At 73.5% G+C, this 57,671-nt stretch carries 42 protein-coding genes, 1 other RNA gene and 2 pseudogenes (1 of these 45 cut by a window edge); 21 read left to right on the forward strand and 24 right to left on the reverse strand.

Annotated elements, in window-relative coordinates; translation table 11 throughout:
* Positions 1-611: 611 nt before the first annotated feature.
* Together ACZ4Z4_RS00670 and ACZ4Z4_RS00675 are read right to left on the reverse strand one after the other, a co-directional pair.
* The gene (locus ACZ4Z4_RS00670) at positions 612-1,787 is read right to left on the reverse strand and encodes a serine hydrolase domain-containing protein (protein ID WP_468320257.1); all 1,176 of its coding nucleotides are present in this window, start codon (positions 1,785-1,787) and stop codon (positions 612-614) included.
* On the reverse strand, positions 1,742-3,031 hold the full coding sequence (locus ACZ4Z4_RS00675; RefSeq protein ID WP_468320260.1) for a multidrug effflux MFS transporter: 1,290 nt from the start codon (positions 3,029-3,031) through the stop codon (positions 1,742-1,744). The genes ACZ4Z4_RS00670 and ACZ4Z4_RS00675 overlap by 46 nt, the downstream gene beginning before the upstream one ends.
* 538 nt (positions 3,032-3,569) lie before the next feature.
* Between ACZ4Z4_RS00675 and ACZ4Z4_RS00680 the strand changes: the two are divergent.
* A pseudogene (locus ACZ4Z4_RS00680) lies at positions 3,570-4,316 on the forward strand (glycosyltransferase); the annotation flags it as partial.
* Positions 4,317-5,323: 1,007 nt separating this feature from the next.
* Here the strand turns inward: ACZ4Z4_RS00680 and ACZ4Z4_RS00685 are convergent.
* Positions 5,324-6,958 (reverse strand): alkaline phosphatase D family protein, encoded by a 1,635-nt coding sequence (locus ACZ4Z4_RS00685; protein WP_468320262.1) that lies wholly within the window; start codon positions 6,956-6,958, stop codon positions 5,324-5,326.
* A 133-nt stretch (positions 6,959-7,091) separates the two neighbouring features.
* Here ACZ4Z4_RS00685 and ACZ4Z4_RS00690 point away from each other — a divergent pair, with 133 nt between their 5' ends.
* The 5 genes from ACZ4Z4_RS00690 to ACZ4Z4_RS00710 all read left to right on the forward strand — a co-directional run bounded on the left by ACZ4Z4_RS00690 (position 7,092) and on the right by ACZ4Z4_RS00710 (position 10,892).
* Positions 7,092-7,877 (forward strand): SDR family oxidoreductase, encoded by a 786-nt coding sequence (locus tag ACZ4Z4_RS00690; protein WP_468320265.1) that lies wholly within the window; start codon positions 7,092-7,094, stop codon positions 7,875-7,877.
* A gap of 143 nt (positions 7,878-8,020) precedes the next feature.
* Positions 8,021-8,491: a lamin tail domain-containing protein gene (locus ACZ4Z4_RS00695; RefSeq protein ID WP_468320268.1), complete on the forward strand. Its 471-nt coding sequence runs from the start codon at positions 8,021-8,023 to the stop codon at positions 8,489-8,491.
* A gap of 135 nt (positions 8,492-8,626) precedes the next feature.
* A complete protein-coding gene (locus tag ACZ4Z4_RS00700; RefSeq protein ID WP_468320270.1) occupies positions 8,627-9,184 on the forward strand; it encodes a DoxX family protein in 558 nt (185 codons plus the stop codon).
* A 73-nt stretch (positions 9,185-9,257) separates the two neighbouring features.
* A complete protein-coding gene (locus ACZ4Z4_RS00705; RefSeq protein WP_468320272.1) occupies positions 9,258-10,025 on the forward strand; it encodes an SAM-dependent methyltransferase in 768 nt (255 codons plus the stop codon).
* Positions 10,026-10,136: 111 nt separating this feature from the next.
* Positions 10,137-10,892 (forward strand): YqeB family protein, encoded by a 756-nt coding sequence (locus ACZ4Z4_RS00710; RefSeq protein WP_468320274.1) that lies wholly within the window; start codon positions 10,137-10,139, stop codon positions 10,890-10,892.
* On the opposite strand, the gene ACZ4Z4_RS00715 is transcribed toward ACZ4Z4_RS00710, so the two are convergent.
* Genes ACZ4Z4_RS00715 through ACZ4Z4_RS00725 form a run of 3 tightly spaced genes read right to left on the reverse strand, consistent with a single transcriptional unit; the run spans position 10,869 to position 22,800 of the window.
* Positions 10,869-18,158: a MupA/Atu3671 family FMN-dependent luciferase-like monooxygenase gene (locus ACZ4Z4_RS00715; RefSeq protein ID WP_468320276.1), complete on the reverse strand. Its 7,290-nt coding sequence runs from the start codon at positions 18,156-18,158 to the stop codon at positions 10,869-10,871. The genes ACZ4Z4_RS00710 and ACZ4Z4_RS00715 overlap by 24 nt on opposite strands.
* Positions 18,155-21,505, reverse strand: a complete 3,351-nt coding sequence (locus tag ACZ4Z4_RS00720; RefSeq protein WP_468320278.1) for a type I polyketide synthase — start codon at positions 21,503-21,505, stop codon at positions 18,155-18,157. The genes ACZ4Z4_RS00715 and ACZ4Z4_RS00720 overlap by 4 nt, the downstream gene beginning before the upstream one ends.
* Entirely contained in the window at positions 21,502-22,800 is a 1,299-nt protein-coding gene (locus ACZ4Z4_RS00725; protein WP_468320280.1) for an MFS transporter, read from the reverse strand. Before ACZ4Z4_RS00725 ends, ACZ4Z4_RS00720 begins: the two co-directional genes overlap by 4 nt.
* A gap of 258 nt (positions 22,801-23,058) precedes the next feature.
* On the opposite strand from ACZ4Z4_RS00725, the gene ACZ4Z4_RS00730 reads away from it, so the two are divergent.
* Positions 23,059-23,277: a response regulator transcription factor gene (locus ACZ4Z4_RS00730; RefSeq protein ID WP_362994646.1), complete on the forward strand. Its 219-nt coding sequence runs from the start codon at positions 23,059-23,061 to the stop codon at positions 23,275-23,277.
* Positions 23,278-23,280: 3 nt separating this feature from the next.
* Here the strand turns inward: ACZ4Z4_RS00730 and ACZ4Z4_RS00735 are convergent, their stop codons facing one another.
* The 5 genes and pseudogenes from ACZ4Z4_RS00735 to ACZ4Z4_RS00755 form a co-directional block, all read right to left on the reverse strand.
* Positions 23,281-24,678, reverse strand: a complete 1,398-nt coding sequence (locus tag ACZ4Z4_RS00735; RefSeq protein WP_468320283.1) for a DEAD/DEAH box helicase — start codon at positions 24,676-24,678, stop codon at positions 23,281-23,283.
* Positions 24,679-24,792: 114 nt separating this feature from the next.
* Positions 24,793-25,198: RNase P RNA component class A (rnpB, locus tag ACZ4Z4_RS00740), an RNA gene on the reverse strand.
* 130 nt (positions 25,199-25,328) lie between these two features.
* Positions 25,329-26,111: pseudogene (locus ACZ4Z4_RS00745) on the reverse strand (DMT family transporter); the annotation flags it as partial.
* On the reverse strand, positions 26,023-26,976 hold the full coding sequence (locus ACZ4Z4_RS00750; RefSeq protein ID WP_468320286.1) for a helix-turn-helix domain-containing protein: 954 nt from the start codon (positions 26,974-26,976) through the stop codon (positions 26,023-26,025). The pseudogene ACZ4Z4_RS00745 and the gene ACZ4Z4_RS00750, both read right to left, overlap by 89 nt.
* Before the next feature lie 36 nt (positions 26,977-27,012).
* Entirely contained in the window at positions 27,013-28,455 is a 1,443-nt protein-coding gene (locus tag ACZ4Z4_RS00755; RefSeq protein WP_468320289.1) for an RNB domain-containing ribonuclease, read from the reverse strand.
* A gap of 105 nt (positions 28,456-28,560) precedes the next feature.
* On the opposite strand from ACZ4Z4_RS00755, the gene yaaA reads away from it, so the two are divergent.
* The 3 genes from yaaA to ACZ4Z4_RS00770 all read left to right on the forward strand — a co-directional run bounded on the left by yaaA (position 28,561) and on the right by ACZ4Z4_RS00770 (position 31,431).
* Positions 28,561-29,367, forward strand: coding sequence for a peroxide stress protein YaaA (yaaA, locus tag ACZ4Z4_RS00760; RefSeq protein WP_468320291.1), 807 nt, complete (start codon positions 28,561-28,563; stop codon positions 29,365-29,367).
* 374 nt (positions 29,368-29,741) lie between these two features.
* A complete protein-coding gene (locus tag ACZ4Z4_RS00765) occupies positions 29,742-30,647 on the forward strand; it encodes a DUF2637 domain-containing protein (RefSeq protein ID WP_468320293.1) in 906 nt (301 codons plus the stop codon).
* A 166-nt stretch (positions 30,648-30,813) separates the two neighbouring features.
* The gene (locus ACZ4Z4_RS00770; RefSeq protein WP_468320296.1) at positions 30,814-31,431 is read left to right on the forward strand and encodes a bifunctional 4-hydroxy-2-oxoglutarate aldolase/2-dehydro-3-deoxy-phosphogluconate aldolase; all 618 of its coding nucleotides are present in this window, start codon (positions 30,814-30,816) and stop codon (positions 31,429-31,431) included.
* Here ACZ4Z4_RS00770 and ACZ4Z4_RS00775 read toward each other — a convergent pair.
* From ACZ4Z4_RS00775 to ACZ4Z4_RS00785, 3 genes are read right to left on the reverse strand one after another with little or no spacing between them, the layout of a single operon-like run.
* The gene (locus ACZ4Z4_RS00775; RefSeq protein WP_468320299.1) at positions 31,428-33,023 is read right to left on the reverse strand and encodes a bifunctional RNase H/acid phosphatase; all 1,596 of its coding nucleotides are present in this window, start codon (positions 33,021-33,023) and stop codon (positions 31,428-31,430) included. The two genes, ACZ4Z4_RS00770 and ACZ4Z4_RS00775, sit on opposite strands and share 4 nt — an antisense overlap.
* Positions 33,024-33,055: 32 nt before the next feature.
* On the reverse strand, positions 33,056-33,799 hold the full coding sequence (locus ACZ4Z4_RS00780; RefSeq protein WP_468322028.1) for a zinc ribbon domain-containing protein: 744 nt from the start codon (positions 33,797-33,799) through the stop codon (positions 33,056-33,058).
* The gene (locus tag ACZ4Z4_RS00785) at positions 33,796-34,659 is read right to left on the reverse strand and encodes a Nif3-like dinuclear metal center hexameric protein (protein WP_468320301.1); all 864 of its coding nucleotides are present in this window, start codon (positions 34,657-34,659) and stop codon (positions 33,796-33,798) included. The genes ACZ4Z4_RS00780 and ACZ4Z4_RS00785 overlap by 4 nt, the downstream gene beginning before the upstream one ends.
* A gap of 207 nt (positions 34,660-34,866) precedes the next feature.
* On the opposite strand from ACZ4Z4_RS00785, the gene ACZ4Z4_RS00790 reads away from it, so the two are divergent.
* Both ACZ4Z4_RS00790 and ACZ4Z4_RS00795 read left to right on the forward strand, forming a co-directional pair.
* Positions 34,867-36,126 (forward strand): hypothetical protein, encoded by a 1,260-nt coding sequence (locus ACZ4Z4_RS00790; RefSeq protein ID WP_468320304.1) that lies wholly within the window; start codon positions 34,867-34,869, stop codon positions 36,124-36,126.
* Positions 36,127-36,170: 44 nt separating this feature from the next.
* Entirely contained in the window at positions 36,171-36,344 is a 174-nt protein-coding gene (locus tag ACZ4Z4_RS00795) for a hypothetical protein (protein WP_468320306.1), read from the forward strand.
* Between the two features lie 115 nt (positions 36,345-36,459).
* Here ACZ4Z4_RS00795 and ACZ4Z4_RS00800 read toward each other — a convergent pair whose 3' ends face one another.
* Genes ACZ4Z4_RS00800 through ACZ4Z4_RS00810 form a run of 3 tightly spaced genes read right to left on the reverse strand, consistent with a single transcriptional unit; the run spans position 36,460 to position 39,416 of the window.
* Positions 36,460-37,401: a 3-oxoacyl-ACP reductase gene (locus ACZ4Z4_RS00800; protein ID WP_468320309.1), complete on the reverse strand. Its 942-nt coding sequence runs from the start codon at positions 37,399-37,401 to the stop codon at positions 36,460-36,462.
* Between the two features lie 59 nt (positions 37,402-37,460).
* The gene (locus tag ACZ4Z4_RS00805) at positions 37,461-38,537 is read right to left on the reverse strand and encodes a Zn-dependent alcohol dehydrogenase (protein WP_468320311.1); all 1,077 of its coding nucleotides are present in this window, start codon (positions 38,535-38,537) and stop codon (positions 37,461-37,463) included.
* 24 nt (positions 38,538-38,561) lie between these two features.
* Positions 38,562-39,416, reverse strand: a complete 855-nt coding sequence (locus ACZ4Z4_RS00810) for a MaoC/PaaZ C-terminal domain-containing protein (protein ID WP_468320312.1) — start codon at positions 39,414-39,416, stop codon at positions 38,562-38,564.
* Positions 39,417-39,751: 335 nt separating this feature from the next.
* On the opposite strand from ACZ4Z4_RS00810, the gene ACZ4Z4_RS00815 reads away from it, so the two are divergent.
* Entirely contained in the window at positions 39,752-40,939 is a 1,188-nt protein-coding gene (locus ACZ4Z4_RS00815; protein ID WP_468320314.1) for a sensor histidine kinase, read from the forward strand.
* 31 nt (positions 40,940-40,970) lie between these two features.
* Positions 40,971-41,603 (forward strand): response regulator, encoded by a 633-nt coding sequence (locus tag ACZ4Z4_RS00820; RefSeq protein WP_468322031.1) that lies wholly within the window; start codon positions 40,971-40,973, stop codon positions 41,601-41,603.
* A gap of 19 nt (positions 41,604-41,622) precedes the next feature.
* Here the strand turns inward: ACZ4Z4_RS00820 and ACZ4Z4_RS00825 are convergent, their stop codons facing one another.
* The 3 genes from ACZ4Z4_RS00825 to ACZ4Z4_RS00835 form a co-directional block, all read right to left on the reverse strand.
* Positions 41,623-43,149 (reverse strand): MFS transporter, encoded by a 1,527-nt coding sequence (locus ACZ4Z4_RS00825; protein WP_468320317.1) that lies wholly within the window; start codon positions 43,147-43,149, stop codon positions 41,623-41,625.
* A 116-nt stretch (positions 43,150-43,265) separates the two neighbouring features.
* Entirely contained in the window at positions 43,266-44,456 is a 1,191-nt protein-coding gene (locus ACZ4Z4_RS00830; RefSeq protein WP_468320320.1) for a lipid-transfer protein, read from the reverse strand.
* Between the two features lie 53 nt (positions 44,457-44,509).
* Complete coding sequence (locus ACZ4Z4_RS00835) at positions 44,510-46,735, reverse strand: acyl-CoA dehydrogenase (RefSeq protein ID WP_468320322.1); 2,226 nt, start codon at positions 46,733-46,735, stop codon at positions 44,510-44,512.
* Positions 46,736-46,938: 203 nt separating this feature from the next.
* On the opposite strand from ACZ4Z4_RS00835, the gene ACZ4Z4_RS00840 reads away from it, so the two are divergent.
* The 6 genes from ACZ4Z4_RS00840 to ACZ4Z4_RS00865 all read left to right on the forward strand — a co-directional run bounded on the left by ACZ4Z4_RS00840 (position 46,939) and on the right by ACZ4Z4_RS00865 (position 54,106).
* Complete coding sequence (locus ACZ4Z4_RS00840; RefSeq protein WP_468320325.1) at positions 46,939-48,111, forward strand: pentapeptide repeat-containing protein; 1,173 nt, start codon at positions 46,939-46,941, stop codon at positions 48,109-48,111.
* Between the two features lie 183 nt (positions 48,112-48,294).
* Entirely contained in the window at positions 48,295-50,034 is a 1,740-nt protein-coding gene (locus ACZ4Z4_RS00845; protein WP_468320327.1) for an MFS transporter, read from the forward strand.
* Positions 50,035-50,163: 129 nt separating this feature from the next.
* Entirely contained in the window at positions 50,164-50,814 is a 651-nt protein-coding gene (locus tag ACZ4Z4_RS00850) for a class I SAM-dependent methyltransferase (RefSeq protein ID WP_468322033.1), read from the forward strand.
* A gap of 96 nt (positions 50,815-50,910) precedes the next feature.
* Positions 50,911-51,924 (forward strand): N-acetylmuramoyl-L-alanine amidase, encoded by a 1,014-nt coding sequence (locus tag ACZ4Z4_RS00855; RefSeq protein ID WP_468320330.1) that lies wholly within the window; start codon positions 50,911-50,913, stop codon positions 51,922-51,924.
* A gap of 193 nt (positions 51,925-52,117) precedes the next feature.
* A complete protein-coding gene (locus ACZ4Z4_RS00860) occupies positions 52,118-52,987 on the forward strand; it encodes a hypothetical protein (protein ID WP_468320333.1) in 870 nt (289 codons plus the stop codon).
* A gap of 108 nt (positions 52,988-53,095) precedes the next feature.
* The gene (locus tag ACZ4Z4_RS00865; protein WP_468320335.1) at positions 53,096-54,106 is read left to right on the forward strand and encodes an LLM class F420-dependent oxidoreductase; all 1,011 of its coding nucleotides are present in this window, start codon (positions 53,096-53,098) and stop codon (positions 54,104-54,106) included.
* Positions 54,107-54,118: 12 nt separating this feature from the next.
* On the opposite strand, the gene ACZ4Z4_RS00870 is transcribed toward ACZ4Z4_RS00865, so the two are convergent.
* Positions 54,119-54,670: a hypothetical protein gene (locus tag ACZ4Z4_RS00870; protein WP_468320337.1), complete on the reverse strand. Its 552-nt coding sequence runs from the start codon at positions 54,668-54,670 to the stop codon at positions 54,119-54,121.
* 138 nt (positions 54,671-54,808) lie between these two features.
* Between ACZ4Z4_RS00870 and ACZ4Z4_RS00875 the strand changes: the two genes are divergently transcribed.
* On the forward strand, positions 54,809-55,102 hold the full coding sequence (locus ACZ4Z4_RS00875; protein ID WP_468320340.1) for a hypothetical protein: 294 nt from the start codon (positions 54,809-54,811) through the stop codon (positions 55,100-55,102).
* Here ACZ4Z4_RS00875 and ACZ4Z4_RS00880 read toward each other — a convergent pair.
* The 3 genes in view from ACZ4Z4_RS00880 to ACZ4Z4_RS00890 are tightly spaced (each overlapping or abutting the next) and all read right to left on the reverse strand, a layout consistent with a single transcriptional unit that may run on beyond the window.
* Positions 55,096-56,190, reverse strand: a complete 1,095-nt coding sequence (locus ACZ4Z4_RS00880; protein WP_468320342.1) for a prenyltransferase/squalene oxidase repeat-containing protein — start codon at positions 56,188-56,190, stop codon at positions 55,096-55,098. The genes ACZ4Z4_RS00875 and ACZ4Z4_RS00880 overlap by 7 nt on opposite strands.
* Complete coding sequence (locus ACZ4Z4_RS00885; RefSeq protein WP_468320344.1) at positions 56,187-56,948, reverse strand: class I SAM-dependent methyltransferase; 762 nt, start codon at positions 56,946-56,948, stop codon at positions 56,187-56,189. Before ACZ4Z4_RS00885 ends, ACZ4Z4_RS00880 begins: the two co-directional genes overlap by 4 nt.
* A protein-coding gene (locus ACZ4Z4_RS00890) for a glycosyltransferase family 4 protein (protein ID WP_468320347.1) crosses the window boundary here: on the reverse strand, positions 56,948-57,671 show its 3' portion. Its footprint extends 650 nt past the window's final position; only the last 724 of its 1,374 coding nucleotides appear in the window; its start codon lies off the right edge, out of view; the stop codon is at positions 56,948-56,950. Before ACZ4Z4_RS00890 ends, ACZ4Z4_RS00885 begins: the two co-directional genes overlap by 1 nt.

A 57,671-nucleotide genomic window follows, 5' to 3' on the forward strand; every position in this document is an offset into this window, starting at 1 on the left:
CCGCGTCTGCCCCATGCCGCCCAGCCGGCGGGCGCGGGCCCGGGTGGGCCGGTCGCGCAGTTCCCCGCGCCCCTGGAACCTTCGGCACCCCGCACCCTCCCGCGCCGGCCCCCGCCTCCGCGTCTGCCCCATGCCGCCCAGCCGGCGGGCGCGGGCCCGGGTGGGCCGGTCGCGCAGTTCCCCGCGCCCCTGGAACCTTCGGCACCCCGCACCGTCCCGCGCCGCCCTCCGCCTCCGCGTCTGCCCCATGCCGCCCAGCCGGCGAGTGCCGGTCCGATCGGGCCGGTCGCGCAGTTCCCCGCGCCCCTGGAGCCTTCGGCACCCCGCACCGTCCCGCGCCGGCCCCCGCCTCCGCGTCTGCCCCATGCCGCCCAGCCGGCGAGTGCCGGCACGGGTGGGCCGAGCGCGCAGTTCCCCGCGCCCCTGGAACCTTCGGCACCCCGCACCGTCCCGCGCCGTCCCTCCGCCTCCGCGTCTGCCCCATGCCGCCCAGCCGGCGGGTGCCGGCACGGGTGGGCCGAGCGCGCAGTTCCCCGCGCCCCTGGAACCTTCGGTGCCCCGCGCCGTCCCGCGCCGGCCCCCGGTCCTGCCGAAGAACCCCCGCTCCCGGGCTACCGGTCCCGCGCCGCGCGAGCTAGCCGTGTGGCCGCTGCGGCCCGAGGGGAGCTGTTCGCGGCCCGCCGGCGCGGATGCACCGTGTTGGCGAGGAGGATCAGGAACGTGTCCGTCGCCGGGTCGAGGACCAGGGACGTGCCGGTGAAGCCGGTGTGCCCGGCCGCGCCGCGGCCTGCGAGCTCCCCCATGAACCACGGCTGATCGATGCCGAAGCCGAGGCCGTCACCCGCCAGCATCAGCTCGACGAAGTCGGGGCCGAGGATGCGGGCCCTGCCGTACGAGCCGCCGCACAGCAGCGTGCGGCAGAGCACGGCGAGGTCGCGGGCGGTGGAGAAGAGCCCGGCGTGTCCGGCGACCCCGCCCAGCGCCCAGGCGTTCTCGTCGTGGACGGTGCCGCGCAGCATCCCGCGGTCGGCCTTGGCCCAGGGCTTGCGCTGGTCCTCCGTGGCCGCGGCGTCGGGGCACGGGCCGAAGCCGGTGTCGGCCATGCCGAGTGGGCGGGTGATGCCCTCGCGGACGAGCGCGTCGAGGGGGCGGCGGGTGAGGCGCTCCAGGATGTGCTGGAGGAGGAGCATGTTCAGGTCGGAGTAGACGTATTCGCCCGGCTCGGAGACCGGGGCCTCCGCGCGCAGGGCGGCGAGGCGCGCCGCGTCGTCCGGGCAGTCGTAGAGCGGCAGTTCGGGCCGGAGCCCCGAGGTGTGGGTGAGGAGCTGGCGGACGGTGATGCCGTGCTCGGCGGCGGCCGTGAACTCGGGGACGTACGCCCCGACGAGCGCGTCGATGCCGAGCGTGCCGCGCTCCAGCTGCTGCACGGCGGCGATCGTCGTGAAGAGTTTGGTGAGGGACGCCAGGTCGAAGGGGGTGGTGGTGCGCATCGGCACCCGCCATTCGCGGGGCAGCTCGACGCCGGTGTCGCTCTCCGGGTCGTACGAGGCGTACCGCACCGCCCAGCCCGCCGCCTCCTCGGCGGCGATCACGGGGCCCCGGCCGACGAGGACCACGGCGCCCGCGCACCAGGGGCGCGGGCCGCACGTCAGGTCGCGCACCTCGGTGACGAGGCGGCCGATCTCGTCGGGGTCGAGGCCCGCGCGGTCCGGTGTGCCGGGGCGCAGGAGTCTTGGTGCGCTCAGTGGTCCGCCTCCTGGGTCGGCTTGTGCTGCCAGGGGCGGCACAGTCCCACGAAGCACGTGACGGCGGCCAGGGCGCAGACCAGTTGGACGACGGCCATCGGGACGGCGGTGTCCTCGCCGGCGATGCCGACGAGCGGGGAGGCGACCGCGCCGATGAGGAAGGAGGAGGTGCCGAGCAGCGCGGAGGCGGAACCGGCGGCGTGCGGGGTGCGCATCAGCGCCAGGGACTGGGTGTTGGGCAGGGTGAGGCCCATCGACGACATGAGGACGAAGAGTCCGGCGGCGACGGGGAAGAGGCCGACGTCGCCGAGGACGCCGGTCGTCATGAGGAGGAGCGCGACCGCGGCGGTCGTGACCATCGCGAGGCCGGCGGCGAGGACCTTGTTGAGGCTGGTCCGGCCGACGAGGACCTTGCCGTTGAGCTGTCCTGCGGCGATCAGGCCGATGGAGTTGACGCCGAAGAGGAGGCTGAAGGTCTGCGGGGACGCGCCGTAGATCTCCTGGATCACGAAGGGTGAGGCGGAGATGTACGCGAAGAGCGCGGCGAACGCGAAGCCGCCCGCGATCATGTAGCCGGTGAAGACGCGGTCGGCGAGGAGCGACTTCATGGTCCGCAGCGCCTCTACGGTGCCGCCGCCGTGCCGTTTCTCGGGGGCGAGGGTCTCGGGCAGGCGGCGCCAGACGAGCAGGGTCAGCGCGGTGCCGACGGCGGTGAGGACGACGAAGATGCCGCGCCAGTCGGTGAAGCGGAGCACCTGGCCGCCGATGAGGGGCGCGGCGACGGGGGCGACGCCGGAGATCAGCATCAGGGTGGAGAAGAAGCGGGCCATGGCCACGCCGTCGTACAGGTCGCGGACGACGGCGCGGGCGATGACGATGCCGGCGGCGCCCGCGAGCCCCTGGAGGAGGCGGAAGCCGATGAGGAGCTCGGCGGTGGGCGCGAAGGCGCAGGTCGCGGTGGCGATCACATAGACGAGCAGGCCGACGAGGAGGGGGCGGCGGCGGCCCCACCTGTCGCTCATCGGGCCGACGACGAGCTGGCCGAGCGCCATGCCGAGGAGGCAGGCGGTCAGGGTCAGCTGGACGGTGGCGGCCGGGGCGCTCAGGGCGTCGGTGACCTCCGGCAGGGCCGGCAGGTACATGTCCATGGAGAGCGCGGGGACGGCGGTGAGGCCGCCGAGGACGAGGGTGACGAGGGCTCCGGTACGACGGAGGGCGACGGGCCCTTGTGGCTCCGCCGCCTCCGATATCCGGTCTTCTGCCGTTGTCTGCCCACGCTCAGGCATCGCGCCCCTCCCGGTCGATCGGATCCGCTCTCCATGGTCGCAGCTCCCGATGCGTGGTCGGGACCGCATATACGACGTCGTAGGAGCCGGACATGTGACGTCAGCACGGTTCACTCGTTTAGCAACATCGCCGGGCAGTTCGGGCCCCGGCTTCGACCGCCGATCTGGACAAGGCTCGATGCGAATCTCCTTCCTGCTGCAGAACGCCTATGGAATCGGTGGCACCATCCGCGCCACTTTCAATTCCGCCAGTGCCCTCGCCGAGCGGCACGACGTCGAGATCGTCAGTGTCTGGCGCCCGCGCGACCGGCCCAGCCTGCCGCTCGGCGGGAAGGTCCGGCTGCGGCACCTGATCGACAGCCGGCCGCACGCGCCGCGCAACGACCTGGGCGACAGGCTGCTGGGCGAGGCCACCTCGCTGGTGCCGCCCGCCGAGGCGCGGGGCGCGGGTTTCGACCGGCTCACCGACCGCCGGGTGGCCCGCTTCCTGCGCCGCACCGACACCGACGTGGTGGTGGCCACCCGGCCGGGCCTCGTGATGTACCTCGCCGAGTTCGGCCGCGACCACTACCTGCGGATCGGTCAGGAACACCGCGTGTACGGCACGCACGAGCCCGGGATCCGCGCCGCCCAGGACGCCGCCATCGCCGCGCTCGACGCGCACACCACCGTCACGGAGGCGGACGCCGTCACGCACCGCGGGCACCTGGCGGCCACGGGCACCCCGATCTTCTCCGTCCCCAACTCCTCACCGCCGCCGCCCCGCACCACCGCGTCGGACGGCGAGGCCCGGCTCGTCATCGCCGGCGGGCGCCTCATCCCGGTGAAACGGTACGGCCTGCTGGTGGACGCCTTCGCGACCGTGGCCGCCGCCCACCCGGAGTGGAAGCTGCGGATCTACGGCCGCGGCCCCAAGCACGCGCCGCTGCGGGCCCGCATCGACGAACTCGGCCTGAGCGACCACGTCTTCCTGATGGGCGCCACCCCCTCCCTCGCCACCGAGTGGGCCAAGGGGTCGATCGCCGCCGTCACCTCGCGCGAGGAGTCGTTCGGGATGACCATCGTGGAGGCCATGCAGTGCGGCACCCCGGTGGTCGCCACCGACTGCCCCCACGGGCCCGCCGAGATCATCCGGGACGGCGAGGACGGCCTGCTCGTGCCGTCGGGCGACAGCGGGGCCGTCGCCCGCGGCCTGCTCAGGCTCATCGAGGACGCCGACCTGCGCCGCGCCATGGGCGCCGCCGCCCGGCGCAACGTCGAGCGGTACACGCCCGACCACATCGCCCGGCGCTACGAGGAACTCTTCGCCGAGCTGCGCGCCGCCGCCCCGCCCGCCCCGGTCCCGCTCGACTGCCGGCTGGCGGCCGGTGCGGGGCGGGCCCGCGCGGCGGTCCGGCGGGCCGTGCGGCGGACCGTGCGCGGGGCGGGGCGGCGGCGTCCGGCGGGTCCGGCGCTGCGTCCGCGGTGCACCTGCGCCGTGACCGCGGCGGGCGATCTCGTCGTACGCCTGGACCGGGCCGGCCTGCCCGGCACCGCGTTCACGCTGACCGCGACGCTCCGCGGCTCCGGCGGCCGGGACGAGCAGCTGGTCGAGGTGCCGCTGCGGCGGCCGGAGACCGAGGGTGAGCCCTGGACGGCCGTGCTGGAGCGCCGGGCCCACCCGCTCGCCGAGGGCCGCTGGGACTTCCACGTCGTCCGCTCCGACGACGGGGCGCGACGCCGGGTCGCCGTCACGGCGGTCGAACAGGGCGGCCTGCTGACCCTGGAGGCCGCACCCGGGGCGCCGTTCGGCTGGTGGATCCCCTACGCGACCGTCAAGAACAACCTCTCCGTGCGGGCCTGGCGCCGCCCCGCGCACGCCGAGGCCCACACGGTGACCGCCGACGCGACGTCGTGCGCGGTCGAAGGCACGCTGTACGGCGCCGAGTTCGCCCCGGGGCAGCCGGCCCGCCTCCTCGCCGTGCCGCGCCACGACCCCGCCGCCGCCTTCGAAACCGAGGTGACGACGTCGGGAAAGGACCGTTTCCGCTTCTGTCTGGCGTATCCCCGGGTGCTGGCCGCCGGCGGGGGCGCCCCGGAGACGTGGGACCTGGCGCTGTCCCTGGCCCCCGGGGCCGATCCTGTCCGCCTTGCGCGCGTCATCGGCGACGTCGTCGCCCGCAAGCGGACCGACGTGTATCCGGCCGGGCACCTCGTCGACGGGGCCGGTGCCGCCGTCTCCGTGCGCCCCTACTTCACCGTCAACAACGACCTGGCGCTCGCGCGCAGGACGCCACGGGAGCCCGCCGACCGCTACGCGGGCCGCAGCCCCGGGTCGCCCGCCTCCGTCACGAACGACGCCGCCGTTTTGATGGGGGCGCCCGGCGTCGTCACGGCCGAGACCGTCTTGAAGTCCGCCCGCGCCGAATCGTCGCCGAGCGCCACCGTCACGTAGCCACGGCGGCCGTTGTAGAACTTCAGGTGCGGGTTGGCCTTGGTGTAGGTGTCCCAGTTGGCCGGCTTGTCCGCGCCGTCCTTGCCGCTGGCGATGGACGTGGCGACGATCTCCGTGCCGACGGTCTTCGACGACGGGTCGTCGAAGTCGGCCTTGATGTCGAAGGCGTAGCCGACGTGCACGTCACCGGTGAGGACCATGAGGTTCTCGATGTCCGCGGAGCGCGCTCCGGCGAGGACGCGCTTCCGGGAGGCCCGGTAGCCGTCCCAGGCGTCCATGGAGAGCTTGGCCTGCGCGTTGAGGTCGAGCTTGCGCTGGGAGAAGGTGACCTGCTGCGGGACGACGTTCCACCGGGCGCGCGAGCGCCGCCAGCCGTCGATGAGCCAGCGCTCCTGCGTGGCGCCGGTGATGGTGCGCCTCGGGTCGTCCGACTCGGGCCCGGGGACGTGCGCCTTGTCGCCGTACGCCTGGTCGGAGCGGTACTGCCGGGTGTCGAGGATGTCGAACTGGGCGAGGCGGCCCCACTTCAGGCGCCGGTAGAGCTGCGCGTCGGGCCCGCTCGGCAGCTGCCCGCGGCGCAGCGGCTGGTTCTCCCAGTACGCGCGGTAGGCGGCGGCGCGGCGGAGCAGGAACTCGGCCGGGGGGTTGCCGTTCTCGTCGATGTCGTCGGCGTAGTTGTTCTCGGCCTCGTGGTCGTCCCAGGTGACGACGAAGGGGTGCGCGGCGTGGGCGGCGCGCAGATCCGGGTCGGACTTGTACAGGGCGTACCGCAGGCGGTAGTCCTCCAGGGTCTGCGTCTCCTTGTTGAAGTGCGCGGGCAGCGTGCGGTCGGTGTAGTTGCGGGCGCCGCCGACCGCGTTGACGGCGTACTCGTAGAGGTAGTCGCCGAGGTGGAAGACGACGTCGACGTCGTCCTTGGCCAGGTGCTTGTACGCGGTGAAGTAGCCGTCGTGGTAGGCCTGGCAGGAGACGGCGGCGAGGGTGAGGGCGCCGGTGCGGCTGCCGGTGGGCGGCGCGGTGCGGGTGCGGCCGGTCTCACTCACCCAGCGGCCGGTCCGGAAGCGGAAGTAGTAGGTGCGGCCCGCGTCGAGGTGGTCGGCCTCGACGTGCACGGTGTGGCTGAACTCGGGGTGGGCGGTGACCTTGCCGCGTCTGGCGACGCGCCGGAACCTGGCGTCGTGGGCGAGCTCCCAGTCGACGGAGACGCGCTCCCGGGGCAGGCCGCCGTCGGGCTCGTAGGGCGCCGGGGCGAGCCGGGTCCAGAGCAGGACCGAGGAGGGCAGCGGGTCGCCGGACGCGACGCCGAGCGTGAAGGGGTTCTTGGTGATGCGGCGTGCGTCGAGCTCGGCGGCGCCCGCCACGCCCGCGGTGGGCAGGTTGGTGGCGAAGGCGAGCGCGGCCGCGGCGCCGGTGACGGTGAGGAACCTGCGGCGTCCCAAGTGGCGGGCGGGGGCACGGAGTTCCGGAGCGTGGTGCTGGCCTGCGGGTGTCATGTGGCCCTCCCCTGACGATTGGTGTCAGGGGCATGTAAGTGGCGCGGGACGACGTGGGCCTGTCGCGTACACAACAGCCGCATGGCGGGCGGATGATGTCCGCGTGGACAGCCCTCCCGTACGCTGCGGGCCCATGAACGCTGAGCGAACTGCATCGCCGAAGACCGCCGTGGTGACCGGGGCCGGCTCCGGAATCGGCCGTTCCGTCGCCCTCGAACTGCTCGCCGCGGGCTGGTCCGTGGCGCTCGCGGGGCGCCGCACGGAGACGCTGGAGGAGACGGCCGCCCTCGCGTCCGCCGGGCCGGACGCGCGGGAGGGCGCCACCCTGTGCGTCCGTACGGACGTGTCGCGGCCCGAGGACGTGGCGGCGCTCTTCGCCCGCGTCGGCGAACGCTTCGGGCGCCTGGACCTCCTCTTCAACAACGCCGGTACGTTCGGCCCCGGCGGCGTCCCCGTCGAGGAGCTCCCCTACGAGGCCTGGCGGCACGTCGTCGACACCAACCTGAACGGCGCGTTCCTGTGCGCGCAGGCGGCCTTCCGGCAGATGAAGGAGCAGGACCCGCAGGGCGGGCGGATCATCAACAACGGGTCCATCTCGGCCCACGCGCCGCGTCCGAACTCGGTGGCGTACACGGCGACGAAGCACGCCCTGACGGGCCTGACGAAGTCGCTGTCGCTGGACGGCAGGCCCTACCGGATCGCGGTCGGCCAGATCGACATCGGCAACGCCGCGACCGACATGACCGAGCGCATGCAGTCCGGGATCCTCCAGGCCAACGGGCAGCTGGCGACCGAGCCGGTGATGGACGTGGCGGACGTGGCGCGCACGGTGCGGCACATGGCGGAGCTGCCGCTGGAGGCGAACGTCCAGTTCGCGACGGTCCTCGCCACGAACATGCCGTACATCGGGCGGGGTTGACGCGCGGGGCGGGGCAGAGCGGGGCCGGGATGCGAGCGGGCCGACATCTGCACAAGTGGAGTGAGGCATACCGCATCAAGTCCGGTCAGGGATCCCCGTATGCTCGGCTTCTCTCCACGAGAACTTCACACTTGGAGCACTCCTTGCGCATACGCACCACGGCCCCCGCCGTCCTCACCGCCACCGCCCTGTCGGTGGCCCTGCTCGCCGCGTCCCCCGCGTCGGCGGCGACCGCGCGCCACCAGGGCGGGCTGCACCTCGGTGCCATCCAGTACGACAGTCCGGGCCGGGACACCCGCTCGAACGCCTCGCTGAACGCGGAGTGGGTGAACATCCACAACAACACCCGCTCGGCGATCCAGCTCAAGGGCTACAAGCTGAAGGACGACACCGGCTACACATACACCTTCGGCAGCTACAAGATCGGCGCCGGCAAGACCGTCAAGGTCCGCACCGGCAAGGGCACCAACGCCTCCGGCGTGCGCTACTGGGGCCGCACCAACTACGTCTGGAACAACACCGGCGACAAGGCCCGCCTCCTCAAGCCGAGCGGCGCGCAGCAGGACTCCTGCTCGTGGGCGCGGCTCGGCTCCGGTCACACCAGCTGTCACTGACCACCGCCAGGGGGACGGCAGCAGGCGGCGGGTCACCCGGACGGACCCGCGGGCCGGGTGGTGCGGGCCGGGCCGGTGGACGGTGGAGGCGGACGTATCCGCCACCCCGCCCAGGGGCCGAACCGGGAGTTCCCCATGACCACCTGCTGCTCGTGTCCGGACCGCCGAGACGTCGGGCTGCTGCTGCTCCGCGCGGGCACCGGCTCAGTGCTCGCCGCGCACGGCGCCCAGAAACTGTTCGGCTGGTTCGGCGGCGGGGGCGTCGAGGGCACCGGCGCCTTCATGGAGTCCGTCGGCTATGCACCGGGCAAGGTGAACGCCGTCATGGCGGGGCTCGCCGAGGCGGGCGGCGGGGTGCTCCTCGCCCTCGGCCTCGCGACCCCCGCGGCGGGCTCGGCGGCGGCGGGCGCGATGGCCGGCGCCACGGCCGTGCACTCGCCGAACGGCTTCTTCAGCCAGGGCGGCGGCTACGAGTACCCGGCGTTCCTCGGCATGGTCTCCGCGGCGCTCGCCGTCACAGGACCCGGCCGCTACTCCGCCGACCACGTCCTCGGCCACTCCCTCAACCGCGCCTGGATGGTCCCGGCCGCGCTCGCCGGCACGGCGGTCGGGGTCCTCGCGACGCTGGCAGCACGGAAGAAGACGGTCCGGGCGGCCGCGGCCGGGGACGAGGGCGGCTCGGCCACCGCGTAGTCGGTCCCTGCGGACCTTGCGCGGCGGCAAAAGTGGTGGCCCGGGTGGGGGCGGCGGGTTAGCGTGCCGGGTTGTGAACACTGACACCGGTCATCCGCCGCGGCTCACCCGACTCACCTTTCACGGCCCGCTCTCCGAGGCCCGTGCGGAGCGGCTGGTGGGGCGGCTGGCGGCGGCCGGGCCGCGTACCGTCCTCGACATCGGCTGCGGCTGGGGCGAGCTGATGCTCCGCGTCCTCGAAGCCGTGCCGGAGGCGACCGGTGTCGGCGTCGACCTCAAGGGCGAGGACCTGGCGCGCGGCCGCGGGAACGCCGCGGCGCGCGGGCTCGACGAGCGGGTCGTCTTCGCCGAGGAGTCGGCGACGGACACCACCCGCGGCCCCGCCGACGTCGTGCTGTGCCTCGGCGCGAGCCAGGCCCTCAGCGCCGCCGAGCCGCCCGGGACGACGACCGAGGCGCTGCACGCGCTGCGCCGCCTGGTGAATCCGGGCGGTCGCGTCGTGCTCGGCGAGGGTTTCTGGCAGCGCGAGCCCACCCCGGCCGAGCTCGCCGCGATGTGGCCGGACGCCGACGCGGGCGAGCACCTGTCGCTGGGCGACCTGGTGGACGCGGCGATCGGGGCGGGGTTCCGCCCGCTGTGGGTGGAGACGGCGAGCGCCGAGGAGTGGGAGGAGTTCGAGTCCGGCTACCGCGCCGACGTCGAGGAGTGGCTCGCCGCGCACCCCGGCCACGCGCTGGCCGCCGAGACCCGCGAGCGCGTCGACTCCCAGCGTTCCTCATGGCTGCGCGGCTACCGCCGGGTGCTCGGCATCGCGTACCTGACCTTGGTGCCGGTCGGCTGAGAGAGGCCCTACCGAAGTAGCGCCGCCCGCGACTTTCGGCGGCTGTGCCGGGCCCGTCCCCGCTCCTAGCGTCGTGGGAGACGACCGACAGGGCGGAACGCAGTGCACGGGATGGCGGGCGAAGAGCTCGGCAAGGCGCAGGGCACGGCGCGGGGTACGACCACGGCGCTCGGGCCTCCGCGGGGTGATCTGCTTCTGCTGCTCGTCGGCTTCCCCCTCCTCGGGCTGCTGCTCGGCCTCGTCGTGCCGCGGCTCGCCCGCTGGGCCTCCGGGTCGCCGGTGCTGCCGTGGCGGGACGGCATCGAGTTCGTCGGCAGGCTCGACGCGCCCTGGCAGACCGCGCTCGTGATGGCCGCCGGCCTGGTGGCCGGACTCCTCGTCGCCTTCGCGGCGCTCGACGAGACGGTGTCGCTGAAGGTGTCCGACGAGCGGGTGCACGTCGAACGGGACGGCCGGACGCGGACCTTCGAACGCGCCGCCGTCTCGGCCGTGTTCCTCGACGGCAAGCACGTGGTGCTGCTCGGCGCGGACTCCGGCGAGCTCGTGCGGGGCGAGCACAGCGCGCGGGCGGCCGCGCTGGCCGCCGCGTTCCGCGCGCACGGCTACCCGTGGCGGGACGGCGACCCGCACGCGGCGCTGTTCCACCGCTGGATCCCCGGCACCCCGGACCTGCCCGCCGAGGTCCACGCGCTCCTCGCGGCACGGAAGGCCGCGCTGCGGCGGAAGGCGCCGCGGGACGCGAGGGACCTGGTCGGGACGGTGCGGGGGCTCGGTTACGTCGTACGCGACGAGGGGGCGGAGCAGTACTGGCGCCCCCTCGCCGGGGATACGGACGGGGCCGGGTCAGAGGGCGGACGAGTCCGGTGACTGCGCCCGTAGCGCCTCCGCCGCCTCCCTCGCCAGGAGTTCGACGTACGCGGTGGTCCAGGCCTCGACCGTGGCGCGGTCCCACAGGTCCGTCGAGTACTCCAGATATCCGGAGAGGACGTCGCCCGTGGGGACCAGGCCGAAGTTGAACTCGGAGCGCGCGCCGGGGACCGCGAGGTCCTCGACCGCCGTGGTGACGCCCGGCAGGTCGATCTCCGTCTCCAGGGAGCTCTGGTACTGGAAGCCGAGCGGCAGCCGTTCGGGCACCTCCGTACCCAGTGCCGCGCTCACGTCCGCCGCCACCGTGCGGATCGGCGCGGCGTGGTCGATGGCCCCGACCGCGGTGCGCGCCACCTGGTCCACCAGTGCCCCGAACGACGCGGCCCCGCCGCCCCGCACCCGCAGCGTGAAGGACGAGACCGTGCAGGCCGCGAGCGCCTCGAACTCGCGCCGCTCGCGGTTGGCGTAGGAGATGCCGAGCACGACGTCCGGCCCCTCCCCCACCTCCGCGACAAGCCGCGCCAGCGCGGCCGCCGTCACCACGAACGGCGTCGTGCGGTGCCGCCTGGCCAGCGCCTCGACGTCGGCGCGCGCGGCCCGGTCCACGGTGAACAGGACCACGTCCCCGGCCCCGCTCAGCTCCGCAGGACGCGGCCTGTCCAGCGGCAGCGGCATACCGAAGGGGGCGCCCTTCAGCTCACGCGTCCAGTACTCGACGAGGCGGCCCTTGTCCTGCGTACGGCTCCGCTCGCGCTGCCAGCGCGCGTACTCGCCCGGCTGCGGGACGTCTGCCGGAAGGCCGTGCGGGGTGCCGGTGGCCGCCGCCCGGTACAGCGCGGCGAGTTCCCGCAACAGGATGCTGACCGACCAGCCGTCGCAGGCCGCGTGGTGCAGGACGAAGAGCAGCGCCCACCGGTCGGGCCCGGTGCGCAGCAGGCGCAGGACCGGGGCGAGTTCCGCCTCGATGTCGAAGGGCGTCGCGGCCACGTCCGCCGCGGTGCGTTCCGCCTGCTCCTCGGCGTCCGCCGCCGATCCGTACCGCGCGAACAGGTCCTCCTCCGGCAGCTCCACCGGCCGGGCCGGCAGCACCTCCTGCCACCACTCACCGCCGTCCTCCACGAGGCGGGTGCGCAAGCCCTCGTGCCGGGCGACGAGCCGGGTGAGCGCGGTGCGCAGGGCCGGTACGTCGAGGGCTCCCGTCAGGGCGAGCCGCATCGCCACGTTGTAGATCTGCGGGCGGGGGTGCGTGCGGTGCCGGGTGATGAAGGCGCCCTGCTGGGCGGTGACGGGGGCGCGCACCGGCACGCCTCCGCCTCCCCCGGCGTCTCCCGCGAGGTACGCCGCCATCGCCCGCAGCGTCGGCTCCTCGTAGAAGCGCGCCACCGGGTACTCCGTGCCGAACTCCTCGCGCACTGCGTTCGCCAGCCGGATCGCCGTGATCGAGTGGCCGCCCAGCTCGAAGAAGGACGCGCCGGCGTCGATGGACGCCGCGTCCACCTCGAACTCCGCCGCCCAGAGCCGCTTGAGGCGCGCCTCGATGTCCGGCGTCGAGGGTGCCGCGTGTGCCGGGGGTGCCAAGGGTTGCGGGGCGGTCGAGGTGGTGAGGGTGGGGGTGGGGAGTGCGGCGCGGTCCACCTTGCCGTTGGGGGAGAGGGGGAGTTCGGGGAGCACGGCCCAGGCGTGGGGCACCAGGTGGTCCGGGAGGCGGGCCGCGAGCTGTGCCGTCAGGCGGTCGGCCAGGTCCCGCTCCCGGGCCTGGGGGGCCGACGCCGGTACGACGTAGGCCGCGAGGTAGGCGTCGTCCCGTCGGTCGCGGCGGGCCAGGACGAGCGCGTCCCGGACCTCCGGCAGGCCGTTGAGGACGCGCGTGGCCTCCTCGGGTTCGACGCGGTGGCCCCGTATCTTCACCTGGTCGTCGGTCCGGCCCCGGAACTCCAGCGCCCCGTCACCGGTCCAGCGGACCAGGTCGCCCGTGCGGTACATCCGCCCCTCGGCGCCCAGCGGGTCGTCGACGAAGCGCTCCGCCGTGAGCTCCGGCCGGCCCAAGTATCCGGTGGCCACTCCGGGGCCGCCGACGTACAGCTCCCCCACCTCACCGGCGGGCACCTCCCGGCCGTGCTCGTCGAGCACCCGCAGGGTGACGTTGTCGACGGGGCGGCCGATCGGGATCGGGCCGTCGCCGGAAGGGTCCGGCTCCACTGTCCCGACGGTGCACAGCACGGTCACCTCGGTGGGGCCGTACACGTTCACCGTCTCGTACGGGACACCGGGGCGCGGGCGGGTGCGCAGCACGTCGCCGCCCAGCAACAGGTGCCGCAGCGGGGGCTGTTGTGCCGCGGGAAGCGTGAGGACCGCCTCGCCGAGTGCCGTCGGCAGGATGGAGAAGGTGATCCGCCGGTCCGCGTACCAGCGGGCCAGCGCCGCCGGGTCCCTGCGGACCGCCTCGTCGGCCACGACGACCGTGGCGCCCGCCGTCAGCGCCGGCCAGATCTCCAGCACGGCCGCGTCGAAGCCCTGGCTGCACACGGCGGCGCTGCGGTCGTCCGCGGTGAACCCGAAGCGTTCGTGGTGCCACTGGCAGAGGTCCACGACGGCCCGGTGCGGGACGGCCACGCCCTTGGGGGTGCCGGTGCTGCCGGAGGTGTAGATGGCGAAGCAGAGGGAGTCGGGGGTGGGCCGTGCCCCGGCCGGGCCGCTCAGGGGCGCCGGGGGCGCCTCGGTGGCGGTGGCTTCGGTGATGTCCAGCAGTGTCGTCCCGGTCGGCCACGTCGGTCGTACGCCCGCGTCTGCGGCCCGCGCCGCCCCGTCCACCACCACGATCCGCGCGCCGCTCTCCGCGACGACGGCCTCGGCCCGCGCCGTGCCCTGTCCGGGGTCCAGCGGCACGTACCCGCGCCCCGACTTGAGAGCCGCCAGCATCGCGACGATCAGGTCGGCGCCGCGCGGCAGCCACAGCGCGACGGGCGCGCCGCCGCCGTCCGCGGTCCGCAGCACGGCCGCCAGGCGCTCGGCGCGGGCATGCAACTCGCCGTAGGTGAGCGTCACTTCACCGCTGACCACGGCGGTGCGGTCCGGGGCGACCTCGGCCCATCGCGAAGCCAGGGAGTCGACGGTGCTGAGCGTCCGCTCCCGGACGGGGCCCTGCCGCCACTCCCGCGGCACCACGGCCGGAACACTGTCGGCCCCCGCGTCCCCAGCGACCCCCACCGCCTCCGCGAGGACGTCGCGGAACGTCCCGAAGAACGCGTCGACCGTCGCCTCGTCGAAGAGGTCGGTGTGGTACTCCAGGTGGCAGCGGATGCCGCCAGCATTATCGGCGTTGTCGGCCTTGTCGGTGAAGTACACGCTGAGGTCCGTCAGCGCCTTGTCGGGCCCCGAGTCGAGCGGTGTCGCCCGCACCCCGGGCAGGTCGAAGTGGAAGGGGTCGCCGGTCTCGAACTCGGCGAGCGTCTGGAAGACGGGCGTCCGGTCGAGTGTGCGGGGCGGCGCGAGCTCCCGCACGACCGCCTCGAAGGGCACGTCCGCGTGGTCGTACGCGTCCAGGGCCACCCCCCGCACCCGGTCGAGGAGCGTGCCGAAGTCCGGGTCGCCGGAGAGGTCGATGCGGAGCGCGAGGGTGTTGACGAAGAAGCCGACCACGTCCTCGTACTCGGGGGTGCGGTCGGACATCGGGGTGCCGACGACCAGCTCGTCCTGGCCGGTGACGCGGCGCAGTGCGGCGGCGTAGCCGGCGAGCAGGGTCATGAAGAGGGTGCTGCGGTGTTCGCGCGCGAACCGGCGGACGGCGGCCGACAGTTCGGGGTCGAGGGTGCGGAACAGGGCGCGGCCGTGGGAGGTCATGACGGCGGGCCGGGGCCGGTCGGTGGGGAGCCTCAGCACGGGAAGGTCGCCGTCGAGCGTCTTCTTCCAGTACGCGAGGTCCTCGGCCGCCTTCGGGCCGCCGAGCGCGGCGCGCTGCCCGCGGGCGTGGTCGGCGTAGGTACGGGTGAGGGCGGGGAGCTCCGCGGCCGGGGCGCCCGGCAGCTGGGCGCGGTAGAGGGCGGAGACGTCGCGGGCGAGCACGGCGGCCGAGGCGGCGTCCATCACGATGTGGTGCAGGGAGAGGACGAGGACGTGCCGCCGCTCGCCGAGCCGGACGAGGCGCGTGACGAACAGCGGGCCGTTCGCGAGGTCGAAGCGGCGTTCGCTCTCGGCCTTGAGGGTGGCGGCGACGGCGTCACCGGGGCCTGTGCCGTCGACGACATCGAAGTCCACCTCCCCCGGCGGGAGCGTGAACTGCCGCGCCTCGCCGTTCACTTCGCGGAACACGGTACGCAGCTGCTCGTGCCGTTCGGCGAGGCCGGAGAGCGCGGCGCGCAGCGCGGGGACGTCCAGGGGGCCTTCGAGCTCGATGGCCTTGGTCTCGTTGTACGCGGTGCGGCCCGGGAGCATCCGCTCCAGGAACCAGACGCGCTGCTGCCCGGGTGACAGCGGTGCCCCTTGGTCGGCCGCCGGTGCCGGGCGTGAGGTGGGTGCGGGCTCCGGTGGCGCCACGTACGCCCGGCGCAGTCCGTCGAAGTGGGTCAGGCCGTCCCGCAGCGCGGCGGGCGCGACACCGAAGTCGACGAGTCCGACGATCTCGTCGGCGCCCGCGGCGCGCACCGCGTCCACCACGGGCCGCACGCTCTCGGGGCTGCCGATGAGGGCCCGCTGGTCGCAGTAGCGGTCGTAGGCGCGGCGGAACACCACGTCCAGGTCGTCCTCGGTCATCGCCGACAGGTCGATCCGGTGGCCGAGGCTGTTGGCGACGTTGCCGAAGAGGGAGAGGGACGAGCGCATGTACCGCGACAGCGGCTCGCGCGCCTCGGCACGGGCCGTCGCGTGGTCCTCGGCGAGGTAGGTGTGCAGCAGCACGGCCACGTGCCCTGCGTCCGGGTCCAGGCCGCACTCGGCGCGCGTGCGCCGGTAGCGGGCGACGTTGTCGCGGAGCTGCTCGACGCTCTGCGTCATGAGGTTGGTGACGATGCCCACGTCGTGGCGGGCGGCCAGCTCGTACGAGGCCGGGTTGCCGACGACGGCCGTGTACATCGGCGGGGCGTCCTGGACGGGGCGGGGGAACAGCCGCAGATCGCTCTCGCCGTCCCCGGTGGTGCGGCGCACCGGATCCCCGCGCCACAACTGCCGTACCTGCGCGACCTGTTCGTACATCATCTCCCGGTGCGAGCCGAAACGCTCGGGGAAGAAGACGAAGTCGTCGGCGTTCCAGCCGCTGGCGCAGCCGATGCCGATCCGGCCGCCGGAGAGGTTGTCGACCATCGACCACTCCTCCGCGACGCGGATCGGGTCGTGCAGCGGCAGCACCACGGAGCCCGCGTTGATGCGGACGCGGCTCGTCTCACGGGCGAGCGCGGCGGCGAGCACGACGGGGTTGGGGAAGAGGCCGCCGAAGGAGTGGAAGTGCCGTTCGGGGATCCACAGGGAGTGGAAGCCGTTGCGGTCGGCGAACCGGGCCGTCTCCAGGAGGTGGTCGTACTTGCCGTGCTTCGGGGTCGCCTCGTCCTGCGGGTAGTCGCCGAAGAAGTAGACGCCGAAGTCGAGGGGGCGGGGCTTGGGTTGGGCCGGTTTTTGCTGCTCCGGCTGCTCGGACCGGGCCGCGGCCGCGCTGTTCCAGGCCATGGCCTGCGGCTTGACGGGCGCCTTGGCAGGCGCCTTGGCAGGGCTTTTGGCAGCGGCCTTGGTCGGGTCACCGAGGGGGAAGCCCGCCGCGCGCAGCTCCCGCAGCGAGTCCTTCACCGCGTCGACGATGAACTCGACGTCGCCGTCGGAGTGTTCGGTGGACAGGAAGAAGTTGCGCCACTCCCACACGTGCACGCCGCGCAGCATGAGGTGGTGGTACAGCAGTTCCATGTCCGCACGGTGCTCGAAGCGGAACATCGAGCCGAAGTGGCTCAAGCTGAGGGCGTACCCCTCCGCCTCGAAGAACGCGTTGAGCGTGGCGGCCATGGCGTCGGTGCGGGCGTTCAGGCGCTCCTGGAGCCGCGGGCTGTGTTCCTTGAGGTGGGCCAGTACGGCACGGGTGGCGACCATCGACACCGGGTGCTGGATGTACGTACCGCCGAAGAACGTGGTGTCGGCCCGCGGATAGCTGTCGTCCCCGTACTGCCAGTGGCCGCCGTCGATGCCGTCCATGATGTCGGTGCGGCCCGCGATGGCCCCGATGGGGAAGCCGCCGCCGAGCAGCTTGCCGTACGTCGCCAGGTCGGGCGTGACGCCGTAGAGCTCCTGGGCGCCGCGGAGCGCCGGGCGGAAGCCGGTCAGCATCTCGTCGAAGAGCAGCACGATGCCGTGGCGCCGCGTCAGCTCGCGCAGCCGGCGCACGAACTCGGCGGGCCGCAGCGACGGGTGGCGGCTCTGCACCGGCTCCACGACGACCGCCGCGATGCCCGCGGCCTCCCGCTCGATGACGGCGAGGCTCTCCTCGCTGCCGTACGGCAGGACGAGCAGGTCGGCGACGGCGTTGTGCGGGACGCCCGCGGACATCGGCACGGTGGTGAGGCCGTCGCCGCCGGTGTGCGGGGAGCGGCCGAGGACGTTGTCGTTGTGGCCGTGGTAGGCGCCCTCGAAGGTGATGATGCGGGAGCGTCCGGTGGCGGCGCGGGCGAGCCGGATGGCCGCGGAGTTCGCCTCCGTGCCGGAGTTGGCGAAGGCGACGCGCTCCATGCCGGTCAGCTCGGCGAGCAGTTCGGCGGCCTCGCCGGTCTCCACGTTGCGCGGGCCGAGCTGGATGCCGCGCGAGAGGTGCTCGCGGACCGCTTCGGCGACGAAGGCGGGCTCGTGGCCGAAGAGCAGGACGCCGAAGCCCATGGTGATGTCGACGTAGCGGTTCCCGTCGACGTCCTCCAGCCAGGAGCCCTTCGCCCGCCGCCCCGCGATGGGGTACAGCATCTCCTTCGTACTGCTGCGGAAGCCGACCGCCGCCCTGCTGTCGGCGAGCACGCGGCGGTAGCGCTGGGTGATGCTCTTCGAGGTGGGCGTCTTGGCGGTGTAGCGGCGGACGAGGTCGTCGAGGTGGGCCCGCTGGCTGTCGGAGGCGTTGCCGCGGAGCATGCCGGAGCCGCGGGCCACCTCCAGGCGGGGGCCGTGCTGGGCCGGGCGCGGCGCCGGAGTCTCCTCGGCCGCCGCCGTCGCCCCCATCTGTTCGGTGATGCGCCGCGAGAGGTCGGCCATCGCGGCGAGGTCCGCGTCGACCGCGGCGGAGACGGAGCCGGGGGCGGGGTGCGCGGTCATCGGTCCTCCCGCGCGGCCCGGGAAGACTGCTGGGCCGTCTGGGCGGCGAGCAGCTGGGAGAGCTGGCCCATGAGTTGCAGCTGCATCTGGGTGAGCTGGTGGACCTGGCGTACGAGGTCTTCGACCTCCTGCCGGGTGGCGTACTCCGTGGAGGCCGCCGGGGCGGACGGGACGGCCGGGACGGCCGGGACGGCCGCGGGAACGGGCGCTACCGTCGGCGCGGGGGCCTGCTCGCGGGGCGCCGGTGCCGAGGGCTCAGGCTCGGGCCCGCGCTCGGGCCCGTGCTCCGGCCGCGCCCCGACGCGCCCCGCCGCCTTCCCCGCGATGATCTCCGCGAGCCGCCGCGCCGTGCCCGCCTCCTCGAAGAGCTCCCGCATCGACACCTTGACCTGGTGCTCCTCCTCCAGCTCCCGGAGCACCCCGATCATCTGGAGCGAGTCCGCGCCGAGGTCGAAGAAGGAAGCGTCCTCGGCTATCTCGCTCGTGTCGTAGCTGAGGTGCTTCGCGGTGACCTTGATGATGTGCTGGAGCACGCGCTCGACCGCTGCCTCGTCCTGTGCCACTTCCGCCCCACCCCTTGCCGGTTGTTCGGGTCGTTCCGGTTGTTCCGGTTGTTCGGGTCGTACGGGCCGGGGAAGGAAGTTCTCCGGCCCTGTCCAGTAGTCCTTGTGCTGGAACCGGTAGCCGGGCAGGGGGATCCTGCGCCCCGTCCCGCCCATGAAGGCCCGCCAGGCGACGGGCGCGCCGGCCCGGTACAGACCGGCGGCCGCGTCCCACAGCGGTTCGAGCCCGGCGCCGCGCCGCAGTGAGGGAAGGGCCGCCCGGTCCGGCAGCTCCTGGCGCGCGAGGCCGCTGAGCGTCGTGTGGGGGCCGATCTCCACCAGCACGCCCACCCCGTCGTACGCCGCCGTCCCCAACTCCCGCAGTACGTCCGCGAATCGCACCGGCTCACGCGCCTGCCGTACGAAATAGTCGGCGTCCGGCACCCAGCCGGGCGCCCGGGTGCGCCCGTCGAGGCCGCTCACGAACGGCACGTCGGCCGGGCGCGGCCGCACGTCGGCGAGCAGCTTCCGCAGCCCGTCGAGGACCGGGTCCATGAGGGCGGTGTGGAAGGCGTGCCGCACCGGGAGTTCCCGTGCGTGGACGCCGCGTGCGGCGAGCAGCTCCGTCAGCCGCGCCATGGCGCCCACCGGGCCCGCGAGCACCTGGTTGTGCTCGCCGTTGGTGACGGCGAGCTCCACGCCCGGTACCTCGGCGGCCAGCTGCTCCGCCGTGGCCCGGTCCGTCGGGACCGCGACCATCGCGCCGGGCTCGCACCGGAGCCGCATGAGCCTGCCGCGCTCCGCGGTGAGCCGCAGCCCGTCCTCGGCGGACAGCACGCCCGCCGCGTACAGCGCGCCGTACTCCCCCACGCTGTGCCCCGCCACCACTCCCGGGGCGATTCCGGCCTCGCGCCACAGCCGGACGAGCGCGCACTGGAGCGCGAAGAGCGCGGGCTGCGCCACCTCGGTGGGCCAGACCGGCTCCTCCTCGCCCGCCTCCAGGAGCAGCGGGCCGAGGAGGCTGTCGCCCCCGGTGAGCGCGGCGAACTGCCGCTCGCAGGCGTCCAGGACCTCGCGTACGACGGGGAAGCGCTCGTGGAGAGCGCGGGCCGCACCCCGGCGGAGGCTGCCCTGCCCCGTGAAGAGGAACCCGGCGCCACCCTCACGCGGTATCTGCGGCCGGGGCTGTGTGAGCCAGTCGTCCAGGGCGCCGGTGAGCGCGGCCACCGTGTCGCCCCGCACGGCGAGCCGGTGCCTGCGGTGGGCGCGGCCGAGGGCCTGCGTCGTCACGAGGTCGCCGACGTGTGTCCCGGGGTGTGCGTGCAGGTGGTCGCGGAGGGCCGTGGCGTTGGCGGCGAGCGCCTCCTCCGTGTGGCCCGCGACCAGCAGGAGGCCCGGGGGCGGTGGGGCGTCGGCCGGCCGGGGCGGGGGCTCGGGGGCCTCTTCCAGGACGACGTGGACGTTGGTGCCGCCGACGCCGAACGAACTGACGCACGCCCTGCGCGGCACGTCGCCCCTCGGCCACGGCCGCGCGGCTTCGGGGATGTAGAACGGACTGGCCGCGAGGTCGAGGGCGGGGTTGGGGCGGCGGAAGTTGGCCATCGGCGGGATGACGCCGTGCCGCAGGACGAGGAGGGCCTTGACCAGGCTCGCGAGGCCCGAACACACGTCGAGGTGGCCGATGTTGGCCTTGACCGAGCCGAGCGCGCAGTAGCCGGTGCGGTCGGTGTCGGCGCGGAACGCGGCGGTGGCGCCCTCGAACTCGATGGGGTCGCCCTTGAACGTGCCGGTGCCGTGCGTCTCCAGGTAGCCGATGGAGCCCGCGTCGACGCCCGCCCGCGCCAGGGCGCGGCGGATCGCGCCGCGCTGGCCGTCCGCGCTGGGCGCGGTGAACGCCTTCTTGTCCGCGCCGTCGTTGTTGACCCCCCAGCCCCGGATGACGCCGTGGATGTGGTCGCCGTCCGCGACCGCCCGGTCGAGGCGCTTGAGCACCACCGCCACGACGCCCGTGCCGCCGACCGTGCCGTCCGCGTCGGCGTCGAAGGGCCGCAGGTAGCCGCTCTTGGAGAGGATGGACCCCTTGACGTACTGGTAGCCGACCACCTGCGGCACGTGGAGGGCGGTGGCACCGGCGACAGCGATGTCACACTCCCCGGCGGCCACGGACTGCGCCGCGAGGTATACCGCGGTGAGCGAACTGGAGCACGCCGTCTGGACGTTGACGGCGGGCCCCGTGAGGCCGAGGCGGTAGGCGGCGCGGTTGGCGGTGAAGTCGGTGAAGTTGCCGATGGTGACCTGGAGTCCGGCGACCCAGTCCGGGATGTCGCCTCGGAGGACGTTGTTCTGTAAATAGGTCTGGAGGGAGTAGAGGTGGTAGCCGGTGCTCGCGTACACGCCGACGTCGTGCCGGCCGTGGTCCCCGGGGTCGCCCTCGTGGTGGCCACCGTGCCCCCCGGGATCGCCCTCGTGGCCGCCCGCGTACCCGGCGTTCTCCAACGCGTGGTGCACGCACTCCAGGAACAGCCGCTGCTGCGGATCGGTGATCCGGGCCTCGTGCGCGCTCATCCCGAAGAACGCGGCGTCGAACCCCGCGATGCCGTCGAGGACCCCGCTCGCCCCGACGAACTCCTCGCTGCGGTACGCCTCTTCGGGCACTCCGGCGGCGGCCAGCTCGGCGTCGGTGAAGCGGCGGATGCGGTCGGCGCCGTCGTGGATCGTGCGCCAGAACTCCTCCGGGGTGTCCGCACCGGGCAGCCGGAAGGACATGCCGACGACGGCGACGGCGTCAGGCCCCTTGGCGGTCATCTGACCTCACTCTCGCTCTCCACGGAACTGCCGCCCTCCACCAGGGCGGTCACCGCCTTGCCCCGCGCACGCGCCCGCCCCTGACGCACCATCACCACGAACATCCCGAGGCACAGGACGATCGCGAGGCCGTGCAGCAGCCCCACCACCTGGAACGGTGAGAAGTGGTCGAGGAGCGCGCCGCTGATCAGCATCCCCAGGCCGAAGCCGGTGTTCTCGACCGACGCGGAGAGCCCGAAGAGCCTGCCCCGCTGCTCGTCGGGGGCCGCCTGGAGGCGGGTGACGTAGGCGATCTCGGTGAGCCCGTCGGCCATGCCGGCGACCAGGGCGGCCACGACCGCCACCCCCGTGGGCAGCCCGGCGAAGACCACGATGAACGCGGCCGACATCACGCAGGCCCCGATCGCGAAGGCCCGCTCCCCCGGCCCCTGCCGGCCACCGCGCCCGCCCCACCGCCCGCACGCCTGCTGCATGACGATGTTGCCGATGGCCCACGTGGCCCAGAACTGGCTGATGAACGTGGCCGGATGGGACGGGTCGAGGTCGCTGGAGTACACGGGCAGGGCCACGTTGTGGGACGAGGACCCGAGGCCGTCGGCGGCCCGCAGGGCGATCATGAGGGCGAGGACGGGCGCGGCCCGCAACAGAAGCAGCGCCCCGGCGCCGCGCCGCTCCACCTCCCGCTCGACACCCTCTTCCACATCGGCGCCGGACCTTTCGACGCCCCCCGCCCCCGGCTCGGCCCTCGTCCGGATCGGCAGCGAGAGCAGCACGCACGCGGAGACGGCGAAGGTGGCGGCGTCCAGGGAGATGGCGGCGACGTAACCGAGTTGCGCGACCACGACGCCCGCGGAGGCGAAGCCGGCGATCATCGCGAGCGAACGCCCGGTCGCGAGCAGCGAGTTGGCGCGCAGCCGCAGGTCGCTGCCGACGATCTCCGGGATGCTGCTGCGCAGCGCGACGCCGGAGAGGGTCGAGCAGAAGCCGGTCACCACGGCCAGCACGTAGAGCAGCCCCGCACGTCCCGCGTCCGGGGCGATCAGCAGCGCTATCATGGCGGCGCACTGCGTCAGATCGGCACCGACCATCAAAATCTTGCGGTCGTACGCCGAGACCAGCCGACCGCTCACAAAGCCGGACACGACACTGGTCAACAGGCGTACGGCCATGAAGATCCCGGCGGCCAGGGCGCTGTCGGTCACCTCGTAGACGAACACGTTCAGGGCGACCATGTTCAGGTAACTGCCGTACGCCGAGACGGCGTTACCCGCGACGAGCAGGCGAAAGTGGAGCAAGCGTTCCCCCCTGGTCCGCGCCGGGCTGCCATTCAGAACGTGCACGGCTGCCGCTCAGCCGAGACCGCCTTCACACTCGCCCGCACCGATCCACGCCTACAGTCACCCGAATTGGGGACTTGACACCGCCGGTGGCGCTCAGTAGCGCAGCGTTTCCCCTGGGTATGCGGGGATTCCTTTCTGTTTCTCCACGACCGTGGTTAGATCACGTTGCGGCCACAGCCGCTGTACGTGTTGACAATCCCTCCCGGAGGGAAGATGCCAGTAGACAGCCGCCCGCAGAACGCACCGGCGTTGTCCCACAGGGAGCGTCAGGTGTTGGCCCACATAGCGGCAGGCCTCTCCCACAAGCAGATCGCCAGACGTCTGGGCATCAGCGTGCACACCGTGAGCACATACCTGCGCCGCATCCGCAGCAAGCGCACGGCGCCCACGGTGGCTCATCTGATCCACCTCAGCCGCACCGAGGGCTGTTGACCGTCAGCCCCCGCGCCGCACCCGCGCCGCCCTCCGCGCCTCCGCGAGTTTGCGGGCCTCGCTGGACTTGCGGGACTTCCCACCCGTAGCGCCGCCCGCGCCACCCGTGCCGCCTGCGCCGCCCCCGCCGCTCCTGCCGCGCGAGGGGTCCTTGCTGGTGCCGAGGCCCCGGAAGGGCGTGTTGACGTTCTTGGGGCGGGCCGTGCCGGGGCCGCCGTCGAGCGGGGTGCCCGAGGGGGCCTTCGCCCCGGTGATCCGGGTCAGCTCCGCCTCGCCCGAGCGGACCTTGGTGACCGTCGGCTCGACGCCGGCCTCGGCCAGCAACTGGCTCATCTCGCGGCGCTGGGCGGACAGCACCAGGGTGACCACGCGGCCGGACTCGCCGGCCCTGGCCGTGCGGCCCGCGCGGTGCAGATAGTCCTTGGGGTCGGTCGGCGGGTCGACGTTGACCACCAGGTCGAGGTCGTCGACGTGCAGCCCGCGGGCCGCGACGTTGGTCGCCACGAGGGCGGTGACCTGGCCGCCCCTGAACTGCGCGAGCGTCCTGCTGCGCTGCGGCTGGGACTTGCCGCTGTGCAGGGCGGCGGCGTGCACCCCGCTGTCCCGCAGGTGCTGGGTGAGCCGGTCGACGGCGTGCTTGGTGTCGAGGAACAGCAGGACGCGGCCGTCGCGGGCGGCGATCTCCGTGGTGACGGCGTACCGGTCGGGGCCGTGGACGACCAGGACGTGGTGGTCCATCGTCGTGACCGCGCCCGCGGACGGGTCGACCTCGTGGACGACGGGATCGTGGAGGTAGTCGCTGACCAGCTGGTCGACGTCACGGTCCAGGGTGGCCGAGAACAGCATGCGCTGGCCGTCCGGGCGCACCTGGTCGAGGGCCTCCGTGACCTGCGGCAGGAAACCCATGTCGCACATCTGGTCGGCCTCGTCGAGGACGGTGATCCGCACCCGTCCCAGGCGGCACGCCCTGCGCTCGACGAGGTCGTGCAGCCGCCCCGGGGTGGCGACGACGACCTCGACGCCGTCGCGCAGCGCGGCGATCTGCCGGCTGATCGACACACCGCCGACGACCGAGGCCATCCGCAGCCGCAGCGCCTCGGCGTACGGCGTGAGGGCCTCGGTGACCTGCTGGGCGAGCTCACGGGTGGGTACGAGGACCAGCGCGAGCGGCTCCTTGGCCTCGGCGCGCCGCCCGGCGGTCCGCGCGAGCAGCGGCAGCCCGAAGGCGAGCGTCTTGCCGGACCCGGTGCGTCCGCGGCCCAGGACGTCGCGCCCCGCGAGGGCGCTGGGCACGGTCGCGGCCTGGATGGGGAAGGGCTCGGTCACGCCGAGCGCGGTGAGCGTCCGCAGCAGGGGGGCCGGCAGGTCGAGGCCGGCGAAGGAGGAGTCCTGGTGGGTCATGGCGGGCCTTCCGCATCGGGAACGTACGCGTACCGAGGAAGGCCCGGCAGGCTTCGGCCCGGCGGGCGCGGACCGCAGTGGAGCTCCGCTCCGGCCGGGCCGGAACGGGTGGGGCAGACGAGCCGGGCTGTACGCCGGGTTCTGTCCCGCGGGTCCTCACGGACGTCGCGGTGACGGCCATCCATCTAGGGCCGGCATTGCTGCCGGCCTCGTGCGGTCTACCCGCGGACTCGGGCGGGCAGCCCTCGAACGTCCGCGCAGAGCGCTTTTCACGGCGCTCCTTTTGACCTTGCTCCAGGTGGGGTTTACCTAGCTGCCCAGGTCACCCTGGGCACTGGTGGTCTCTTACACCACCGTTTCACCCTTACCGGGGGCCGAGGCCTCCGGCGGTCTGTTCTCTGTGGCACTGTCCCGCGGGTCACCCCGGGTGGCCGTTAGCCACCACCTTGCCCTGTGGAGCCCGGACGTTCCTCGGGAAGGTCCCCCGAAGGGGTCTTCACGCGGCCGCCCGCCCGGCTCGTCTGCCGTGCCGACCATGTTACCCGTCGGGTCCCCCGGCCCGGCCCCGCGGCCGCCGTCGCCGTCCCCGTCGCCAGGAACGAGCCCGCGAGGATCAGCGCGAAGGCCGCCACGACCTCCGCCGTGAGGGGCTCCGAGAGGAAGGTGACGCCCGCCGCCACCGCGACCGCCGGGTTGACGTAGGTGAAGACCACCGCCCTCGTCGGACCCGCCTCCCGGATCAGTTCGAGGAAGACGACGAAGGCCAGGGCCGTGCAGATGACGCCGAGGCCCGCGAGGGACAGCAGCGTGTGGCTGTCGGGCATCGCCTCCGGCCAGGTGGCCGCCGCCGCGGGGGCGTAGACCAGCGCGGCCAGGGTCAGGCAGGGTGCGATCAGTTGCAGGGTCGGGATCCCGCGGAGGTGGCGGGCGACGATCAGCGGGGCGATGGCGTACCCGAGCGCGGTGAGCATGACCTCCGTCAGGGACCACGCGTCGCCGCCCGTCACATGCGGCACGGTCAGCACCGCCACGCCCGCGAGGCCAAGACCCAGGCCGGTGAGGCGGCGCGGGCCCAGGCGTTCCGTGTCGCCGAAGAAGCGGGCGAGGAGCGCGCCGATGATCGGCACGGCGGCGATGAGGAGCCCGGCCGTGGAGCTGGAGATGCGGCGCTCGGCGTCGGTCAGGGTCCACCACGGGCCGAGGATCTCCACCGCGGCGAACACCAGCATGGGGCGCCAGTGCGTCCGCAGTACGCGGGTCAGTCCGCCCTGGCGCACCGCGAAGGGCAGCAGCAGCGCCGCGCCCAGCGCGCAGCGCGTGAAGACCACCATCGACGGCGACAGGTCACTGTCGACCGCCACCTTGATCATGAGGTACGGGATGCCCCAGAGGACTCCCATGAGTGAGAAGAGGAACCAGCCGCGTGCCGTCATGCGGGGAGTCTCGGCCGCGGCGGCGCCCCGCGTCTTGAACGCTGTTGCGGTACGCCGCCGGGGTCACCCCGAGCACCCTGCGGAACCAGCGCGTGAGGTGCGCCTGGTCGGCGAAGCCCACCAGGGACGCCGCCTCGGCCGGGCGCAGGCCCGCCTCCAGGTGGGCGCGGGCCCGCTGCACGCGGTGCTGGGCGAGCCAGGCGTAGGGCGGCATCCCCGTCGACGTACGGAAGGCGCGCAGGAGCTGGTAGCGGGAGAGGCCGAGCGGCGCGGCGAGTTCGGCGAGGGTGGGCGGGGCGAGGAGCTCGTCCGCGAGGCGGTCGCGCACGGCGCGGGCGATGCGGTCGGCGCCGGGCACCCGGTCGTCGAGGGGCCGGGCGGTGCCGTGTCTGCGGGCGAGGGCGGCGAGCAGCCACGGGATGCGGGACTCGGCCTCCAGCGGGTCGGCGTGGGCGCTCAGTCCGGTGTGCGCGGCGCGCAGGGCGGCGGCGAGGTCGGGGTCGTCGAGGACCGGGTCGCGGAAGTGCGGCGGGGTCGCGGTGCCCTCGCCGAGGAGGGACATCGACGGGTACATGGCGCGGTAGGCGTAGCCGCCGGTCGCGCCGGGGCCGCCGGTGTGCACCTCGCCGGGGGCGAGGACGACGATGGAGCCCGGCCCGATGTCGAGCCGGCCGCCGCGGTAGTCGATGACCTCCGAGCCGCCGACGCCGACGCCGACGGCGAACTCCTCGTGGCAGTGCGGTGCGTAGCGGTGCCGGTCGAAGCGTGCGGTGAGCAGGTCGAGGGTCTGGCCGTGGGGTCCGACGGGGGCGCGGGCCCACACCGCCAGCTCGCGCGAACGCGCCGGCGTCGCTTCCCGGTCCATGTGGCCGCTCCCCCCGTGGTGCTCGGCCGACCGCCCTCACGCGGGTGCGAACCGCACCTTCGCCGTGCCGGGGTCGGCCCGGGTGAGCCGGACCCTCACCCGCTCCCCCAACGGCAGCTCCGCCGTGCCGCCCACGATACGGGCCACGATCGCCGGTTCGGTCAACTGCACGGTGCCGGACGTGGGTTCGCCTTCCTTCACGTCCACCACCACCGCGTCGAAGAGCTCCCCGACCCGCTCCTTCAGCAGCGCGGCCTCGACGATGTCCACACACTCCCGCTCCACGGTGTTGCCGCGCCGCGCCCCGTCCGCCATCTCCTCGGGCAGCTCGTCCAGGGCGGCGAGGACCCACTCCGGGGGCGGCACGTCCGCGCAGGCGGCGAGGGCGAGCTCGGCGGCGTAGCGGTCGACGAGGCGGCGCAGGGGCGCGGTGCAGTGGGCGTAGGGGGCGGCGACCGCGGCGTGGGTGGTGAGGTCGGGGATCCGGCCGCCGCTGAACGGCGTGTAGCCCGCGCCGCGCAGCAGCGTCGTGCACTCCTGGAGGAAGGCCGCGTGGTGCGGCTCGCGCGGGTCGAGGGAGCGGACGAGCCGTGCGTACGGCATGTGGTGGGGCCAGTCGATGTGCAGGGCCGCGGCGGTGCGGCGCAGCCGGCCCACGGCTCCGTCGGGGGCGCTGGGCAGCGTCCGCAGGATGCCCGCCCCCGAGGCGATCATGAGCTCGGCGGCGGCCATGCCGGTGAGCAGCGAGATCTGCGCGTTCCAGCCGTCGGCGGGGAGCGGGGCGCGGAAGGTGAGCTCGTACGCTCCGTCGCGCTCGACGATCTCCTGCTCGGGCACCCCGAGCGAGATCCCGCCCCGCTCGACCTCCTGCCGCTCGCGGAGCAGCCCGATGTCCCGCAGCAGCGCGACGGGTTCCTCCGCGGTGCCGCCGTCGATGGCCTTCTGCACGCCTTCGTAGTCGAGCTTCGCCCGGCTGCGTACGAGGGCCCGGCGTACGTCGGTCGCCTCGGCACGCCCGTCCGCGTCGAGGTCGATGGTCCACAGCACGGCGGGACAGCTCTGGCCCGGCAGCAGGCTGGCGGCGCCCTCGCTCAGCGCGGCGGGGTGCAGGGGGACCTTCCCGTCGGGGAAGTAGAGGGTCGTCACCCGCCGGTGCGCCTCGGCGTCCAGCGGCCCGCCCGGCGCGACGTACGCGGCCACGTCGGCGATCGCGTACCGCACCCGGAAGCCGCCGCCGTCGCGCCGCGCCAGGTGCATGGCCTGGTCCAGGTCGACGGAGGCGGGCGGGTCGACGGTGAAGAGGGGGATGTCCGTGGCGTCGTACTCCGGCAGCCGGGGCGCGGCGGCGGCGCGCTCCGCCTCCGCGAGGACCTCGGCGGGGAACTCGCCGGGCACGTCCAGTCTCGTACGCAGCTCGCGCAGCGCGGTGCGCAGCGGGGCGTCGGCTGCGGCGGTCACTCGAAAACGACGACGAGGCATGCACCGAGCGTAGGCCCGAAGGCCCCTCCCGGCACGCACACCCACGCCCCCGTACGCTTTCGCAGGGGCCGCACCCCTCCCCCGTACCGCTTAAGGAGTCCGATCGTGCTCGTCCTGTTGCCGCCGTCCGAAGGCAAGGCTTCCTCCGGCCGGGGTGCCCCCCTCGACCTGGGCTCCCTGTCGCTGCCGGGGCTCACCGACGCGCGGCAGGCCGTTCTCGACGAGCTCGTCGAGCTGTGCGCCGCGGACGAGGAGAAGGCCCGCACCGTGCTCGGCCTCAGCGAAGGCCTGCGCGGCGAGGTCGCGAAGAACGCCGGGCTGCGCACGGCCGGCGCCCGTCCGGCCGGGCAGATCTACACGGGCGTGCTCTACGACGCCCTCGGCCTGGCCTCCCTCGACGCGGCCGCCAAGCGCCGTGCCACCCGCTCGCTGCTGGTCTTCTCCGGCCTGTGGGGCGCCGTCGGCGTGGGCGACAGGATCCCTTCCTACCGTTGCTCGATGGGGGTGAAGCTGCCGGGGACCGGCGCCCTCGGCGCGTACTGGCGTACGCCGATGGCCTCCGTCATGCCCGAGGCGGCCGGCGACGGGCTCGTCCTGGACCTGCGGTCGTCCGCGTACGCGGCGGCGTGGAAGCCGAAGGGTGAACTGGCCGGACGGACGGCGACCGTCCGCGTGCTGCACGCGCAGCTCGACGAGAAGACCGGCACCGAGAAGCGCTCCGTCGTGTCGCACTTCAACAAGGCGACGAAGGGCCGCATCGTCCGCTCCCTGCTGACCACCGGGACCGAGCCGAAGGACCCCGCCGAGCTGGTCGAGGCGCTGCGCGACCTGGGGCACGTGGTGGAGGCGGAGGCGCCGGCCAAGGCGGGCAAGGCATGGGCGCTGGACGTGGTGGTGCGCGAGATCCACTGAAAACCCGTCGTTCAATCTTCCGGACCAGGCTTTTAGGCCCTATATATGACACATCGCCCACCCGTATGCCACGCATCCTCCGTAAAGCGAATGCGTTGGGTGGAATATGACGAAAGCAAGGGTTCGGATCGCCCCGGGAAATTCCCTGACTGGCTCAACCGGCAACGGCCCCAAGGCCGTTCGTATGGGCTCCTGGATCTTCAGGCCGGCCTCCGGCCATGATGCCAACGCGACACTGAGCGACACCCGCCGGTGTGTGGACCTGCGGCATTCCGCACCGCTCCTCGATGACCTGCTGGCGGAGCTGAGGCGCATCGAAGCCGCGTATCCGAGCCCGATGAGCGGCTCGCGCGGCGGCGAGGAACACACGGAGCGTGGGGACCACGGAGACCTTCGGCAGCTCCGGCATGCGTGAGACCCGTGGCCGGCACAGTCGGCCCGAGCCCGACACCCCCGCGGGCCTTTACATCGGCAAGCAGACGGCCACGGACCACTTCCTGCCTCCGCTCGATCAGATGGAGGTCGTCTGGGATCCGGCGGAAGAGCTCGCCCACCTGCTGCACGAGGCCGCCAGGAACGACAGTGCCGGCGACCCGCCGCTTGCGGAGCACGTCAGGCAGCCGCCCGCCGAGGAAACACCCGCCGGCTTCCCCACAGGTTCCCTCGCCGGCTCTCCCGTCGATTTCCCGGTCGGCTCTCCCGTCGATTCCCCTGCCGGCCCTCCCGGTGGTTCCCTCGCCGGCCTGGTCGAGATCACCGCCGACCTGCCGCCGCTACGGCCCCCACCGCAGCGTCGGCGCCGGCGACGCGCCCGCTCACGTTCTCGTCTGCGCACGGCCGGAGCGGCGGGCACCACCAGCTTCCTCCTGGCGGCACTGGCCGCCGTCGTCGTCTCCATGGTCTGCGTGTTCGGCGGCATCGTCAGCTACAACTCCCTGCGCCGACTCGCCGAGCACCACACCGCCGGCGACGCGGTCAGATGGTGGCCGCTGCTGGTCTACGGTCCTTGGTCGGTCGCGTCCCTGTCCGTCCTGCGTGCCGCGCTCCACCAGCGCCGCGCGGTGCACTCCTGGGCGGTCGTCCTGCTGTTCTCCTGCCTCGCCCTGACGCTGTGCGTGGCGCAAGCGCCGCACACGGCAGCCGACGCCCTGGCCGCAGGGCTACCCGCTCTGGCCACCCTCGCGTGCTTCCAGCAACTGGTCCGCCAGATCACCCTCACCCGCCCGCCCCGCCAGTCACACCCACGCCACCGCAACCGCCCACCGGCGGACTGCGGTTAGCAGTGCGTGCGCCGGGCGCCGGGGGCGGCGGCCGGCAAGGTGACGATCGCCAGGCCGGACAAGGCCGCGAGCGGCAGGCGTGGGGAGCCCGCCCTGCAACCCTGCTCTGTTGCAGCATGCGCAACACCCTTTGCGCATGCTGCTCCCGCCGGTGCAGGATGCCCTCATGACCTCCTCCGTACTGGATCTCGCCCCCGTCATCCCCGTAGTCGTCGTCTCGGATCTCCAGGACGCCGTGCCCATGGCGCGGGCCCTGGTCGCGGGCGGGCTGCCCGCGATCGAGGTGACCCTGCGGACGCCGGTCGCGCTCGACGCGATCTCGGCGATCGCCGCCGAGGTGCCGGACGCGGTGGTCGGCGCGGGGACCGTCATCACGGCGCGGCACGCCGCCGAGTCCGTGGAGGCGGGGGCCCGCTTCCTCGTCAGCCCCGGCTGGACGGAGTCGCTGCTCGAGGCGATGCGGGGCTCCGGCGTGCCGTTCCTGCCGGGCGTCTCGACGACCTCGGAGGTCGTGGCGCTCCTCGAACACGGCGTACGGGAGATGAAGTTCTTCCCGGCGGAGGCGGCCGGCGGCACCGCCTACCTGAAGTCGCTCGGCGCCCCGCTCCCCCAGGCCCGGTTCTGCCCGACCGGCGGGATCACGGCCGGCACCGCGCCGGCCTACCTCGCGCTGCCGAACGTCGGCTGCGTGGGCGGCAGTTGGATGCTGCCCGCCGACGCGGTCGCGGCCAAGGACTGGGACCGCGTCGAGTCCCTGGCACGCGAGGCGGCGGCCCTGCGCTAGCGCAGGTGCGACGTGTCGTTCAGGAGGCGCAGCGACGCGTTGCCGTCGGCGTAGTAGGCCACGGCGGAGACCGATGCCGCCGCGAGCTCCATGCGGAACAGGGACTCCGGCGGGGCGCCGAGCGCGAGCCGCACCAGGGTCTTGATGGGCGTGACGTGCGTGACGAGCAGGACCGTGCGGCCCGCGTACGCGCCGATCAGCCGGTCGCGCGCGGCCGCCACCCGGCGGGCGACCGCCGCGAAGGACTCGCCTCCCGGCGGTGCCGCCTCGGGCGAGGCGAGCCAGGCGTTGAGCTCTTCGGGGTGGCGTTCGCGCGCCTCACCGAAGGTGAGACCCTCCCAGGCCCCGAAGTCCGTTTCCCGCAGGCCCTCTTCGAGGTGTACGTCGAGTCCGAGGCGGGCGGCGACGGTGTGCGCCGTCTCCTGGCAGCGCCTGAGCGGCGAGGAGACGACGGCCTGGATCGTGCCGCGCGCGGCGAAGGCGGCCGCGGCCCGCTCGGCCTGCTCGCGCCCCACGTCCGACAGGGCGGGGTCAGACCCGCCGCTCCCGGAGAACCGCTTCTGCGGCGTGAGCGCGGTCTCGCCGTGCCGCAGCAGAACGAAGGTCGCGGGCGCCCCGAGATCGGCGGGCGCGGCCCAGCCGACGGGCGGAGCGGAGACGCTGCGCGCCGCCCCGACGTCACCGCGGCCCCCCGCCCCGGCCCCGGCCCCGGCCCCGGGAACCGGCTCGCCAGAGGGAACGGACGCGGAGCCAGCCCACCCCGAGGCGTCGTCGCTCCGCGCAGGAGCCGCGCCTTCCGAAACACCCGCACCCGAGCCGGAAGCGTCCGGCCCCGAAGGTGAAGCGCCCCGGCCCGAGGCGGAGGCCCCGGAGCCCGAAGCGCCCCGCTCCGGAGCGGAGGCCCCCGAGCCCGAGGCACCCGTACCCGAGGCGCCTTGCCCCGAAGCCGGGGCCCCCGTGGCCGCAGTGGCACGTCCGGCCGAAGTCGCCGCACCCCGATCCGTCGCCGCCGCCCCGCGCCCCGTCGCCAGTGCCGCGCGCGCCAGCGCCGCTCCTGCCGCCGCGTCCCCCGGCGGGCCCTGCGCCGACCCCGCCACCACGTCACCCTGCGGGCCCCCGGCCGCCGCCCGCGCCGCCGACATGTCGAGGTCGGCGGTGGATGCCGACGGCGTCCACCGCTCCCCCCGCTTGCCCGCGTCCATCGCCTCGTTGGCGAGGCGGTCCGCGTGTTTGTTGCGGTCGCGGGGGATCCACTCGTACGTCACCCGGGAGGCGGGGAAGATCCGCGCGGCCTGTGCCGCGAGCGGCTTCATGTCGGGGTGCTTGATCTTCCAGCGGCCCGACATCTGCTCGACGACGAGCTTGGAGTCCATGCGGACGTGCACCGAGGCGGCCGGGTCCAGCTGGTGGGCCGCCGTCAGGCCCGCCACGAGGCCCTTGTACTCGGCGACGTTGTTCGTCGCGACGCCGATGTACTCCGCGGCCTCCATCAGGGTCTCCCCCGTCGCCGCGTCGATGACGACCGAGCCGTAGCCCGCGGGCCCCGGGTTGCCCCGGGAGCCGCCGTCGGCCTCGACGATGAACTCGCGCATGTGCGGAGGGTCCTTAAGGGGGGAGAGGGTCCTCAGAGGCCGGACTCGGATGTACGGACCAGGATGCGGCTACAGTTCTCGCAGCGCACCACGGTGTCCGGGGACGCGGCCTTCACCTCGTTGACCTCGGTGATGTCGAGTTCGAGGCGGCAGCCCTCGCAGCGGCGCTGGTAGAGCTTGGCGGCGCCGATGCCACCCTGCTTCTCGCGCAGCCTGTCGTAGAGCTTGAGCAGGTCGGCCGGGATCGAACCCGCCACGACCTCGCGCTCCTTGCCGAGGGTGGCGGCCTCGCCGTCGAGCTCCTCGCACGCGGCGTCCCGGCGGCCCGTCGCGTCGTCGATCTTGGCCTGGACCGAGGAGACCCGCTCCGTGAGCTCGGCGACCCGCTCCTGGGCGGCCTCGCGGCGCTCCATGACCTCGAGGACGACGTCCTCCAGGTCGCCCTGGCGCTTGGCGAGCGAGACGATCTCCTTCTGGAGGTTCTCCAGGTCCTTGGGGGAGGTGACCGCGCCGGAGTCCAGGCGCTGCTGGTCGCGGGCCGCGCGCTGCCGGACCTGGTCGACGTCCTGCTCCGCCTTGGTCTGCTCGCGGGCGCAGTCGCTCTCCTCGGTCGTCGAGGCGACCAGCAGGTCACGCAGTTGCGTGAGGTCCTTGTTCAGCGACTCGAGCTCGGCGTGCTCGGGCAGGGACTTCTTCTTGTGCGCGAGCTGCTGAAGGCGTACGTCCAGGGCCTGGACGTCGAGCAGTCGGATCTGGTCGGCGGGCGCGGCGTTCAGTTGGGGGCTCCAGAGGATTGAGAAGTGTCAGAAGTCGCGGACGCCGCGTGGGCGGTCCAGGGGTCGGTGACCGTCTTCGAGACGTGGACGCGCAGTCCCCATCCGTTCCGGTCGGAGATCTCGTCGAGCTGGGCTGCGGCCAGCTCGCACCAGGGCCACTCGGTGGCCCAGTGCGCCGCGTCGAGCAGCGCGAGAGGCGTGCGTTCGCGGGCCTCGGACGCCGGGTGGTGGCGCAGGTCCGCGGTGAGGAAGGCGTCGGCGCCGGCGGCGCGCACGTCGTCGAAGAGGCTGTCGCCGGAGCCGCCGCTGACCGCGACCGTGCGGATCAGCTGCGCCGGGTCGCCGGCGACGCGGATGCCCTGCGCGGTGGCGGGCAGCCGTTTCGCGGCGCGCTCGGCCAGCTCGCTCAGGGTGAGGGGGTGGTCGAGCTCGCAGATCCGGCCGAGGCCGCGGCGGCCGTGCCGGTCGGCGGGGTCCGGCACGAGGGGGCGCACGACGCGCAGGTCGAGGGCGCCCGCGAGAGCGTCGGAGACCCCGGGGTCGGCGCGGTCGGCGTTGGTGTGCGCGACGTGCAGCGCGACGTCGTGCTTGATCAGGTCGTGGACGACGCGGCCCTTGAAGGTGGACGCCGCCACCGTCGTCGTACCCCGCAGGTAGAGGGGGTGGTGGGTGACCAGGAGCTGGGCTCCCAGCGCGACCGCCTCGTCGGCGATCTGCTGGACGGGGTCGACGGCGAAGAGGACCCGGGAGACCTCCGCTCCGGGGTCTCCGCACACCGTGCCGACCGCGTCCCAGCTCTCGGCCAGTTCGGCGGGCCACAGGGCGTCGAGCGCGGCGATGACTTCAGACAGACGGGGCACGAAGAAAGGCTACCTTCCCGCCGTGCCCGGCAGTTCAAGTGTGACGTACCGCTACCGGACCACTACGGAAAGCCCCCTCGCAGCACAGTCGCCCCTCCCCTCTCAGGCGAATCCGGACATCTCCACCCTTCTGTGTGAAGTGGACTCTCGTCGGTGCCACGTCAGTGCGTGCGAAAACTAGCTTCGGGGCCGGAGGTGACATCCACGATGACAGCGCCACCAGCACCACCGGCGCCACCGGCGCCCCCCGTGCCGACACCGCCCCGGGCCCGCGTCCGCGTCCGTGTCCCCGTCCGCGCCGCGGGGTGCACGATCGCGGCGGACGGGTCGTACGCCGCGCGCCTCACCCGCGCCGCCGGCCCGCCGGACTCCTGGTACCCCGAACGCTGGACCCTCGGCTCCGCCGAGCCGTACGCCGTGCCGCTGCCCGGCAACCAGCCCGAGGAACCGGCCACGGAGGTGCTCCCGATGGCCGACGGCCGTGTCCTCATCCACCGCGTGGTGGGCGAGCGGCACACCTTCGCCCTGCTGTACCCGACGGGCCCGGCCACCGGTGAGGTGCCGCTGGGGGCCGTGGAGTGCGGGGAGCTGAGCCTGTTGCCGCCCGCGCCGGGCGGGACGCGCGCGTACGCCCTGGCGCCCGGCGCGGGCGCCTCGGACGTCTGGCTGGTGGCGGGCGGCACCTTCGGGCCCGAGCACGTCGCCGAGGTGCCGGGGCGGTGCTCGGGCGGTGTCTGGCTGGACGGCACGGACCGGATGCTCGCACTCGACCGCGAGCTGGACGGCCGCACCAAGACGGTCGCGGTGGATCTGGAGCGCGGCGGCGAGGTCTCCCCGCTGCTTCAGATCGCCGAGGACAGCGACGACCGGCTGCTGCTCGCCGACGCGGACAGCGGTCTGCTCCTCATCCGCTCCGACGCCCCGGGCGAGCACCGCATGGGCTGGGGCGTCCTCGGCGGTACGCGGCCGGTCCGTTTCCCCGAGAGCCTGCGGCTGCCGGGTCTGACGGCGACGCCGTTCGCGATCCAGCCGGGGCAGGTGCTCACGCCGGAGTCCTGCGGGGTGGCGCTGCGGATCGACGGCCCGGCGGCCGGTGGAGGCGGTGGTGGCGGTAACAGTTGGCTCGGGCTGTGGCGGCCCGGCCGGCGGCAGGTGCAGCAACTGGCCGCGCCCCCCGGGTGGTTGACCGGGTCGGGGTGGTGGACGCGGGACGGCACCCTGTGTCTGCCGTACGCGACGCACGCGGTCCCGTGCGGGGTGGCCCGCGTGAAGAGTCCCGCACCGCCCGTCCCCGCACCCGCACCCGCGCCCGTCCCCGAACCCGCACCGCCCGCCGCCGGCGCGCCCCCGGAGGCCGGCGCCCCACCCGCCCCGCAGCCACCTCCGGCGCACCCCCCGAAGCCCGCGGCGGCACGCCCCGTACCGCTGCAACAGGCACCCCTCGGCGGGCGGACGGCGGGCGGTTAGACTCGCCCGGCTGTACGAACGATCTTCTTTACGGGGTGAATGGCTTGACTATGACCGAGACCGTCACGGAGACACAGCAGAACACCGCACCACAGCGGCCGACGAGCGTGCCCACCGGCGCGCACGCCGGCGCCGGCAAGCACCGGGGACCGGTCGCCGAGCACGACGAGGCGACGGCGCCGCGGGGGCGGCACCGCAGGCAGGACCAGCAGTCCTGACGTCGGGTCGCCCGTTGCGACAAGGTCTCGCCCCCGCGCCGTCACGAGCGGCACGGGGGCGGGGCCTTTCTCCGTCGGCCCTCTGGACCGCTGGCTCAGCCGGGCTCGGCTCCGCTCAGCCCCGCCTGAGGCCCAGGACCTCGGCCGCCGCGAACGTCTCGTTCGCCGGGCGGTCCGCGTAGTAGGAGGAGAGCGCCTCGTCCAGTTCGTCGTAGGTGAACGTCTCCTTCGCCGAGTCGAACTTCGCCGCCACCCTGGGCCGCTCGACGACGGCGACCATGCCGCCGTGGACCACGAGCAGCTGCCCGTTGACCCGGCCCGCGGCGGGTGACGCCAGATATCCCACCAGCGGCGCGACATGCTCGGGCGCCAGCGGGTCGAGACGCCCGTCCGACGGCTCCTCGAACCCGGCGAAGACGTCCTCCGTCATCCGCGTACGGGCCCGGGGGCAGATGGCGTTGGCGGTCACCCCGTACTTGGCGAGGGCCAGCGCCGTCGACGTCGTCAGGCCGACGATGCCGCCCTTCGCCGCCGCGTAGTTGGGCTGGCCCGCCGACCCGGCGAGGAAGGCCTCGGAGGAGGTGTTGACGATCCGGCCGTGGACCGGGCCGCCCGCCGCCTTGGAGCGCTCGCGCCAGTGCGCCGACGCGAAGTGGGTCATGTTGAAGTGGCCCTTGAGGTGGACGTGGATCACCGAGTCCCACTCGGACTCGGTCATCGAGAAGATCATCCGGTCGCGCAGGATGCCCGCGTTGTTGACCAGGATGTCGAGCTTTCCGTACGTCTCGATCGCCGAGCGCACCAGTCCGCGGGCCTGTTCGTAATCCGCGACGTCGCCGGTGTGGGCGACGGCCTGCCCGCCCGCGGCCCTGATCTCGGCCGCGACCTCCTCGGCGGGCGCCGCCGACGCCTCGCCCGAGCCGTCGCGTCCCGGCTGCCCGAAGTCGTTGACGACGACGCTCGCGCCGAGCCGGGCCAGTTCCAGCGCCTCGGCCCGGCCGAGTCCGCGGCCCGCACCGGTGACGATCGCGGACAGGCCCTCAAGTGGCAGTGACATCAAAGTCCTCTCGACGCTCGGAGCGGATCGGATCGGCGGGTCAGGTCTCTGGGCACGGGTCAGATCTCTATGCAGGTGCGCAGGGCGGCGCCCGTGCGCATCTGGTCGAGCGCCTCGTTGACCTCGGCGAGCTGCACGCGGTGGGTGATCAGGCCCGCCAGGTCGATGCGGCCCGCACGCCACAGCGCGATGGCCCGCTCGTACGAGGTGAGGACGTCCCCTCCCCCGTACATGGAGGGCAGGATGCGCTTCTCGTCGAAGAACAGCTCGAACATGTTGAGCTGCACCTGGTCGTCCATGGCGCCGGCCCCGACGACGCAGAGCGTGCCGCCGCGCCGCGTCGTCTCGTACGCCGTGCGGGTCGTGGCCGACTTGCCGACGACCTCGAAGACGTAGTCGAAGCCCTCGCCCGCGGTGATCCGCTGCTTGGCGTCGGCCAGTTCGTCCGGTGACACCGCCTCCGTGGCGCCGAACGCGAGCGCCGCCTCCCTGCGCGAGGCGACCGGGTCGACCGCGACGATCTGCGCCGCGCCCTTGAGCCGGGCGCCCTGGATCGCGGAGATCCCGACACCGCCGCAGCCGATCACGGCGACCGACGAACCGACCGCCACGTCCGCCGTGTTGACGGCCGCGCCGAGCCCCGTCGTCACGCCGCAGCCGATCAGCGCCGCGATGTCGAAGGGCACGTCGTCCGGGATCGGCACGGCGCACCCGGCGTCGACGACGACCTCCTCGGCGAACGTGCCGGTGCCCGCGAAGCCGAAGACGTCACCGCCGGGGCGCTTGAAGTTGGGGGTGCCCGCGTTCATGAACCCGGCGAGACACAGGTGGGTCTGGCCGCGCTTGCAGGCGGGACAGGTGCCGCAGGCGGGGAGCCAGCACAGGAGGACCCGGTCGCCCTGGGCTAGGCCGCTCACGCCGTCGCCGACGTCGATGATCTCGCCGGCGCCCTCGTGGCCGGGGACGAAGGGGGCGGGCTGCGGCAGTACGCCGCTCATCGCCGAGAGGTCGGAGTGGCAGAGCCCGGTGGCCCGGACCCGGATCTTCACCTTGCCGGGACCGAAGCCCGCCGTCTCCAGGTCGTCGAGGACTTCGAGCTTCTCCTGGCCTGTCTCGTGCAGTACGGCTGCGCGCATGGTGCGGCTCCTCTCACTGGCTGGTCACGCGTGGTCGACGACGGTGTCGGCGAGGACCGGCGCGTCGTCCCGTTCGACCGCCGTGACCGTGGCCTGGACGCGGCCCTCGGTGCGCCACATGCGGATCCGCAGCGTCTCGCCGGGGAAGACGACGCCGGTGAAGCGGGTGCTGTAGCCGCGGACCCGGGTCACGTCGCCGCCGAGCTGGGTGTCGACGACGGCCTTGAGTGTCATTCCGTAGGTGCACAGGCCGTGCAGGATCGGCTTGTCGAAGCCGGCGAGCGCGGCGAACTCCGGGTCGGCGTGCAGCGGGTTCCAGTCCCCGGAGAGGCGGTAGAGGAGCGCCTGGTCCTCGCGGACGGGGCGCTCGACCTCCAGGTGGGGCTCGCCCTCGGGCGCGGGGACACGGGTGGAGGGCCCGCGATCACCGCCGAACCCGCCCTCGCCTCGTACGAAGATCTGCGCGTCACTGGTCCACAACGGCCCCTCGTCGTCGGCGACGTCGGAGCGCAGGACGAGGATGGCGGCCTTCCCCTTGTCGTACACCGCGGCGACCCGGGACGTCGTGACGGCCTTGCCCCGGACCGGGATGGGGCGGTGCAGCGTGATGCTCTGACCGCCGTGCAGGACGGCGGTCAGGTCGACCTCGATGCCGGGCGCGGAGAGCCCGCCGACGACGCCCATGCCAGCGCCCGCGACGGTGGCGAAGCTGGGCAGGACGTGCAGCCTGGACTCCAGGGTGTAGCGCAGCTCGGCCGGGTCCGTGGCGGGCAGTCCGGCGCCGAGGCCCAGGTGGTAGAGCTGGACGTCCTTGTGGTCCCAGACGATCTCGGCGGACCGGGGCTCGGCGGCCATGGCCTTCTCGGCGTCGATGGGCATCGGGGGGCAGCTCCTTGGGCCGACGGGAGAAGACCTCGGTGCGACCGTCCGCACCGTCGGCCGCACCGAGGTCGTGACAGGGCCGGCGACCGGCCCGCGAAGGGCCCGCGGAACCGGCCGGTTCTAGAACGCGTTCCAGTCCGGCGATCCCATGTATAGCCGAGCCCCCACCACTTGTGAACCCTCCTGACGCGACGTCAGATCCCGGGTCCCATGCCGTACCGGTGACATTCGTACCGGCCGGACCCGTACAACCGCATCTGCCGCCGCCCGCCCCGGATTCGTAAGGTCGGAGTCGCGAGAGCCGCAGGAGCCGGAGGACGAGGAACGTGGACATGCCCTGGAAGAACAGGCCCTCCCGGTGGGCCAGGAGCGACCGGCGGGAGTGCCGCAGGGCCGGGAAGGACACCGAGCGGCCGGGCCCGCCGCCCACCGGCTTCGTCCTGTTGCCCTGGCTGCTCATGGGCATGGGCGCCTTCTCGCACCTCCTCCAGGGGAGGACCCCCAACCCGTGGATCGCGGGCGTGGGCCTGCTCGCCTTCAACTCCCTCTACATCGCCGTCGTGTTCCGCGCCTTCGACAAGGAGAAGCGCACCGCACCCGCCACCTTCCGGGCCCTCGGCGCCCTGGCCGCGCTCACCGTCGCCCTCGCCGCGGGCTACGGCGGCAACTGGCTGATGTTCTTCCCCCTCCTCGGTCTCGCCACCGGAGCCGTCGTGCGGGGGCGCGCCCTCGGCGCCGCCGGCCTGGGCCTGAGCACACTCGCCGGTGTCATCGGCGGCTTCCGGGACGGCTGGGACGCGGTGAACATCGCCTACGGCACGTTCCTCTCCACCATGGTGACCGCCGCGATCCTCTCCCTGTCCGAAGCAGTCCGTGAACTGCGCGACACCCGTGAGGAACTGGCCCGCTCCGCCGTCGAGAAGGAACGACTCCGCTTCTCCCGGGACCTGCACGACCTGCTCGGCCACACGCTCTCCGTGATCGTGGTCAAGGCGGAGGCCGCCCGCCGGCTGGCGCCCCGCGACCTGGACGCGGCGCTCGGCCAGGTCGCCGACATCGAGTCCGTCGGCCGGCAGGCGCTCACCGAGATCCGCGAGGCCGTGACGGGCTACCGCGAGGGCAGCCTCGCCACGGAGCTCGACCGCGCCCGCGATCTGCTCGGCGCGGCGGGCATCGACACGGTCGTACGCCAGTCGGGTCCGCCCCTCGCCCCGCAGACCGCGGCGCTCCTCGGCTGGGTGGTCCGCGAGTCCGCCACCAACGTCGTACGCCACTCCGGCGCCACCCGCTGCGAGATCGAGGTCACCGGCACCCCGGACCGGACCCGCCTGCACATCACGGACGACGGCCGCGGCATGGGCGCCGGGGCGCCCGGCAGCGGGCTGACGGGCCTGGCCGAGCGCCTCGCGGCAGCGGGCGGCTCCCTCACCTCGGGCCCGGCCCCCCGCACCGGCTTCCGCGTCACGGCGGTCCTGCCGGCCACCGAGCTCGCTCCTGTCCCGGCCGCCCCGGCCGCCTGACTGCCCGTCATACCCTTCTCCCGTGGAAGAGATGCCGCAGGACCACCGCCCCGCCAGATCCATCAGGGTTCTCCTCGCCGAGGACCAGGGCATGATGCGGGGCGCGCTCGCGCTGCTGCTCGGCCTTGAGGCGGACATCGAGGTCGTCGCGCAGGTCGGGGCGGGTGACGAGATCGTCGACGCGGCGCTCACCGCCCGTCCGGACGTGGCGCTGCTCGACATCGAGCTCCCGGGCCGCAGCGGTCTGGACGCCGCGGCCGAGCTGCGCGAGGAGTGCCCGGACTGCCGGGTGCTGATCCTCACGACCTTCGGCAGGCCCGGCTATCTGCGCCGCGCCATGGAGGCGGGCGCGGTCGGCTTCCTGGTCAAGGACGGGCCCGTCGAGGAGCTCGCGGAGGCGGTCCGGCGGGCGCTGCGGGGCGAGACGGTGATCGACCCGGCGCTCGCCGCGGCTGCGCTGAGCGCGGGGCCGAACCCCCTGACCGGCCGCGAGGCGGACGTCCTCAAGGCTTCCGTGGACGGCGCCACGGTCGCCGACATCGCGGGCAGGCTGCACCTGTCGGAGTCGACGGTGCGGAACTATCTGTCCGCCGCGATCGGCAAGACGGGGACGCGCAACCGGATGGAGGCGGTGCGGGAGGCCCGGCAGCAGGGGTGGTTGTGACCCCCTGCCCCCCTGCCTCTTACCCCTCCACCTCCACCCCTGACTTCTGGGCGGAAGCGGAATCCCGCTGCTGCTGCGCGGCAACCCGTCGGCCCGGCATCCACAGGAGCAGCACCACCACACCCGCAAGGAGGATGAACCCGCTCGTCCGGAACGCCGTCGCGTAGCCGTCGGTGAGCGCCTGCCGTGACGCCGAGCCGTGCATCTGCGCGGCGGCGACCGTGGACAGCACCGCGAGGCCGAGCGCGCCGCCCATCGTGCGGGAGGTGTTGACCAGGCCGGAGACGAGTCCCGCGTCGCCCGCCGCCGCGCCCGAGGTGGCGAGCGAGGCGAGCGGCGTCGTGGCGAGGCCCGCGCCGAGCATCATCGCCATGCCGGGCAGCAGGATCGATGTCACGTACGCCCCGTCGACCGTCATCGCCAGCGACTGCCAGCCGAAGCCCGCGGCGGCCACCAGGATGCCGAGGACGGAGACGTTCTTCGCGCCGAGCACCGGCATCAGGCGCGGCGCGAGCATCGAGCCGAGGACGACGGTGAGCGAGGACGGCATGAGGGCGAGGCCCGCCGTCAGCGGGGAGTAGCCGAGGACGTTCTGGCTGTAGAGCGTCATGAACATCCACATGGCGAACATGCCGCCGCCGCACACGAACATCGCGGCGTTCGCCGCCGACACCGTCCGCACCTTGAACAGCTTCAGCGGCATCAGCGGCGCCTTCGTGCGCGCCTCCACGACGAGGAAGGCCGCGAGGAGCGCGAGCCCGGCCGCCAGGGGCACGAGGGTCGGGGCGGCCGTCCAGCCCTTCTCCTCGGTCTGCACGATGCCGTACGCGAGGGTGGCGAGTCCGGCCGTGACGAGGACCGCGCCCGGCACGTCCAGGCGGCGCGTCCGGTCGGCCCTGCTCTCGGTGAGCCAGGCCAGGCCCGCGACGATCACCAGGGCGCCGACCGGCACGTTGATCAGGAGCACCCAGCGCCAGGAGAGCAGGTCGGTCAGGACGCCGCCGACCAGTCCGCCCGCCGCGCCGCCGCCCGCGCCGACCGCCGACCAGACGCCGATGGCCCGCGCCCGCGCCGGGCCCTCGGGCACCGCGGAGGTGAGGATCGTCAGGGTCGACGGCGCGAGGACGGCGGCGCCGAGGCCCTGCACGGCCCGCGCCACGAGCAGCTGCCACTCGGCCTGCGCGAGGCCGCCGCCGAGGGAGGCCGCGGTGAAGAGACCGAGCCCCACCAGGAACATGCGCTTGCGTCCGAAGAGGTCCCCGGCCCGCCCGCCGAGCAGCATGAAGCCGGCGAAGGCTATGGAGTAGGCGTTGACGACCCATTGCAGGCCGATGGCGCTCATGCCCAGGTCGGCGCGCATCGACGGCAGTGCGGTGTTCACCACGGACACGTCGAGGACGACCAGGAACTGACCGGCGCAGGCGGTGAGCAGCACCGCCCACACCGGGACGGACTTCTTGGCCGAGCGGCCGGGCCCGGTGGGAGCGGATGCGGGAGCCTTGCCGGCTGGGTAAGTGGTGGAGGGCGTCTGGACCATGACAGTCATCCTCTCAAGCGGGATTCGAGCGCCGCATCGGGCATTCGCTCCCCCCGTCCTGGTCCGACAGGCCTAGGTCGAACGGCCCTCCCGCTCCCCTTTCCCGTCCGGGCGTCCTACGCGTCCTACCCGCGCAGGAGCGTCACCACCGCCGCCCCGCCGAGGCCGATGTTGTGCGCGAGCCCCACCCGCGCCCCCTCGACCTGGCGCGCCCCCGCCTCGCCGCGCAGCTGCCAGGTCACCTCGGCGACCTGCGCGATGCCGGTCGCGCCCAGCGGGTGGCCCTTGGAGATGAGGCCGCCGGAGGGGTTCACCACCCAGCGCCCGCCGTACGTCGTCGCGCCGCTCTCGACGAGCTTGCCCGACTCGCCGGGCGCGCACATGCCGAGCGCCTCGTACGTCAGGAGTTCGTTGATCGAGAAGCAGTCGTGCAGCTCGACGACGTCCACGTCCTCGATGCCGAGCCCCGACCTCTCGTACACCTGGCGCGCCGCCTCCCGCGACATCGGCTGTCCGACGGCGTCGACGCACGACCCGGAGGCGAAGGACTCGCCGGTGTCGGTGGTCATGGCCTGGGCGGCGATCTCCACGGCGCGGCCCGCGAGGCCGTGCCGCTCCACGAACCGCTCGGAGGCCACGACCGCCGCCGCCGAACCGTCCGACGTCGGGGAGCACTGGAGCTTGGTGAGGGGGCGGTGGACGGTTCTGGCGGCGAGGACCTCGTCGACGGTGTACGCGTCCTGGAACTGGGCGTGGGGGTTGTGCACCGAGTGCCGGTGGTTCTTGGCGCCGACCGCGGCGAGCTGCGCCTCGGTCGTGCCGTACCGCTCCATGTGCTCGCGGGCCGCGTTGCCGAAGATCTGCGCGGTCGGCGGGGTCATCTCGAAGCCGTGGCGCGCGGCCATGATGCCGTAGTGGCGGGCGACGGGGGACGTCGCGAAGTCGCCCTCGGCCCCGGCCCCGCCCCCGAGCGCCCCGCGCGTCATCTTCTCGAAGCCGAGCGCGAGCACGCAGTCGCTCAGGCCGCCCTCGACGAACTGGCGCGCCATCGTCAGCGCGGTCGACCCGGTCGCGCAGTTGTTGTTGACGTTGTAGACGGGGATGCCGGTGAGGCCCAGTTCGTAGACGGCGCGCTGGCCCGCCGTCGAGGCCTGGAAGCAGTGGCCGACGGCGGCCTGCTCGATCCGGTCGTACGTGATCCCGGCGTCCGCGAGCGCCTTGTCGCCGGCCTCCTTCGCCATGTCCCAGTACTGCCAGTCCCGCGTCTCGGGCTTCTCGAACCTGGTCATCCCGACACCGACGACGTAACTCTTCATGAGATGCGCACTCCTTGGTCCCTCGGCTCAGTCCCTCGGCTCAGTCCCTCGGCTCAGTCCCTCGGCAGGCCGAGGATTCGCTCGGCGACGACATTGAGCTGGACCTGTGTGGTGCCGCCCGCGATCGTCAGGCAGCGCGACATCAGGAAGCCGTGCAGCGCCCGCTCCCCCGGCCCCTCGCGCACCGCGCCCGCCGCCCCGAGGAGTTCGAGGGCGAGCTCGGCGACCTTCTGCTGGTGCTGGGTCTGGACGAGTTTGCGGACGGCGGCGCCCGCGCCCGGCTCCGCGCCCGCGACCTGCCGCGTCGTGGTGCGCAGGCCGATGCAGGCGAGCGCGTGGGCCTCGGCGGCGAGCGCCCCGATGCGCGCGCGGTACGCGCCGTCCAGCTCGCCTGCGCGGGCGATGAGCGCTTCGAGTCCGGTGTCGAAGGTCAACTGGTCGGCCATGTGGACGCGTTCGTTGCCGAGGGTGTCGCGGGCGACCCGCCAGCCGTCGTCGACCTGTCCGACGACCGCGTCCGCGGGGAGCGGCACGTCGTCGATGTACACCTCGTTGAAGAGGGAGTCGCCGGTGATCTCCTTGAGGGGCCGGACGTCGATGCCCGGGGTGTTCTTCATGTCGACGAGGAAGTACGTCAGCCCCTTGTGCTTGGGCGCCGACGGGTTCGTACGGGCGAGGAGGATGCCGTGGTCGGCCCACTGGGCCGCGCTCGTCCACACCTTCTGGCCGTTGACGCGCCATCCCCCGTCGACGCGTTCGGCGCGCGTGCGCAGTGCGGCGAGGTCGGAGCCCGCGTCCGGCTCACTGAAGAGCTGGCACCACAGCAGCTCGCCGCGCAGGGTGGGCGCGAGGTAGCGCTCGCGCTGCGCGTCGGTGCCGTACGCGAGGAGGGAGGGGACCACCCAGGTCGCGATGCCGAGATCGGCGAGCTTCACGTCCGCCGCCTGCAACTCCTCCTGGATGACAAGCTGTTCGACGGGCCCGGCGCCGAGTCCGTACGGTTCGGGGAGGTGTGGGGCCGCGTAACCGGTGGGGGCGAGTGCCTTGCGGGCGGCGTCGGGGGCGAGGCCGCGGGCCGGGGCGATGGCCGCGCGGGCCCGGGTGCGGCAGTCCGCCGCCTGCGCCGCCGCCTCCGCGGGGAGTTCCAGGCGCAGTTCGCGCCGCGCGCCGCCTTCCGCGAGCCGCACGGCCCGCAGCCGGTGGGCGTCGCCCGCGCCGAGCAGCTGCCGCGCGACGACGGCCCTGCGCAGGTAGAGGTGGGCGTCGTGCTCCCAGGTGAAGCCGATGCCGCCGAGGATCTGCACGCAGTCCTTGGCGCAGGAGTACGCGGCGTCCAGGGCCGTGCCCGCGGCGAGGGCGGCGACCAGGCCCCGTACGTCGTCCGGCAGCTCCGGGTCGTCGGCCGCGCGGGCCGCGTCCCAGGCCAGGGCGCGGGCCTGCTCGACGCGGAGCAGCATGTCGGCGCAGAGGTGCTTGACGCCCTGGAACTGTCCGATGGGGCGCCCGAACTGCTTGCGGGACCTGGCGTGTTCGGCCGCGGTGTGCAGCGCCCACGCCGCGGTGCCGCAGGCGTCGGCGGCCAGGACGGCGGCCGCCAGGTCGCGGACGGCCTCGGTGTCCACGGCGAGGAGCCGGTCCTCGGGGACGTGCGCGGCCCGTGCGGTCACTTCGGCGGTGGGCCTGGTCGGGTCGGCGCTCCGGTGGGTACGCACGGTCAGCGCGGCGGCGTCGACGGCCAGCCACACCGGGCCCGTCGCGGAGGCGGCGGCGAGGACGATCAGGTCGGCCTCACCACCGGAGAGAACGGGCGGCGCCGTGCCGTCGAGCACGTACCCGCCGGGTCCGGGGACGGCGGTGAGGCCCCCCGCGTCCAGGGCGACGGCGCCGACCCGGACACCACGGGCCAGGTCACCGACGAGCGCCCCCGCACCGGCGCGCCGCAGCACCGACGAGGCGAGGGAACTCGCCAGAAAGGGCCCGGGCAACGCCCCCCACGCCGCCTCTTCAAGAACCACGGCAAGATCGAGGAGCCCCCCGCCCCCACCGCCGCACTCCTCGGGCAGGTGCAGCCCGAGGAGCCCTTGTTCGGCGAGCCCGTCCCAGTGGGTGGGGCGGGCACCGGCGGACGCGGGGCCCGCCCGGCCCTGACAAGGTGATGAGGCGGCCGGAGAGGCGGCGTCGAGCAGCTTGCGTGTCTGTTCGCGGGGGGCCGCGCGGGCGATCCAGCCGCGTACCGCCGACGCCAACTCCCCTTGTTCCCGCGTGATTCCGATCCCCATCGCGATCTCCCTGCACATCCTCGCCGGTGGCAGCTGCCGGGACGGAGGCAGGGTAGAACACGTTTCAATCTGACGGAAGGTCAGGTGCGAGTCGGTCAGATGTGGGGGGCTTTGGAGGGGGCGGGGCCGGTGGGAGTGGAGCGCCGCCGCTTCAACTCGTATGCCTTGATCGTTCATTGCGCGGCGCCTAGGCTCCCGTGCCCATGGGAACAGGGGGCACGGAGCGTGGCCGCGGGCGGTGGCGCGACCGGCCGGCCGGGCACCGCGCGCTCGCGGCCCTGCTGGCCGGAGCAGCGGGACTGACAGCTCTGGGCGCGGTACTCGTCCTCCTGCCGGGCGCGGTGGTCGACCACGATCTCGCCGGGGCGAGCGTCGCCGCGCAGGACCGACTGAAAGCCGTGAACGACGTCCGCACGACGCTTCTCCAGGCCGTGGGCGGCATGGTCGTCCTCTTCGGCGCATACGCCACCTGGCGGCAACTGCAAGTCAGCCGGGCCGGCCTGCGCGCCACCCAGGAGGGTTACGTCACCGACCGGTTCAGCACGGCCGTCGACCAGCTCGGCAGCGACAAGCTGGAGACCCGCATCGGCGGACTCCACGCGCTGTGGCGCATCGCCGAGCACTCCGCCCGCGACCGCGAGGCCGTCATCTCCATCCAGGCCGCTTACCTGCGTACGCACCTGCCCTGGCCGCCCGCCGGACCGGATGCCCCGGCGCCGGACGCGCCCGTCAACGACATCGTGCCGCTGGAGGTGCGTGCCGCCGACGCCCAGGTCGCGCTGACCGGGCTCGGCGTGCTGTTGCTGCAACCCCGGGACCAGTCCTGGGTCAACCTCAGCGTCACGGACCTGCGCCGGGCCGACTGCGACGGGCTGTGGCTGCACGAGGTCAACCTGGACCGGTCCTGCATGGAGGCGGCGGGTCTGTACCACGCCAATCTGACGCAGGCCTCCCTCGTCTCCGTCAATCTGCGGCACGCCGACCTCAAGACGGCGATCCTGCGCCGGGCCCGCTGCGTATCGGCCGACCTGCGGGGCGCCCGACTGGTCGAAACCGACCTGCGGGACGCGGACTTCACGGAGGCCGACCTGCGCGAGGCGAACCTCCGCAAGGCCGACGCGGGCGGCGCCGTCTTCCGCGACGCCGACCTGCGCCTGGCCGACCTGCGCGGCACCGACCTGAGCACGGCCGAGCTGCTCCGCGCACGGCTGACCGGCGCGCTGGCCAGCGAGCACACCCGCTGGCCGGCCGGTTTCGACCACGCGGCCGCCGGCGTCGTCGTCACCGAGGACCCCGGCCCCGAGCCTCCACCACTGCTCCAGCCCCCGGGGATCACCACGCGGCACCCGCCCCTGCGGTCCATGCCGGACGGCTGATGACTCGGTTAACAGCGGGTCAAGAATTCCCCTCGTACGACATCCGTCGGAATAGTCGCCCAGGGATACAGGTTCGACCTACAAGTAAATCTGCACGTACTTGCCGAACCCGGTACCTGCCGAACCCGGTATCTGCCGAACCCGGTCCTGCCCGACCCGACCTTCCGCCGGAGGCCCCCAACAATGTCGATGTCGACGACCCACCCACGCGGCATACGCGGAGTCGTCCCCGTACTCGCCTTCGCCGGCATCGTCGTCGCGGTGATGCAGACCCTGCTCGTGCCGGTCATCAAGGACCTGCCCGCACTGCTCGACACCTCGCCGTCGAACGCCACCTGGGTCATGACGTCGACCCTGCTCGCGGGCGCCGTCTCCACGCCGATCATGGGCCGCCTCGGCGACCTCTACGGCAAGCGGAAGATGCTGCTCACCAGCCTCGCCGTGATGGTCGTCGGCTCACTGGTCTGCGGTTTCACCGACGACCTGATCGTGATGATCGTGGGCCGCGCGCTCCAGGGCTTCGCCATGGGCGCCATCCCGCTCGGCATCGGCCTGATGCGCGACGAGCTGCCCCGCGAGAAGCTCGGCTCGGCGATGGCCCTGATGAGCTCCTCCATCGGCGTCGGCGGCGGCCTCGCGCTGCCGCTCGCCGCGCTCACCGCGCAGCACGCCGACTGGCACGCCCTCTTCTTCGGCGCGGCGGGCCTCGGCGTCCTCTCCATCGCCCTGACCCTCGTCTTCGTCCCGGAGAGCCCGGTCCGCGCCGAGGGCACCTTCGACGTGCTCGGCGCGTTCGGCCTCTCCGCCGGCCTCGTCCTCTTCCTCCTCCCCATCACCAAGGGCAGCGACTGGGGCTGGACCTCGGCCCTGACGCTCGGCCTCTTCGGCGCCGCGGCCGTCGTCCTCGTCCTGTGGGGCGTGATGGAGCTGCGCCTGAAGGCCCCGCTGGTGGACCTGCGCACCACGGCCCGCCACTCGGTGCTCTTCACCAACCTCGCCTCGATCATGGTCGGTGTCGCCTTCTACGCCGTCTCACTCGTCCTGCCCCAGCTGCTCCAGCTCCCCACCGCGACCGGCTACGGCCTCGGCCAGTCGATGGTCGTCGCGGGCCTGTGCGTGATGCCGCTCGGCCTGACGATGATGTTCACCGCCCCCGTCTACGCCCGCCTCTCGGCGAAGTACGGCCCGAAGGTGACCCTCATCCTCGGCATGCTGATCATCGCGATCGGTTACGGCGCCGGGCTCGGCCTGATGAGCGCCGCCTGGCAGACCGTCGTCATCGCGGTGCTCCTCGGCGCGGGCATCGGCCTCGCCTACTCCTCGCTGCCCGCGCTCATCATCGGCTCGGTCGACCCGTCCGAGACGGGCGCGGCCAACGGCCTCAACACGCTGATGCGCTCGATCGGCACGTCGGTGTCGAGCGCCGTGATCGGCATGGTCCTCGCCAACACCGCGGACCACGTCGGGGGCGTCGCCGTGCCCACCATGCACGGCTTCCGCGTCTCCTTCCTGATCGCCGCGGGAGCGGTCGCCGTCGGCCTGCTCTTCGCCCTGCTGCTGCCCTCGGCGCGCCGCGCCACGACCACGCAGCTGCGTGCGAGCAGCGAGGAGGACGCCAATCTGGAGCGTGCGGCCGAGGCGCTCGCCGGCTTCCACGGCGAGGTGCGGGACGCGGCCGGTACGCCCGTGCCGCGCGCGAAGGTGACGCTGATCGACCGCAGGGGGCGGCAGGCGGGCGCGGCCCTGACCGACGACGGCGGACGGTACGAGCTGACGGTGCCCGGGGACGGTTCGTACGTCCTGGCGGTGCGCGCCACGGGGCACGGGCCGCTGGCCTCGGCGGCGGCCCACCCCGGCCAGAACCGCCCGGTCCGGATGGACCTCGCCCTGCCGAGCGGGAGCGAGAGCGACGTCCCGGCCTGACATCCCGGCCTGGTCGGGGCCGCAGCGCACCACGCGTCTACACGGCACCCCCGTCACCGCGGTGGCGGGGGTGCCGTGCATCATGAGCCGGACCGCACCGCCCCACCCGCGCACGCCCCGGAGGAAGCCATGGCCGCCGAGCCCAAGCCGGAGATTCTCGCCGCCTTCGAGGCCGCCAAGGGCTTCATGCCCCGTGACGAGGGGCTCGCGCTGTACGCGGCCGCGACGGAGGCCGCGGCGCTCGGGCTGCCCCTCCTGGAGGTCGGCACGTACTGCGGCCGCTCCACCATCCTGCTGGCGGACGCGGCCCGGCAGGCCGGTGTCGTCGCCATCACCGTGGACCACCACCGCGGCAGCGAGGAGCAGCAGCCCGGCTGGGAGTACCACGACCCGGCGACGGTCGACCCCGAGGTCGGCCGGATGGACACGCTGCCCACCTTCCGCCGCACGCTGCACAAGGCCGGCCTGGAGGACCACGTGATCGCGGTCGTCGGGCGCTCGCCGCAGGTGGCGCAGGCGTGGGGCGGCGCGCTCGGCCTCGTCTTCATCGACGGCGGCCACACGGACGAGCACGCCACGGCCGACTACGAGGGCTGGGCGCCCCACGTCGCCGAGGGCGGGCTGCTGGTCATCCACGACGTGTTCCCCGACCCGGTCGACATCATGACCGGGCAGGCGCCGTACCGCGTCTACCTGCGGGCTCTGGAGTCCGGCGCGTTCACCGAGGTCTCGGTGACGGAATCGCTGCGGGTGCTGCGGCGGACGGGTACGGGGATCTGACGTACGGGAATCCGACGTACTGCGATCCGACGTACTGGGTCCGACCCCCGCGCCGTACCCGAGCGGGGAACCTGCCTCGCGGATAGGCTCGCCCTCGTGTCGTACGTAGGTCCGGAATTCGATCCGTCCCAGCCGCCCAAGCGCCGCATCGGCCGTCCGCTGACGGTGGCCGTCGCCGTGCTCGTACCGACGTGTCTGGCGGGCTGGCTCGTCCACCAGGCGACGAGCGGGTCCGACGGAAACGAACCCGCGAGATCGCTGCCCGCGTCGTCGTCCTCCTCCTCGGGAACCGGCGAGCCCGGTGAGTCCGGTGGTGAGTCCGGTGGGCCCGGCGGAGCGGACGGAAAGGGCAAAGACGGCAAGAGCGGCAAGGGCGGGACGGGCGACGGCAACGATTCGGCCACGAAGACGCCCCCGCGCAGCCCCGCCGCCGACGGCCCCCTCAAGGGCAAGGTCGTCGTGGTCGACCCCGGTCACAACCCCGGGAACTTCCAGCACACGGCGGAGATCAACCGCCAGGTCGACATCGGGACGAACCGCAAGGAGTGCGACACGACGGGCACGTCGACCAACGACGGCTACACCGAGGCCAAATTCACCCTCGACGTCTCCCGGCGGCTGCGCGTCCTGCTGGAGAAGCAGGGGGCCACGGTCAAGTTCACCCAGGACGGCGACCGCCCCTGGGGCCCGTGCGTCGACGAGCGCGCCCGCATCGGCAACAAGGCACAGGCCGACGCGGTGGTCTCCATCCACGCCGACGGCTCCGGCGCGGGCAACCGCGGCTACCACGTGATCCTGCCCGCGAAGGTGAAGGGCGGCGCCGCCGACACCTCCGCGATCGTGGCCCCCTCCAAGGAGCTGGGCGAACGCATCGCGGGAGCCTTCATCGGCGCGACGGGCAGCGCCCCCTCCAACTACGTCGGCGGCGGCACCGGCCTCGACGTCCGCAAGGACCTCGGCGGCCTCAATCTCTCCACCGTCCCGAAGGTGTTCATCGAGTGCGGCAACATGCGCGACGCGAAGGACGCGGCGCTGCTGAAGAGCGGCGAGTGGCGCCAGAAGGCGGCACAGGGGATTTCTGAGGGAATCGCGGGGTTCTTGCGGAAGTAGGGGTGTGGGTAAAGGTGAACGTCTTCGCGACGAAGCGTGGACGTCTTTATCCCGAGCAGACACCCCGCGTGTCCGGACGATATTGTCCTCCCTACGATGAGGGGCCACCCCCGCGCTTCGCGCACCGCGACACGAACGCGACTACGGCGACAGCGACGCCTCCACTGACGAGACGACTGACGAAGGACCTGAAGTGAATTTCCGCTCCCTCACTAGAGGCGACGGCGTGGTGATCGGAGCAGCGGTGTTGCTCTTCATTGCCTCGTTCCTCGACACCCTTGACGCCGACGGCGGCGACAGCGACAAGCTGCCGAACGCCTGGGACAACGGCAACCTGCTGCTGAGCGTGTACCTGCTCGGCATCATCGGTGCCGTACTCATCGTCGTGGGCCGTGCGCTGCCGCAGCAGCGCAAGGTCGCGGGCCTGGACCTCGGTCAGCTCGGCGTGGCGTTCACCATCGCCTCCGCCTGGAGCTCGCTCGGCGCGATCTTCGACACTGACCAGTCGTACAACTTCTTTTTCGACAGCCAGCTCGGCGGCGGCGAATCCCCCGACGCCGGTGTCGGCCTCATCCTCGGCCTCATCGCCGCCCTCGTGCTCGCCGCCGGTGCGGTCGCGGGCCTGATCGTCCCCGCGCTGAAGGCGCCGCTCATGGGCGCCCCCCGCCCGGCCGCCCCGCAGCCCTACGGCGGTCAGCCGCAGGGTGGCTACGGCTACCCGGGCGCCGGCGCGGGTCAGCCGCAGCCGGGTGCGCCCTACGGCGGTCAGCCGGGGCAGCCGCAGGGCGGCCAGTCCTTCGGCGGGCAGCAGCCGCAGCCGCAGGCCGGGCAGACCCCGCCGCCCGCGCAGGCGCAGCCGGCCGGTGACTTCTCGCCGTTCTGGTTCGCCGTGCCGGTGCCGCGTCCGCTGTACGCGGAGGACGGCTCGCCCACGCCGATCGCCGAACTGGCGCCCGGCACCTGGTACTTGGCTGTCGAGCAGCGCGGCCCCGGCCTGGTGGCCCAGACGCAGGACGGCCGTCGCGGCGTCCTCCAGGACACCACGGGGATCCAGCGCGGCTGAGCCGCACGGACACCTCGCGGCCCCTCGCCCTTCCGGGCGGGGGGCCGTTGTCGTACAGTCGCCACCCGCCACACCACTGACACCCCGTCAGCACCACCGGGAGGGCGCATGCGGCTCGGGCTCGCACTCGGTTACTGGGGGCGCGGCCCCGACCCCGGGCACGTCGCCCTCGCGCAGGAGGCCGAGCGGCTCGGGTACGCCTCCGTGTGGACCGCCGAGGCCTGGGGCTCGGACGCCTTCACGCCGCTGACCTGGATCGCGGCGCGCACGTCGCGGATCGGCCTTGGCACCGCCGTCGTGCAGATGGCGGCGCGCTCCCCCGTCACCACCGCCATGCACGCGCTCACCCTCGACCACCTCTCCGGCGGGCGGCTGATGCTCGGCCTCGGGCTCTCCGGGCCGCAGGTGGTGGAGGGCTGGTACGGGCGGCCGTTCCCGAAGTCGCCGCTGACCGCGACGCGTGAGTACGTGGAGGTGATCCGGCAGGTGCTGCGGCGCGAGGGGCCGGTGGCGCTGGCGGGACGCTTCCACACGCACCCGTATGCCGGCGAGGACGGCACCGGCCTCGGCAAGGCACTCAAGCCGATCACCCACCCGCTCCGCGCCGACCTGCCCGTCCTGCTCGGCGCGGAAGGGCCCAAGAACATCGCGCAGACGACGCGGATCGCCGACGGGTGGCTGCCGTTGTACTGGTCGCCGCTGCGGACCGACGTGTACGAGGCGTCACTCGCCGACGTCCCCGAGGGGTTCCTGATCGCCCCCATGGCCCGCGCCGAGGTGTGTGACGACGTCGCCGAGGGGCTGCTGCCCGTCAAGGCCATGCTCGGCTTCTACATCGGCGGGATGGGACACTCCGCCCGCAACTTCCACGCCGACCTGATGGCCCGCATGGGGTACGAGGACGAGGCCCGGCGCATTCAGGAGCTGTTCCTCGCGGGGCGCAGGGAGGAGGCGGTCCTCGCCGTGCCCGACGCGTTCGCGGACGAGATCTCGCTGGTCGGGCCGCGGGCGCGGATCGCGGAGCGGCTCGAACTGTGGCGCCGGGGCCCGGTGACCGACCTGCTCGTGCTCGCCCCGGACCCGCACACCCTGCGCGTCCTCGCCGAGCTCAACTCATAGGGCCCGCACGGCTCAGCCCTTCGCCAGCTCGCCCGCCGACGGCACCTTGTCCTTGACCTCGGCGCCCGCCTTGCTGCCCGCGCCCTTCACGTCCTTGATGATGTCGTCGAAGGAGTTGACGACCGAGTCGGTCCCTTCGCCCTTGCGGAGCTTGGAGGGGAGGTCCTTCAGGGCGTCGATGCCGGACGTCAGCGGGGCCACCGCCTTGGAGAGGGTGGGGTCGCCCTTCGCGTTCTTCGTCGCGGCCTTCAGCCTGTTGTACGTGAACGCGCCCGCGAGGCCCGCCTTGACGAGGGTGAACTTGCGGCCCTTGGCGCCCTTCTTGAACTTGCCCGCGCGGTACGGCTTCACGATCCACTGGTAGGTCGCCCCCGCGGCGAGCCCCGCGTTGGCGACGAAGCGGGTCTTGGCGAACTTCTGCTTCTCGGCGCTGCTGCTGGGGGACGGCGCGGACGCGGTGGCGGTGTCCTCGCCGCTGCCGCCGCAGGCCGTCGCACCGGCCAGCAGGGTGCAGCAGAGCGTGAGGGAAACTCCGGCACGGCGGACGGTGACGGTGCTGGGCACGGCGGGGCCTCCAGGCGTGGGCGGGCGGCGCGCGGGAGAGCGCGGACCTCTTCACAGCCTCGCCCGGGCCACCGGGCCCCGCCACCGGGATGGACCCGAACGGGTTTCGAACGGCGGCTTCCCCGGTACCCGGAAGCCATGTCTCCCACGCGGAACTCCCACGGCAGCACCGCGGCACGGGTCATCGCGCTCGTCGCCGACATCATGGCCGCCATCCTCGGCCTGTGGATCCTGATGTACCTGCTGGACGCGAACCGCGCCAACGACCTCGTCCAGTTCGTCCACGACGCGGCCCGCTGGCTGGCGGGCTGGTCGCACGACCTGTTCACGTTCGACGAGAACTGGGCGCGGGTCGTCGCGGGCTACGGTCTCGCCGCGATCGTCTACCTGTTCATCGGGCACGCGGTCGCCAACCGCCTGCGCCGCTACTGAGACGGGTGTCCGGGCGGCTCGCAGCACTCCGGGGCGAGCCCCCGCGGCAGGTGGTCGCCCGAGAAGACGGCGCAGGTGGCCTCGTCGCCGCCCAGGGCCGCCGCTGCGAGGAGCAGGGAGCCCGCGGTCCAGGTGGTGAGTTCCTCGGGCCAGATCGTCCTGTCGTCGAAGACGTAGCCCGTCCAGTACAGGCCCGACTCGGGGTCGCGCAGGTGCTGGATGGACTGGAGGATCTCCAGGGCGCGGTCCGACTCGCCCAGGATCCACAGGGCGAGGGCCAGTTCGGCGCTCTCGCCGCCGGTGACCCAGGGGTTCGGGACCACGCAGCGCACCCCGAGGCCGGGGACGACGAAGCGGTCCCAGCCCTCCTCGATGCGGGCCTTGGCCTCCGCGCCGGTCAGCGCGCCGCCGAGGACCGGGTAGTACCAGTCCATCGAGTAGCGGTCCTTGTCGAGGAAGCGCTCGGGGTGGCGGCGGATCGCGTGCCCGAGGGCGCCGGCCGCGAGCTCCCAGTCGGGCTGCGGCTCGTCGCGCTGCTCGGCGATGGCGAGGGCGCAGCGCAGCGCCTGGTGGATGGAGGAGGAGCCGGTCAGGAGCGCGTCCGTGACGGGCGTGCCGTCGTCCTCCCGCTTCCAGCCGATCTGCCCGCCCGGCTGCTGGAGGGCGAGGACGAACTCGACGGCGGCGACCACGGCGGGCCACATCCGGTCGAGGAACGCCTCGTCGCCGGTGGAGAGGTAGTGGTGCCAGACGCCGACCGCGAGGTACGCGCAGAAGTTGGTCTCGCGGCCGCGGTCGGTGACGTCGTGCGGGTCCCCGTCGGCGTACGCCGCGTACCAGGAGCCGTCCTGGTTCTGGTGGCGGGCGAGCCATTCGTAGGCGCGCTCGGCGGCCGCGTGCTCGCCCGACGCGTCCAGCGCCATCGCGGCCTCGGTGTGGTCCCACGGGTCGAGGTGGTGGCCGCGGAACCACGGGATGGCGCCGTCCTCGCGCTGGACGGCGAGGATGCCGCGTACCGTCGCCGCGGCCTGAGCGGCCGTCAGGACGCCGGGCAGGACGAGGTGTTCGGTCCGCTCCGGGCTCGTCACTTGGCGGCCGCCGCGGCGTCGGCGGAGTCGGCTGCGGACGCGGGCAGGTGCGGCTTGGTGGCGTAGGCGACGAAGCTCTTGCCGACCACGGGGTTCAGCAGCTGCTCGGCCACCCGCGTGGCGAGGGGCTTCTTCATGATGTCCCAGACCAGCAGCTTGTGATACGCGCGCACCGGCAGCGCCTTGTCGTTGTCGACGCCGAAAGCGCACTTCAGCCACCAGTACGGGGAGTGCAGCGCGTGCGCGTGGTGGGTGCCGTACGGCTTGAGGCCCGCTTCCCTCATCCGCCCGAGCAGCTCGTCGGCCTTGTAGATGCGGATGTGGCCGCCCTCGACCTCGTGGTAGGCGTCGGAGAGGGCCCAGCAGACCTTCTCGGGGCCGTAGCGCGGGACGGTGACCGCGATACGGCCGCCGGGCTTGAGGACGCGGACCATCTCCGCGAGGACGCCCTTGTCGTCGGGGATGTGCTCCATCACCTCGGAGATGATCACGACGTCGAACGAGGCGTCGGGGAAGGGCAGGTTGAGCGCGTCGCCCTCCATCGCGGTGGCGGTCGCGCCGGCCGGTGCCTCGCCCGCCTCCTCCATCGCGGCGAACCACTTGGCGACCTCGCGGATTTCCTCGGCGTTCCGGTCGAGGGCCACCACCCGCGCGCCGCGCCGGTAGCACTCGAAGGCGTGCCGGCCCGCGCCGCAGCCCAGGTCGAGGACGCGGTCGCCCGCGGCGAGCGGGAAGCGGGTGAAGTCGACGGTCAGCATCAGCGATGGCTCCCGGAGTGCGTCGAGTACGTCGTGGTGGCCGCGGCGCGGCCGGGGTTCGTGGCCGCGGCGCGGGCGATGGCCTCGCGGTAGCGGTCGGCGGTGCCCTTGGCGGCCTGCGCCCAGGTGAACTTGGCGAGGACGCGCTCGCGGCCCGCCGCGCCGAGCCGCGCCCGCAGCGCGGGGTCGCCGAGCAGCCGGTTGAGGCCGACGGCCAGCGCGCCCGCGTCGCCCGGCGGCACCGCGAGACAGGTCTCGCCGTCGGGGCCCGCGACCTCCGGGATCGCTCCGCCGGTGGTGGCGAGGAGCGGGGTGCCGGTGGCCATCGCCTCCGCCGCGGGGAGGGAGAACCCCTCGTACAGCGAAGGGACGCAGGCGACCTGCGCCGAGCGGACGAGGTCGACGAGTTCGGCGTCGGTGATGCCCTTGACGAACTCGACGGCCCCTTCGAGGCCGTAGCGCTCGATGGCCTGGGCGACGGGCCCGTCCTCGGCGCGCTTGCCGACGACGACGAGGTGGGCGCCGGGGTGTTCGGCGCGGACCTTGGCGAGCGCCTCGACGAGGTGGACGAGGCCCTTGAGCGGCACGTCGGCGCTGGAGGTGGTCACGATCCGTCCCGGTACCTCAGGGACGGCCGGGTCCGGTGAGAAGAGGCCGGTGTCGGCGCCGATGTGGACGACGCTTATCCGGTCGTCGCGGACGCCGAGGTGGTCGACGATCTCC

The organism is Streptomyces sp. NPDC030245 (genome assembly GCF_055572995.1).

Coding starts and splice junctions, on each gene's coding strand:
- ACZ4Z4_RS00675 (WP_468320260.1), bottom strand. CDS start 3,031: ATGCCTGAGCGTGGGCAGACAACGGCAGAAGACCGGATATCGGAGGCG.
- ACZ4Z4_RS00685 (WP_468320262.1), bottom strand. CDS start 6,958: ATGACACCCGCAGGCCAGCACCACGCTCCGGAACTCCGTGCCCCCGCC.
- ACZ4Z4_RS00690 (WP_468320265.1), top strand. CDS start 7,092: ATGAACGCTGAGCGAACTGCATCGCCGAAGACCGCCGTGGTGACCGGG.
- ACZ4Z4_RS00700 (WP_468320270.1), top strand. CDS start 8,627: ATGACCACCTGCTGCTCGTGTCCGGACCGCCGAGACGTCGGGCTGCTG.
- ACZ4Z4_RS00710 (WP_468320274.1), top strand. CDS start 10,137: ATGGCGGGCGAAGAGCTCGGCAAGGCGCAGGGCACGGCGCGGGGTACG.
- ACZ4Z4_RS00715 (WP_468320276.1), bottom strand. CDS start 18,158: ATGACCGCGCACCCCGCCCCCGGCTCCGTCTCCGCCGCGGTCGACGCG.
- ACZ4Z4_RS00720 (WP_468320278.1), bottom strand. CDS start 21,505: ATGACCGCCAAGGGGCCTGACGCCGTCGCCGTCGTCGGCATGTCCTTC.
- ACZ4Z4_RS00730 (WP_362994646.1), top strand. CDS start 23,059: ATGCCAGTAGACAGCCGCCCGCAGAACGCACCGGCGTTGTCCCACAGG.
- ACZ4Z4_RS00735 (WP_468320283.1), bottom strand. CDS start 24,678: ATGACCCACCAGGACTCCTCCTTCGCCGGCCTCGACCTGCCGGCCCCC.
- ACZ4Z4_RS00750 (WP_468320286.1), bottom strand. CDS start 26,976: ATGGACCGGGAAGCGACGCCGGCGCGTTCGCGCGAGCTGGCGGTGTGG.
- ACZ4Z4_RS00755 (WP_468320289.1), bottom strand. CDS start 28,455: ATGCCTCGTCGTCGTTTTCGAGTGACCGCCGCAGCCGACGCCCCGCTG.
- ACZ4Z4_RS00770 (WP_468320296.1), top strand. CDS start 30,814: ATGACCTCCTCCGTACTGGATCTCGCCCCCGTCATCCCCGTAGTCGTC.
- ACZ4Z4_RS00775 (WP_468320299.1), bottom strand. CDS start 33,023: ATGCGCGAGTTCATCGTCGAGGCCGACGGCGGCTCCCGGGGCAACCCG.
- ACZ4Z4_RS00790 (WP_468320304.1), top strand. CDS start 34,867: ATGACAGCGCCACCAGCACCACCGGCGCCACCGGCGCCCCCCGTGCCG.
- ACZ4Z4_RS00800 (WP_468320309.1), bottom strand. CDS start 37,401: ATGTCACTGCCACTTGAGGGCCTGTCCGCGATCGTCACCGGTGCGGGC.
- ACZ4Z4_RS00805 (WP_468320311.1), bottom strand. CDS start 38,537: ATGCGCGCAGCCGTACTGCACGAGACAGGCCAGGAGAAGCTCGAAGTC.
- ACZ4Z4_RS00810 (WP_468320312.1), bottom strand. CDS start 39,416: ATGCCCATCGACGCCGAGAAGGCCATGGCCGCCGAGCCCCGGTCCGCC.
- ACZ4Z4_RS00815 (WP_468320314.1), top strand. CDS start 39,752: ATGCCCTGGAAGAACAGGCCCTCCCGGTGGGCCAGGAGCGACCGGCGG.
- ACZ4Z4_RS00820 (WP_468322031.1), top strand. CDS start 40,971: ATGCCGCAGGACCACCGCCCCGCCAGATCCATCAGGGTTCTCCTCGCC.
- ACZ4Z4_RS00825 (WP_468320317.1), bottom strand. CDS start 43,149: ATGACTGTCATGGTCCAGACGCCCTCCACCACTTACCCAGCCGGCAAG.
- ACZ4Z4_RS00830 (WP_468320320.1), bottom strand. CDS start 44,456: ATGAAGAGTTACGTCGTCGGTGTCGGGATGACCAGGTTCGAGAAGCCC.
- ACZ4Z4_RS00835 (WP_468320322.1), bottom strand. CDS start 46,735: ATGGGGATCGGAATCACGCGGGAACAAGGGGAGTTGGCGTCGGCGGTA.
- ACZ4Z4_RS00840 (WP_468320325.1), top strand. CDS start 46,939: ATGGGAACAGGGGGCACGGAGCGTGGCCGCGGGCGGTGGCGCGACCGG.
- ACZ4Z4_RS00845 (WP_468320327.1), top strand. CDS start 48,295: ATGTCGATGTCGACGACCCACCCACGCGGCATACGCGGAGTCGTCCCC.
- ACZ4Z4_RS00850 (WP_468322033.1), top strand. CDS start 50,164: ATGGCCGCCGAGCCCAAGCCGGAGATTCTCGCCGCCTTCGAGGCCGCC.
- ACZ4Z4_RS00865 (WP_468320335.1), top strand. CDS start 53,096: ATGCGGCTCGGGCTCGCACTCGGTTACTGGGGGCGCGGCCCCGACCCC.
- ACZ4Z4_RS00875 (WP_468320340.1), top strand. CDS start 54,809: ATGTCTCCCACGCGGAACTCCCACGGCAGCACCGCGGCACGGGTCATC.
- ACZ4Z4_RS00885 (WP_468320344.1), bottom strand. CDS start 56,948: ATGCTGACCGTCGACTTCACCCGCTTCCCGCTCGCCGCGGGCGACCGC.